Source organism: Enterococcus sp. DIV0806c, from assembly GCF_051710905.1.
Taxonomy (GTDB): domain Bacteria; phylum Bacillota; class Bacilli; order Lactobacillales; family Enterococcaceae; genus Enterococcus_B; species Enterococcus_B mundtii.
Window position 1 is genome coordinate 795,001 of record NZ_JBIOLO010000001.1, and the last position, 57,671, is coordinate 852,671.

Genomic DNA, 57,671 nt, shown 5'->3' on the forward strand with positions numbered 1-57,671 from the left:
TGCTGGGTAGCTATGTAGGGAAGGGATAAACGCTGAAAGCATCTAAGTGTGAAGCCCACCTCAAGATGAGATTTCCCATTTCTTTAAGAAAGTAAGATCCCTGAGAGATGATCAGGTAGATAGGTCAGGAGTGGAAGTACAGTGATGTATGGAGCGGACTGATACTAATCGATCGAGGACTTAACCAAAATAAAATGAAAAACTCGGAGAGTTTCTTACTGATACTTCAAATCCAGTTTTGAGTGAACAAGATTTACTCAATATAGATAACACCAAGTGTGGTGGCGATGGCGAGAAGGATACACCTGTAACCATGCCGAACACAGAAGTTAAGCTTCTTAGCGCCGATTGTAGTGAGGGGTTGCCCCTTGTGAGAGTAGGACGCCGCCACGCTGGTATTATTATTCCGGCATAGCTCAGTTGGTAGTAGCGCATGACTGTTAATCATGATGTCGTAGGTTCGAGTCCTACTGCCGGAGTACTTGAAACACAACAGATTCTGTTGTGTTTTTTTGTTGTTTTTACATAAAAAAAAGGCTCTTCGTCAAGTAGTTTGGTGAATTCAAATTGAGAGAATTTCATCGTGAATCAATCGAAGCAGAGAGAAGCTTAGATTGATTCTTTTTTGTTCCGGATTAATCTTGGAAAACTGGTTCTTTGTCAATAAGAGCTAATGAGTTCAGTCAAGTGAAGGAGGTTGCTTCTGTTCCCGCTGTTTATTCAGTTTTTGATTGTGCGAGACGATTTTTGTCCCAGTTTCTTTATTTGTTAAAATTAAATTAATTTAAAATTTGTTTTCGAAGTATTTTTTTGTTGCAATGCTAATCAAAATGTAATTTTTGTTAAGAAAACTGAGATACTATATCTAAGCAAATCGGAATAAAGGAGACTAAGTTATGAAAAAAATTACTAAACTGATTTTTGGAATTTTTGTTTGTACGATATTTAGTGCAATAATTAGTGGATATACTGTAAGTGCGGATGAAAATACCGCAGAGCCTAAAATTATAAATCGAGCTACTAACGTAGGAAATACCTACCATCACAGGATTGTATCAATTCAGATGTTAGAAAATCCGAGAAATGTTCTAGAGTGGAATATGTTCACTACCAGTCGTGTATTTATGCGTCAAGACCAGGGCCTTCCAAATCAAAGATGGGTTATGTTCTATAACAATGAAGATGGTACTTATCAAATTGTAGGTGGTCCTCTTAATGCTGGAGGGACATTCAGAGCAGCTTATCTATCAGCAAATGGGCAGAATATTGATACACGTTGGAATATCAATAGCGATAAGTGGCGAATTTTCCGTTTTGGATCACATGCGAATGGAAATACAGTATACATTCAAAATGTGAGTGAAAATCGTATTATGACTTATCCTGCTGCCTGGCTGGGTAGTCCGCTTATATTGAGACCACTTGAAGTAGCTAATGGAGGTACTAGTCAGCGATTTATTATCCGAATTTTAGGAAACGCTTAAAATTCGACTTGCAATTTTTTAGCTACAACATTTTGTATAATGCTAGATTCGCATATTGTAAGTACGGATGGAAATATAGTAGTCCCTCAAATTAAAAATCGATCGATTCATAAGTAATGTTGCTGATACTTATCAAATTGTTGGTGATCCTTTACACGCTGGAGGGGGATATAGGACTGCTAATCTTTCAGCAATAGAGAATTGTGGGTTCTTTAGTAGATAATCGCAGGAATATTAATAGTGACAAATGGCGGATTTATAGAGTCGGGATATATTCTTTAGGAAACACAGTTTCCATTGAAAATACAAGTATAAGTATGGTTAACCAAATTGTAACGCCATTTAATCCACGAGCTTCCATTAAGCTAGGGCAACCTAATAGGATTAATCGAGTTTCAAATCAAAGATTCATTGCACATTATTTTGAGAATGCCTAAAATATTAAAGAAACCGATTTGCTTAAAATCAGTAGATAGTGTCTTTTTAAGGAGATACTATCTTTTTTTTTAATGTATGGTACAAAAATAAAGTCCATTTTTGATTCTGTCCTTAAAACCGAATAAAAGGTGTTCCAGAAGTAACTCCTTCAGAAATAAGCAGAGAACCCAAAAAAATTGATGAACAATTTTTTTGGGTTCTCTGCTTATTTCTCGGAGCTGGATACTTCTGTCACAATCTCTACAAAGCCACTTGACGGGCTTGAACCGTCGACCTCTTCCTTACCATGGAAGCGCTCTACCAGCTGAGCTAAAGCGGCATTTTTACTACCTAAATAGGATAACTAATTTATAGTCATTTGTCAATAACTTTTCTCTGTGAACAGACGACATTTAAAAGAAATTGAGTTGTTTTTCACAAATATAAAATAACGATGGTTAATTAGTAATTATTTGAAAAATCGAAAAAAAGTATTGCGTTATATGATGAAAATTGATATTATATTCATGTAATTTGATTCCGGCATAGCTCAGTTGGTAGTAGCGCATGACTGTTAATCATGATGTCGTAGGTTCGAGTCCTACTGCCGGAGTACTACACAAAATCCAGAAGAATTCTTCTGGATTTTTTTGTTTTCTAATGAAAATACGTAGATTGAATCGCATGATTGTTCTGAATTTTCAGAATAGCACATTGTAATTCGAAGGGTTAAAGAGTAGAATGGAGGTATATTTTCAATCGGGAAGGATGATTAAATGAACGCGATTACACCAGATATGACAAAAAAATTTGCCGATCAATTTCAAACGAATAAAAAGCAACAAGCTTTACAAAATGCTGTTGTAAAAAATGGGATCACAGCTTCAGCAGAAAATATTGCTTCACATACAAAAAACACACCGGTATTTTCTGTAGATCTAGCGACTGGGAAAGTCTCAAACCAAAAACAATCTGGCCGTTGCTGGATGTTTGCGGCGTTGAATACATTCCGTCACAAATTGTTGAATCAATTCCACTTAAAGGAATTTGAATTATCACAAAATTATACTTTCTTTTGGGATAAATACGAGAAAGCAAACTATTTTTATGAAAATATTCTCGCAACAGGCAATGAAGCATTAGACAGCCGTAAAGTCGCTTTTTTACTAGCTGTTCCTCAACAAGATGGTGGACAATGGGATATGATCGTATCATTATTCCAAAAGTATGGTGTCGTACCAAAATCAGTGATGCCAGAAAGCGCGAATAGTTCAAATTCTCGTGATTTGAATAACTACTTGAATAAATTATTGCGTAAAGACGCTGTCAAATTACGTCAATTGGTGGCTGAAGGAAAAACAAATGAAGAGATCCAAGTAGAAAAAGAAAAGATGTTAGCTGGGATCTATCAATTTCTAACAACCTCTTTAGGCACTCCGCCAACTGAATTTGATTTTGAATACCGAGATGAAGAAAAAAATTACCATATCGATCAACAATTGACTCCACAAATGTTTTACGATAAATATATTGGTGTGAATTTAGATGATTATGTAAGTATCATCAATGCACCGACCGCAGACAAACCGTATGATCGCTCTTATACAGTTGAAATGTTAGGGAATGTTGTGGGTGGAAAAGAAGTTAAATATCTTAATGTCGATATGACAACGTTCAAAAATTTAGCGATTGCTCAATTGGAACAAGGAGAATCTGTGTGGTTTGGGTGTGATGTTGGTCAATCTTCTACAAGAGATAGCGGCATCATGGCAACAGATGTTTATGAGATGGATGAATTATTCGATTTAGATTTTTCTATGACGAAAGCAGAACGTTTAGATCATGGCGAAAGCTTGATGACTCACGCGATGGTCTTGACTGGTGTCGATTTAGTTGATGGGAAATCAACGAAATGGAAAGTCGAAAACAGCTGGGGAGAAAAAGTCGGAGATAAAGGGTTCTTTGTGATGAGTGATGAGTGGATGGATGAATATACGTATCAAATCGTTGTCCGCAAAGATTTATTGACGGAAGAACAACTGGCCGCATTTAATACTGAACCAATTTTATTAGCTCCTTGGGACCCAATGGGGGCATTAGCTTAATTTCAATATCAATCAAAACAGATACAGAGACTTAATAGTTTTCTGTATCTGTTTTTTGTTGATTTCTTGATTTCAGGATTTTATAAATACCTGTGTTATACTTTAAAATGATATAGGAGTTGTTGCGGGTGTACTTGATCGATGAATGATCGATCTTGTGAAATAGCAAGGAGGAGTGAAAATGGATATCCAAGAAGTGTTAACAGAGATTCGTTTAAGTGGTAAGGTGATACCGATTACTGGGGGAGATGTGAATCAAAACTATCGAATTGAAGAACAGCAAAAATCCTATTTTCTAAAAATCCATCCTCATGTGACCAAACGCTTTTTTGAAGCAGAAGTGGATGGTCTGAAAGAGCTTGCACCACATGTACGAGTACCTGAAACTTATATGTTAGGCGAAACAAATGAAGGTGCCTATCTATTGATGGAATGGATCGAACCAGGGAAAGGTGATCCTCGAGAACTGGCAAAAGACTTAGTAAAAATCCATCGTTCAACTGCACCACAGTTTGGTTTTCGCAAGGACAATTATCTAGGCAGTTTACCACAGCTCAATACATTTGAAGAAGATTGGTGGACCTTCTTTTTCAAAAATCGCTTGGAGGCTCAAATCGACATAGCGGAGAAAAACAATCGATGGAATGAAACACGTGAAAAAGAGTATCAGCGGTTAAAAAAGGAACTACTAAATCGTGACGATCATCGGAAGATTACGCCTAGCCTCTTGCATGGAGATTTATGGAGTGGTAATGTTTTCTATGATAGGCAAGGAAGACCAGTGTTTATCGATCCGGCAGTTTCTTATGGGAATCGCGAACAAGATATTGCGATGAGTCAGTTGTTCGGTGGCTTTCGTCCTGAATTCCTGGAAGCTTACCAAGAAAGCTGGCCATTGGAAGAGGGCTGGGAGAGTCGTTTGCCACTCTATCAACTCTATTACTTGTTGGCGCATCTCAATATGTTTGGAGAGAGTTATGGGACACAGGTCGATCATATATTAATGAAGAAGTAATTGGAGGTTTTCTTTTGGCACAAAAATATACAAAAAAACATGAAGTATCTTATTATGAATGTGATATCAACAAAACAATGACTTTTCCGTCCATGCTGGGTGTAGTCATCAAGACTTCGGAAGAACAAAGTGATCATTTAGGTCGAGGAACCGACTTTGTCAGTAGCTTTGGCTTGACTTGGGTAATCACGAACTATTCGATGAAAATCAATCGCTTGCCTCATGTAGGTGAAACAATCGATGTTACCACACAAGCGATGCAGTATAATAAATTCTTTTGCTATCGTAATTTTTGGATTCATGATGAGGAAGGAAATGAATTAGTTGAAATCGAATCAGTATTTGTTTTGATGGATCTAGTGAACCGTAAGATGAGTAGTGTGAATGAAGAAATCATTGCACCTTTTGAAAGTGAAAAAATCAAGAAAATCAAACGACAAGAAAAAATCGAGCCAATCGAATCTGGCTTGATGTTGCCATATCGTGTTCGATTTTATGATATTGACAGCAATCAACATGTGAACAATGCGATGTATTTCAACTGGATCATTGATGTTTTAGGTTACGATTTTTTGACAACACATACACCTAAACATGTGTTGATCCGTTTTGATAAAGAGGTTGAATATGGCAATGAGATCGAGAGTCATTATGAACAAACGGTTTCTGGAACAGAAGTAAAAACGAGACATGAGATCAGAATGCAAGAGCAACTTTATTGTGCAGCAAATATCTCATGGGAGAAAAATGCAGAAACAAAATAAATCGAGTGAGATAAGATTGTGAGATGTTTTGCTTCGATAAATAAGCGCGAAAAACCGAAAATTGTTCTTCCAATTTTTGTGTTTTTCGCGCTTATTTCTGAAGGAGTTTCATTTGGAACTCCGTTTATCAACAATATGATTATAGCGTCTATTGAGTTCTCAACATGATGAGACGTACAAGACCCGTATTACTCGATTTTTTCATTGTGTCATAAATTTGATCAACTGTTCTTCTGACAAGCCACCGTTAATGGCAATCAAAAGTTTTATTCTAGCTTTTTGGCTATTGATACTATTACAAAAAATAACGCCCATACTTGCGAGTTCTTTTCCGCCACCCTCGTAATCATAGACGGGTTCAGCGATTCCGTTGAAACAACGAGAAACCAAGACTACTGGTATTTTTTGGATCAAGAGTTTCTTTAATGCTGTTAATGCCTGCGGAGGGAGGTTCCCAGCGCCTAAAGCTTCAATGACCAGACCGTCGACTTTCGAATGGGCAAGTGCTTCTAATAAATCACCTTGCATACCCGCATAGGCTTTGACGATTGGGATCGTTCCTTTGACTGATGCGATATCTAGTCTTTGCGCTTCAAGTAATTCTTGCATAAACAATATACGATTTTTAGTGATCAAACCGATTGGTCCTAACGTAGGAGTACGAAAAGTAGCGACATTAGTCGTGTGGGTTTTAGTGACATAGCGTGCTGAGTGGATCTCATCGTTCATCACGACTAAAACACCTTTGTCTTTTGCTTCCTCACAACTTGCTACTCGAATCGCACTTTCAAAATTATATAGACCATCGCTACCTAACTCATTACTTGAACGCATCGCTCCTGTTAAGACGATCGGTAATTTATCGCCAATCGTTGAGTCTAGAAAAAATGCTGTTTCTTCCAACGTATCTGTCCCATGGGTGATCACGACACCTTGGATGTCAGAAAGAACGGCTTGATTGATTCTTTCTTTAAGTTGTAACATATGTTTAGGCATGATGTGCGGGGAAGGAAGATTAAAGATATCTTCCATGATCAAATCAACATTTTCTGGAATCGTTACTTCTGCATCTAATAGTGGGTTAGCCACATCTGGACTTACGCCACCTGTTAAAGAATTTTCTTTCATGGCGATCGTGCCGCCTGTGTGTAAGATAAGAATTTTTTTCATTTTCAGAACTTCCTCACGAATAATTTTGCATAGGGTTTCTAGCTTATTGTATACTATATAAAAGAGTTTTGCTATGAATGAATCAAACGGAACAACTTGAGAACAAAGATAAAATGAATTTAAACGAATGGAAGTGATTCGTCGTGATCAAAATTGGCTTGACTTCATTTAAAGAACATGACAAATTAACAGGAAAAAAGAATAATACTCTTTACGATTATGCGAGTGTCCTTTCATTAGTCGAATTAGATACCGCCTATTATGGTATCCCAAGAAAGTCATCTGTGGAGAAGTGGGTGAATGAAGTACCGGCATCTTTTCGCTTCGTGATGAAAGCTTACCAAGGAATTAGCGGTCAAGGCGACTGGCAGAAGTATTATCAATCCGAAGAAGAGATGATTGAACACTTTTTGGATGTGATGGCACCGATGAGCGAGTCAGGAAAACTCTTTTGTTTTTTAGTTCAATTCCCTGCTTCATTTAAATGCACCAAAGAAAATGTCGCCTATTTAAGAAAACTAAGAAAATGGTTCAATGGCTATCCGGTAGCTATTGAGTTACGTGACTATTCTTGGTATAGCGACCAATTTCTGTCACGCACGAGACAGTTTATGACTCGTGCAATGTTTTCCTTAGCAATCATTGATGAACCACAATTACTGAATACGACGATTCCTTTCGATCCTTATGTGACAAATACGGATTTTACCCTTTTTCGTTTTCATGGAAGAAATGAGCAAGGTTGGCAAGCAAATGATCAGGATTGGCGAAAAAAAAGAACGTTGTATCGCTATTCTGAAGAAGAGTTACAGGAATTAGCAGCAGCCATCAAAAAAGTAGACGGGTCAACAAAATATGTTGGGGTGATCTTCAATAATAACTCTGGTGGAGATGCGGCTGAAAATGCCTTGGCATTACAAAAGATCTTAGGGATCGAACCAGATGAGCTGAATCCAAAACAAATCGATTTGTTTTGAAGACCTGTCTTTTGTAATCACTCTATATAAAAAGTAGCACGCACGCCTTACCAATAAGAATTGAAACTGTTCAACTAGAAATTTTTACTAAATAATAATCGGAAGAGGTGATGGAACGACATGATCAAAGCAGTTTTTTTTGATATCGATGGCACATTAGTCAACAACCAAGCAAAAGCGTTGGCTTCAACTAAATATGCGATTGATCAACTACAAAAAAAGGGCATATTATGCGGTGTTGCCACTGGGCGCAGCCCTGTAAGAATCAAAGAAGTGATCGATGAACTTGAACTAGACATGTTCGTCGTCTACAATGGTCAATTAGTCTTTGACCGTGATCAAACGATCGTCGACCATCCTTTTGATAAAACAGTATTAGCGGATATCGTCCACTTTTCAGATGCTCATCACCGACAAATCATTTTTGGTGGGCGAGATCAACTAGATGGTTCAACGACGATGATGCTAGGACAATCGATCATCATCAAAAAAATCGTCAATCACTTACCAAAAAAATTCCCTGTACGTCTGTTGAAAAAAATCTTACAAGTGTTCAGTCCACATCGTCAACGTAAACGGTATGAAACCTTAGCGATATTGAATGAACCGATTTATCAATGCATTTTATTGAGCCAAACATCTGAGCAAGAAAAACTCATCCAACGATTCCCAGAGTGTTCGTTCCAACGTTCTAATCCTTATACGGTCGATATTATTCCTAAAGGGGGATCCAAATTGTTAGGAATCCAACAGTTTGCGACAAGCAAAGGAATGGCATTGTCTGAAATCATGGCATTTGGCGATCATTACAATGATGTTGAAATGCTAAAAGGAGTAGGAATCGGTGTTGCAATGGGGAATGCGCCAACTGGTGTGAAGCAGCAAGCTGATTTTGTCACAGCATCAAATGAAGCGGATGGTATTTATAAAGGTTTGAAGCATTTCGGGATAGTTGATTGAATGTATGTCAGTTAGGAGGACTAGAATCATTATGGAGCCAGAAACACCTTATCAAAAAGTAGAACAATTCCATCGGACATTCGATCCAAGAATACCAGAGCGACCCACTGCATTTACTAAAGAACATGCGGATGATCGAGCAGGATTCAAAATCGAAGAGTTAGTTGAATTTGTGGCAGCAGCGAGTGACGGTGATGCGAAAAAATTGCATGATTCCGTCCAATACTTGCATCATGCAATTGATCAAGCAGAAAAAAAGATTCTTAAAAAACAGATTTGGGGAGAGGAAAGTCTCGTCGAGCAAGTAGATGCGCTGACCGATTTGCTTTATTTTACGTATGGCTCTTTTTCTTTGCTGGGCGTTGATCCTACGAGGATTTTTGATATTGTCCATCAAGCGAATATGGGTAAACTATTTCCAGATGGTAAACCTCACTACGATCCTGTTACAAACAAAGTATTGAAGCCAGACAATTGGCAAAAGGATTACGCGCCTGAAGAAAGGATCGCCAAGGAAATCAAGGAGCAAATGAAGAAGGCAGAGCAAGTAAAGTTTGCCACAGAAAATTCTTCAACGGGTCCTTGATAAGGTCTTCTCATTTTAGTTGGTAGAAAGATGGCCAAAAGATTTTTTATGTAGGTAGTGTATGACTGAACATAGTATGTTATAATATAAAATAGATGTCTTTTTGCACGAAAGACGTATTTACAATGTTATGCAAATCAGATTCGTCTGATCATAAACAAATAGAGACAGTAGATGCATATTGAAAACGGAGGAACCTTAAATGGGAAATAATGTTATCATCGGGATCGTCATTGCAATCATTATAGTCGCCATTCTGGCTTTTTTGGTTAGTTACGTAATGAAGAAAAAAAACCAAGATCGATTGGACGTCTTAGAAAAACGCAAGGAAGAATTATTCGACTTGCCTGTGATTGAAGAAGTTGACGATGTCAAAAAAATGCATCTAGTGGGGCAAAGCCAAAATACCTTTCGTGAATGGAGTCAAAAATGGAATGACATCTCTACCTCATCATTTGCCGAGTTAGAAAGTCAGATCTTTGAAGTCGAAAATCTCAACGAGAGCTTTAGATTCTTAAAAGGAAAAAAAGCAGTAGAAGAAGCCGAAGCAACCATGAACCAAATGGAAAAAGAAGTTGCGGAGATTCGTGAAGGCTTAAAAGAATTGCGTGAAACAGAAGAACGTAATTCCTTAGCTGTTCAACAAGCTTTAGACGTTTATGAGGAACTAAAAGCAACGATCCGAGAAGAAGAACAGCAATACGGTCCAGCTTTACCTGAGTTACAAAAGCAAGTGAAAACGATTGAAAATGAGTTTACACAATTTGTTACGTTAAATACTTCAGGTGATCCAGTGGAAGCCCGTGAAGTGCTGGATAAAGCGGAAAAACACACGTATGAAGTGGATGCGTTAATGAAAAAAATCCCGCCATTATTTGAAGATCTGAATACGACTTTCCCGGCGCAAGTGGAAGAGATCCAAGAGACCTATGACCGCTTGGTCAAAGAGGAGTATGTTTTTCCAGAAGAAAACCTGTCTGGCGATATCGAAACGATCAATCGTCGAATCGAACGTTCGTTGATCAATATTGAGAAAACGGAAGTTGAAACTGTTGAATTTGAAAATCGTGAAACGGCTAATCTGATCGATGCATTATATGATATTTTAGAACGTGAGATGGAAGCACAAGCATTTGTGACTAAAAATCAAGCAACGATCGAACAATATATCAAACATGCGACAAAAAACAATCGTCAATTGTTGATCGAATTAGATCATACCGCTCAAAGTTATACATTGAACCATAACGAAATTGGGCGTGTACGTGGTTTCCAAACAGAAGTGGAAGAAATCGAACGCCAAAACGAACAAATCAAACCACAGTTACAACAACATGAAGTGGCTTACTCAGAAGTAAGAACGTTCTATAAGAAAGTCTTCAAAGTATTAGAAGATATTGAAAACCAACAGGTTGAAATCAGCGATTCTTTACACGAACTAAGAAAAGGTGAAAAAGAAGCGCAAGAAAAAATCGATACATTCGAATTTAAATTGCGCAGTCTTAAACGGTTTGTTGAAAAACAACGATTACCAGGTTTGCCAAATGATTATCTAGAGTTTTTCTTTGTGGCAACAGAACGTATCGAAGAATTGAGTACTGTGTTGAATAAAATCAGAGTCAACATGGATGAGGTCGAACGTCTTGTAGCATTATGTGAAGAAGATCTAGAGTTACTTGATAAGAAAACCCACGATCTAGTGGATGCAGCAGCATTAACCGAGCAAATGTTGCAATATGCGAACCGTTACCGTCACACACATGAAGAAGTGAAAGAAGCCATTGAAAAGAGTTATTACTTATTCAATAAAGAATATCACTATCAAGAGGCTTTGGATGAGATCGGCACAGCATTAGAGCGCACAGAACCAGGTGCATTCAAACGAATCGAAGATTTTTACTTCAATCATCCTGATTTAGTATAATCCTGCGATCAAAAAAGACAACACAGGCAAGTGCCGAGTGTTGTCTTTTTTTGGGAGTCATTGACTAGTAACTATTGGGTAGAGAAATACGTTGATTCGATCGATTTTTTTATAGAGTCCAACTCAGAGAAAACGCCACTTGAAAGCACAAGGGACAACCGTTATAATAGGTAAGAATTTCAAAAAAAGAAGGTTTAAATATGATATATTTCGATAATAGTGCGACAACACCGATTTATCCGCAAAGTTTGGATGCGTATGTCAAAACAAGTCAACGGATCATCGGGAATCCATCAAGTCTACACGATTTAGGCAATCAGGCGAACCGCCTGCTACAACAAGCGAGAAAACAAATCGCTGAACTGATTGCTGTCTCCCCTGAAGAAGTGTATTTCACATCAGGTGGAACAGAAGGAAATAACTGGGTGCTTAAAGGAACGATGCTTGAAAAACTAGGTTACGGTAACCACATGATCATTTCAGGCGTTGAACATCCAGCTGTCAGTGAAACAGCTGAGCAGTTAAAAAAACTCGGTATCGAAGTGAGTATTGCTCCTGTCGATAAAAGAGGGATCGTCCGCGTAGATGAGTTGAAAAAATTAGTGCGTAAAGAAACGATTTTAGTTTCCGTTATGGCAGTAAATAATGAAGTAGGTGCGATCCAACCAATCAAAGAAATCAGTAGTTTTTTAAATGATTTTCCTAAAATCCATTTCCATGTGGATGCGGTACAAGCCATTGGTAAAGTTCCTTTAGAGGAATGGTTGACTGAACGTGTGGATTTTGCCACTTTTTCTGCCCATAAATTCCACGGGCCTCGTGGTGTTGGTTTTGTTTATTGGAAAAAAGGCCGCCGGTTAGCACCGCTGTTCACTGGAGGCGGACAAGAGAAAAATCAACGGAGTGGAACAGAGAATGTGCCGGGAATCGTCGCGATGGCAAAAGCCCTGCGTTTAGCTCTAGATATCAAAGCACAAAAACCAAACCAAACTGCCTATCTTAAACAAGCATTGATTGAAGCTTTACATACGTATGATAAAGTAACGATTTTTTCTGAAGGTGAAGATTACGCACCCCATATTTTGTGTTTTTCATTAAAAGGTATTCGTGGTGAGGTATTGGTCCATGCATTAGAAGAAAAACAAATATTTGTCTCTACGACAAGCGCTTGTTCTTCTAGAAAGCACATGGCAAGTAGTACGCTGCATGCGATGCAAGTACCCAATGATTTAGCTACTTCAGCGATTCGCGTCAGCTTAGATGAAAGCAATACGATGGCAGAAGTCGAACAATTCATGATCATCTTTAAACAGTTGTACAAGAAATTTTCAGTCATCAATTAAGAAACAGAGGAGTGTTTTTGTGAAGTACAGTGAAATCATGGTTCGCTATGGTGAACTTTCAACAAAAGGAAAAAATCGTCGAAGTTTTATTATGCAGTTGGCACAAAATGTCAGACAGGCATTGAGCGATTTTCCTGAAATCAAGATCCACGCAGAGCGTGATCGGATGCATCTACTGTTGAACGGTGTAGACGGAGACTTAGTCATCCCTAAGTTAGCGAAGATATTTGGAATCCAAAACTTTTCACCTAGCGTGCGAGTAGAAAAAGAAGTACAAAGTTTAAAACAAGCGGTTCAGGAAATCATGCAAGAAATCTATACAGGAAAAGAAACATTCAAGATCATTGCAAAACGTAGTGATCATAGCTTTGAATTGGACAGCAACGAACTAAACCAAGCATTAGGAAATGCAGTCATCGATGTTTTTCCGGATATCCAAGTACAGATGAGAAAGCCAGATATTGCGTTGCGTGTGGAAATCCGCCGAGATGGGGCTTATCTTTCCTATGAGACGATCAAAGGAGCTGGCGGTCTGCCTGTCGGTACAAGTGGAAAAGGTATGTTGATGCTTTCTGGAGGGATCGATTCTCCAGTTGCCGGTTATTATGCCATGAAACGTGGGGTAGAAATTGAAGCTGTCCACTTTGCTAGTCCACCTTACACGAGTGAACAAGCCTTGCAAAAAGCGAAAGACTTAACAGTGAAGCTGACACCCTATGTTGGTAAAATCGAATTTATCGAAGTACCGTTTACAGAAGTGCAAGAAGAGATCAAACGAGTGGTGCCCCAAGGCTACTGGATGACGATCACACGTCGGATGATGCTTCGTTTGACAGATGAGATCCGCCGTATTCGTCATGGACTAGTGATTTTAAATGGTGAATCATTAGGGCAGGTGGCTTCCCAAACACTCCAAAGTATGGTGGCAATCAATGAGGTCACGAATACACCGATCATTCGTCCTGTAGCGACGATGGATAAATTAGAGATCATCGAAGTGGCTGAACAAATCGATACGTTTGATTTGTCCATTCAACCATTTGAAGATTGCTGCACGATCTTTGCACCGCCACAGCCTAAAACTCGTCCACGACTAGAAAAAGTGCATCAATACGAAGAACGTTTGGATATCGATGGGATGATCGAACGTGCAGTGGCAGGATTAAAGATCGAAACGATCCACACAGAAACAGCAAAAGAACAAGTAGAAGAATTTTCTGATTTACTTTAAACGAAGGAACTTGTACTTCTTGTACGAGTCGATCATTCGTAATAAAAGATCCAGTCTCAAGAAGTAGACAGGTGAAAGAGGACGAGACAATTGTTTAGCCTCGAGAAATAAGGCGCCATCCACAAAAATTGTATGTCAAATTTTGTGGATGGTACCTTATTTTTCTTGTTTTTCATGGAGTTAAGCTTCCTCCTATTGCGAGGTTCCTTGTTCCATGCTAAACTGAAATTATGTGAAATGATTAACAAGGAGAAACGATATGCGAGAAAAATCAGAAACGTTACCAAAAGCAACAGCGAAACGGTTGCCTTTATATTTGCGCTATTTGAATATGTTGAATGATTCTGGTGTTCAACGAATCAAATCAAATGAATTTAGTGAGATCACACAAGTACCTTCTGCCACGATCCGCAGAGATTTTTCTCATTTAGGAGAATTAGGACGAAGCGGTTATGGGTACGATGTTCCCTATTTGATTGAAGTATTTGATCGAATTTTGAACACAGAGGAAGAAAAAAGAATCGCTTTAGTTGGTTTTGGGAATTTAGGAAAAGCATTGAAACACAACAATTTCAGAAGAAATGCAAATTTGAATATTGTTTGTGTATTTGACAATGATCCAGCCATCGTCGGAAAAGAAATCGAAGGTGTGATGGTTTATCCTATGGATCGCTTTAGTGAAATCGTTGAAAAAGAAGGAATCAAAGTGGCGATATCAACTGTGCCAAGTAAGTATTCACAAGCAGCCATCGACGAAATCGTCAAAGGAGGCATTACTGCGATCTTGAACTTTGCACCAGATCGTGTCAACGTTCCGCCACATGTCCATATGCAATACATCGATCTGACAACTGAACTACAGACGTTGATCTATTTTGATGAAAATTATTCGCAAGTCTTTCCTTCCAAGTAAAAACTAAGCGGGAAGATCGTGCAAAAGTGGCGTTTTTATGTGAATCGAACAGCGATTCATCAAGAGCTTTTATTGACTTTGGCTACTAACCATTGTAAAATGAGTCAAGATGTTGATCAAGAGGAGTAACTAGTCCGACGTTTAGAGAGAGAGAACGAATGGTGGAACGTTCTTAGCGAAAGCTAGTGAAGGTAGCTTGGGAGTTTTTGTCTTGAATCGAGTAGAGATGAACGAGTAGTGATCGTTAACTCACTTTGAGAGGTAATAGGCAACTATTACAAATTAGGTGGTACCGCGTAATTTATACGTCCTAAATACGAAAGTATTTAGGGCGTTTTTTTTATTTCAAAGGAGGAAGACAGTATGACGGAAGAAAAGAATCTATCGACAAAGTATAATCCGCAAGAAGTTGAAGCGGGGCGTTATCAAAACTGGTTAGACGAAGATTTGTTCAAACCTAGTGGCGACAAAAAAGCAAAACCTTATTCAATCGTTATCCCACCTCCCAATGTGACTGGTAAACTCCATTTAGGTCATGCTTGGGATACAACATTGCAAGACATGTTGATTCGACAAAAAAGAATGCAAGGCTATGATACGTTATGGTTACCGGGGATGGACCATGCAGGGATTGCAACGCAAGCAAAAGTAGAAGAAAAACTACGTGAGCAAGGTGTTTCTCGTTATGATCTAGGTCGCGAAAAATTTATTGATCAAGTATGGGAATGGAAAGAAGAATATGCCGGTCATATCCGTGAACAATGGGCAAAAATGGGTTTATCTTTGGATTATAGCCGTGAACGCTTCACCTTAGATGATGGCTTGTCTGAAGCTGTTCGTAAAGTATTCGTTAGCCTATACGAAAAAGAGTTGATCTATCGTGGCGAATACATCATCAATTGGGACCCACAAGCACGCACAGCTCTTTCTGATATCGAAGTGATCCACAAAGAAATCGAAGGTGCCTTTTATCATATGAGCTATGAATTGGCTGATGGTTCAGGTGTGGTGGAAATTGCAACGACTCGTCCAGAAACGATGCTTGGTGATACGGCGATCGCTGTTCATCCAGAAGATGAGCGTTACCAAGCATTGATTGGTAAAAAAGTCATTTTACCACTAGTGAATAAAGAAATACCGATCATAGCAGATGAATATGTCGACATGGAATTTGGAACAGGGGTTGTAAAAATCACGCCCGCACATGACCCAAATGACTTTGAAGTCGGTAACCGTCATGACCTCCCACGAGTGAATGTCATGAATGAAGATGGCACGATGAATGAATTAGCAGGTAAGTATCAAGGAATGGACCGTTTTGCAGCACGTAAAGCGATCGTTGCGGATCTAAAAGAACTTGGGCGTCTGATCAAAATCGAAACGATGATCCACAATGTAGGCCATTCTGAGCGTACAGGGGTAGTTGTTGAACCTCGTTTATCAACACAATGGTTTGTAAAAATGGCACCTTTAGCTGAAAAGGCGATCCAAAATCAAGAAACTGATGATGCAGTTGAGTTTTTCCCACCACGTTTCAACCAAACCTTCTTACGCTGGATGGAAAATGTTCATGACTGGGTAATCTCACGTCAACTATGGTGGGGACATCAGATCCCTGCGTGGTATCATAAGGAAACTGGTGAAATGTACGTGGGCATGGAAGCACCAGCAGACAGTGAAAACTGGTTACAAGATCCCGATGTGTTGGATACTTGGTTCAGTTCAGCGCTATGGCCTTTTTCAACAATGGGCTGGCCTGACGAAGACAATGAAGATTACCAACGTTACTTCCCAACAAGTACATTAGTAACAGGTTATGATATCATCTTTTTCTGGGTAAGCCGAATGATTTTCCAAAGCTTGGAATTTACAGAACGTCGTCCATTTGAGAATGTACTGATCCATGGATTGATTCGTGATGAACAAGGACGCAAGATGAGTAAATCTCTTGGAAATGGGATCGATCCAATGGAAGTCATTGAAAAATACGGTGCTGATGCGTTACGCTGGTTCTTATCCAATGGTTCAGCACCAGGACAAGACGTACGTTTTAGTTACGAAAAAATGGATGCTTCTTGGAACTTCATCAATAAAATCTGGAACGCTTCTCGTTTCGTTATCATGAATGTTGAAGGAATGACCGTAGAAGATATTGATCTTTCAGGTGAGAAAACTGTAGCCGATCGTTGGATTTTGACACGTTTGAATGAAACAATCGCTAAAGTGACTGACTTATTTGAACAATTTGAATTTGGTGAGGCAGGTCGCCAATTGTATAACTTTATCTGGGATGATTTCTGTGACTGGTACATCGAGATGAGTAAAGAAACACTTTACGGTGAGGATGAAGTAGCGAAACAAACCAACCGTAGTATTCTTATCCATACGTTGGATCAGATCTTACGCTTATTGCATCCGATCATGCCATTTGTCACAGAAGAAATCTGGCAACACATCCCTCATAAAGGCACATCTTTAGTAGTTGCTGACTATCCAGTCGTGCAACCGGAATACGATGATGAAGCTGCTTCAAAAGGGATGGAAGTACTGAAAGAATTGATTCGTTCTGTACGTAATATCCGTTCTGAAGTGAATACACCATTATCAAAACCAATCACGTTACTGATCAAAACAAATGATCCGAAGATCGATCAATTCTTAAATGAAAACACTAGCTATATCGAGCGCTTCTGTAATCCAGAAGAGTTGACGATCTCAAGTGACGTAACTGCACCGGATCTAGCAATGTCAGCGGTCTTGACTGGCGCAGAAATCTTCTTACCTTTAGCAGGGCTGATCAACATTGAAGAAGAAATCCAACGTTTAGAAAAAGAACTAGCAAAATGGACAGGCGAAGTGAAACGTGTACAAGGAAAATTAAGTAATGAGCGTTTTGTATCGAATGCACCGGATGATGTAGTTGAAGCAGAGCGTGCAAAAGAAAAAGATTATTTAGAAAAACAAGCAGCTGTCAATGAACGTATTGCGCAATTAAAATCAATCAAATAAAACGAAAGGGAGAGGTGACGGAAGTTGCCTCTCTTTTTTAAGTAAAAAGAGTTCTTCTGGATTTCATTGTTTCCTACGTAAGCTTTTTTGTTATAATGAAGAGGAATGGGGGGATAGTAACGTGAAAATCGAAGAAGCAATCAATTGGATCCATAGCCGATTACCATTTGGCTCACGTCCTGGATTAGACAGAGTAGAGGCCTTATTAGAGGTAGTCGGACACCCAGAAGAAAAAGTCAAAACGATCCATATTGCAGGGACGAATGGCAAAGGTTCAACAGTGACTTATTTAAGATATTTATTAGAAGAAGCCGGCTTGACAGTCGGAACATTTACCTCCCCATATATCGAATCCTTCAATGAGCGCATTTCGATCAATGGACAAGGCATTCCTGATGAATCATTGATTCGACTAGTAAAGAAATATCAACCGCTAGTTGAGCAGATGGATCAATTTGAAGCAGTAGCTGGCATTACCGAATTTGAAACGTTGACTGCTATGGCATTTGATTATTTCTTGGAAGAACAAGTGGACGTCGCGATCATTGAAGTGGGATTGGGTGGTTTACTCGACTCAACAAACGTAGCGAAACCTTTGTTGACGGGTATCACAACGATTGGTATGGATCATACAGATATTTTGGGCGACACGATCGAAGAAATCGCTGCTCAAAAAGCAGGGATCATCAAACAAAATGTGCCACTGGTCACTGGAAATATCGTACCTGAAGCCTTGGCAGTGATCGAAAAACAAGCAAAATTAAAAAATGCTACACAACACGCATGGGGAGAGGCTTACACAGTCAGTTACAAACATCCGGCAGAAGAGTGGGGCGAAATTTTTTCATTCCAAAATGAGTTTGGCAAAATCCCTAAGTTGACGATCCATATGATCGGGAGACATCAAGTTGAAAATGCGGGTATGGCGATTGAAATGTATCAAATCTATTGTGGACGGATGAATCTTCCATTCCGTGAAAAAGACGTGATCAATGGCTTGAAAAAGGCGCAATGGCCAGGTCGTATGGAACGATTAAGTGAAGAACCCTTAGTGATTTTAGATGGGGCGCATAATACCCATGCGATGGCACGCTTAGTCCAAAATCTTAAACAAGAATTCAAAGGCTATCATGTCCATCTTTTGTTCTCTGCTTTACGAACAAAAGAGGTTGATAAAATGTTACACCAATTACAAGAAGTACCAGATGCAACAATCTACGTCACTACTTTTGATTATCCTAAAGCAATCGAGTTGTCGGATATCCAAGCAACGACTGATGAGAAAGTTACGATTGTTTCAATGTGGCAATTTGGGCTTGCAGAGATCTTGGAGAAGATGACGGCTGAGGATGTTCTTGTAGTGACAGGTTCACTCTATTTTATTTCGGAAGTGCGACGTTTGCTTGTACAGTTGGGAGGAAAAAATGAAAGTTAATGCAGTGATTTTTGATATGGATGGCTTATTATTTGATACAGAGATCGTTTATTATGAGGCATCCCAAACAGTAGCCGATCGGATGGGGTTTCCCTATGACAAAGAGCTTTACTTGCGATTTTTAGGCGTTTCTGATGAAGAAGTTTGGGCGAACTACCATACTATTTTTTCAAGCTTTGGTCGAGAAACTGTCCAAAAATTTATCGACGATTCCTATCAAGAAACGCTTGATCGTTTTGCTTCAGGTCAAGTTGAATTAAAACCAGGTGTTTTAGAATTCTTGAACTTTTTGGAAGAAAAAGATATCCCAAAAGTAGTCGCATCAAGTAATCAGCGACATGTCATTGAACTGTTGCTAGAAAAAAATAATCTACGTCATCGTTTTGATACGATCGTCTCAGCTGAAAATGTCAAACGTGCAAAACCAGATCCAGAAATCTTTTTACATGCCCATGCGTTTTTAGGTACTGAAAAAGCGGAGACATTGATATTAGAAGATTCACAAAATGGGGTATTAGCAGCGTATGGTGCAGGAATTCCAGTAATCATGGTGCCAGATTTACTAGCACCTTCTGATGAATTAGCCGCTAAGACAACAGCGATTGTTTCTTCACTTCACGAAGTTCCGGCATTGATCAAATAAAAATAAAATAAATATCCTCCTTTTCCGTATCTTATTTTGAGCGCACGGGAAAGGAGGTTTTTTATGGAAAAAAATTTGCTTCAAACAGTACCCGCTACGTCTCTACCAAGGGAGAGGATGGAGACTTATGGAGAGGATGCGTTATCAGATCAAGAGCTTTTAGCCATTTTGCTTCGGACTGGTCAGCATCCGTATAACGTATTAGAAGTTGCGGGTACGTTATTGAAGAAATTTGGTGGTTTAGCGCTCTTGAGACAAGCAACACTAGCAGAATTAGAAGCGGTTCGTGGGATTGGTCGGGTCAAAGCCTTAGAGATCAAAGCATTGATCGAGCTGGGTCGACGGATACAAGTCGATCAGTTGCGTCAAACGACGACTGTCCATGCGAGTTATGAATTAGCAAAAGAATTGATCCTAGAACTAAAAGATCAAAAACAAGAACATTTAGTTTGCATCTATCTCGATACCAAAAATCAAATCTTACTAAAGAAAACCTTGTTCATCGGGTCATTGGATCAGACAATCGCACATCCACGTGAAGTGTTCCATTACGCAGTCCGCTATTCAGCAGCACGGCTTGTACTTGCTCATAATCATCCCAGCGGCAACGTTCTTCCGTCCAAGCAAGACATGCGATTGACACGACGCATCCAAGAGTGTGGAGAGATGATGGGGATCGAGGTACTTGATCATCTGATCATTGGCAGCAAACAATACTTTAGTTTGCGCGAAGAAGGATTAATGGAAAAAGAATGATGTAGCTTTCTTGCAAAAAAAAACAACCAAGTGTACAATTATAATGTAATTTTGTTTGGGAATAGAAGTTGAAACATCTGTTGCACCTCTATCGTACACGAGCAATGTTACAATCAAATAAGTGCTTTGGCACGAGGAGGGTATTATTAATGGAAAACGGAACAGTTAAATGGTTCAACGCTGAAAAAGGATTTGGTTTTATCTCACGTGAAGATGGAAGCGACGTATTCGTACATTTTTCAGCAATCCAAGGTGACGGATTCAAAACATTAGAAGAAGGTCAAGCAGTTACTTTTGACGTAGAAGATTCAGATCGTGGCCCACAAGCTACAAACGTTGAAAAAGCGTAATCTATACGAAAATATACTGTTATGAGGCTTGCTTCGTCATGGAGCGAACCAAATAATTGATGACAGAGGTTGAAACCAACGTGTTTCCCTCGAAAAATAAGATGAGACCCACAAAAATTGTTCTTTCACATTTTTGTGGGTCTCGCTTTTTTTTCTATAAAAATCTGGGAGTAGGACATTAGTTCTCACCACCTAAAACCGAATAAACGGCGGGAACAGAAGAACCGCTTCGATAAACAAGGCGCCAGCTACAAAAATTTGAAGAACAAATTTCGTGGCTGGCGCCTTGTTTATCGAGGTTGAACACTTATGTCGCAACCTCGGTTTTAAGTTAGTTTTGATCCGGTGTCATCACCATAGGGATGATCATTGGATGTCTTTCTGTACGATCGAACAAGTAAGGTTGTAATGCACCGACCATCGCTTCTTTTAATTTATGCTCCGAACAGTCGGGGGCATTTAGCACATCACGCAATGCGTGGAACAAAATACGTTGTGCTTCATTGATCATATCCCCTGATTCACGCATATAGACGAAGCCACGAGAAAGGATATCTGGTCCAGCTAGAATCTCTTTTTTCTTGATATCGACAGTTGTCACTGCAAGAACGAGTCCTTCTTCTGAAAGTAAATGACGATCTCGTAAAACAACATTACCGATATCACCGATTCCACTGCCATCGATATACACATCGCCAGCGACGAATTTTCCAGCTAAACGAGCAGAATCACTTGTCAATGCTAATACATCACCGTTTTCCATGATAAAACAATTCTCAGCTGGTACACCTGTGTCTTGTGCAAGAGAGGCATGGATCTTCAACATCCGAAACTCACCATGCACCGGTACAAAATATTTTGGCTTCATCAAACGAAGCATCAATTTTTGTTCTTCTTGACCACCATGACCAGATGTGTGGATATTATTGATTTTTCCATGAATTACTTCAGCACCAGCTTCAGACAATAAGTTGATCAAGTGGTTCACACTTGTTGTATTACCTGGGATCGGTGAGCTAGAAAAAATCACCGTATCATCTGGTTGGATTTGGATTTGACGATGGGTACCATTCGCAATGCGGCTCAATGCAGCCATTGGTTCACCTTGCGAACCTGTACATAGGATCATTGTTTCATTTGCAGGCAAACGATTGATTTCATGCGCATCGACAAAGGTACCGTCAGGCACTTTGATGTAGCCGAGACGTTGTCCGTTGACGATCGCATTTTCCATACTACGCCCGAAAACAGCAATTTTTCTACCCGTTGCTACAGCGGCTTCCGCTGCTTGTTGTAGACGGAAGATATTGGAAGCAAAGCTAGCAAAAATGATCCGACCTTCGATTTTCTCAAATATTTTCAAAATAGAAAGGCCAATCGTTTTTTCTGATTTCGTAAACGTTGGAATCTCTGCATTGGTACTATCTGAAAGGAGGCAAAGAACGCCTTCTTCTCCGATACGAGCCATTTTATGCAAATTTGCTGGTTCTCCTACAGGTGTAAAATCGAACTTGAAATCTCCAGTAGCCACGATGTTACCAGAAGGTGTTTTGACAACCACACCTAAAGCATCCGGAATACTATGGGTCGTTCGGAAAAAGCTGACGGATGTTTTTCTGAAACGGATCACAGTGTCTTCATTGATTTCATTTAGCACAGCGTCACGAAGTAAGCCATGTTCGTCCAGTTTATTTGTGATCAAAGCTAAAGCTAGAGGGCCAGCGTAGATCGGGATATTTGCTTGCTTTAATAAGTAAGGTATCCCACCAATATGGTCTTCGTGTCCATGAGTGATCACTAATGCTTTGATTTTGTGTATGTTTTGTACGATATAGTTGTAATCAGGAATGACGTAGTCAATGCCAAGCAGTTCATCTTCTGGAAACTTGATTCCAGCGTCGATGATAATGATTTCATCTTGGAATTGTACCCCATACGTATTTTTCCCGATTTCACCTAATCCACCAATCGCAAAGACACCTGTCTCATTATTTTTGATGGAAAGTTTCATCTTAAAACTCCACTAATGTGAATGCTGGGTTTTCTTTTTCGTATTCTAGATGGTTACCTTCTAGAAGTTGTACGAATTCGATATTGTATGGGGTATTTTCTTCCACTCGTTGGCGTGCTTCAACATCGCTGTTTGCTTCGATGTATAGCGATTGTGTTTCTTCACGTTTTGGGTTACGGATTTTTGACTCTTGATAATAAACTTTGTAAATCATGGTTTATGTCTCCTTTATCTGCTTAAAGCAGTAATTTAGCGTATTTTTTGGACAACACAAAACGAGGGGACAAGCCACCTATGTTTTTTTATACTTTAAGAAAAATACTTGATTCTCCTTAAAGAGACAAGCCTCGCATTTGCTTATCCAATTGGAATATTTTTTACTCGGATCCTCTGTATGAAACATACAATAGTTAATTGCTATTCTAGCATAAATCAAGAGATAAGTATAGAAAACGGTCACTGTAAAATGAAAAAACGTACGAAGAGAAAATATTTTTCAGAAAAAATTCTTTTTAAAAAATGTAGTGTTCTATAAAGTAGTAGATTGTGCTACTATTGAAAGTAATGGCAAGATAGAATATTTAAAGGAGATGATAAAGTGAAGTTAATGTGGCATTACACCATGCGCTACAAAAAATATTTGGTGTTGAATTTTATTTGTGTGTTCGGCTTTATTCTGATCGAACTAGGTCTACCAACTATTTTAGCACGCATGATCGATGTTGGAATCCTCAACGATGATTTTGACTATGTGAAACAACAAGGACTATTGATGATCGTGATTACTGTGATCGGGATCATAATGAATATATTTTTAGGTTATTTTGGGTCAAGGATCACGACGAATATCGTTGCAGACATTCGTGATGATCTGTTCAAACATATCCAAACGTATTCACATCAAGAGTATGAAACACTAGGCGTATCATCATTGATCACTCGTACGACCAATGATGCGTATCAAATCATGTTGTTTCTACAAAATATTTTAAGAATCGGTTTTATGGCACCGATGATGTTTGTTGTTAGTTTGTATATGGTTATGCGAACAAGTCCATCTCTTGGTTTATATGTAATTGGTGCATTGCCATTCTTATTATTGGCTGTTGTTGGGATTGCTAAGTTTTCTGAACCTTTATCAAAAATCCAACAAAAGAATTTAGACAGGATCAATAGTATCTTACGTGAAAACCTATCAGGTCTACGCGTTATCCGCGCGTTTGTAAATGAAAAATTCGAAGAAAAAAGATTTGAAAAAGTCAACGAGAACTATGCTTCAAGTTCTAAAAGCCTCTTTCGCTTGATGGCGGTTGCTCAACCTGGCTTTTTCTTCTTATTCAATATCGTGATGATTTTGATTATTTGGAGCGGTACGCTACAAATTGCAGATGGACAGTTGCAAGTAGGGAATCTAATTGCTTTTATTGAGTATATTTTCCACGCGTTGTTTTCATTTATGTTGTTTGCGAGTGTGTTTATGATGTATCCGCGAGCAGCAGTCTCTGCTAGTCGTATCCAAGAAGCTTTAAATGCTACTCCTGCTATTGTTGAAGATCCAAATGGCATATCAGAAACAAAAACGAAAGGCTACATCGAATTTAAAAATGTGACCTTCGCTTACCCTGGACATTCGCAAGAACCAGTGATTCGCAACGTCAGCTTTACTGCTTCACCTGGTGAAACAGTGGCATTTATTGGTAGTACAGGTAGCGGGAAGTCTACATTGATCCAATTGATTCCACGTTTTTATGATGTTACTCATGGTGAGATCCTGATTGACGGTGTAGATGTGCGTAAGTACAAGTTGAGTAAACTAAGACAAAAAATCGGGTTTATTCCACAGAAAGCACTATTGTTTACTGGGACGATCGCTGAAAACTTGAGATACGGAAAAGAAGATGCAACGCAAGAGGAAATGGAACGTGCGGCTGATATTGCGCAGGCGACTGATTTTATTTCTAAAAAAGCGGACGGTTATGATGAACATCTTTCTGAAGGTGGCGCAAACTTCTCAGGTGGGCAGAAGCAACGGTTAGCCATTGCTCGGGCAATCATCCGTCGACCAGAAATCTATATTTTCGATGATAGTTTTTCAGCACTTGATTATCAAACGGATGCAAAACTTCGTGCAAGATTGAAAAAAGAAACAACTGAATCAACCGTATTGATTGTTGCCCAACGTGTGGGTACGATCATGCACGCCGATAAGATCATCGTATTGAATGAAGGAGAAGTAGTAGGCATGGGCACACATCGTGAACTACTAGAAAATTGTCCGATTTATTACGACATTGCCGCTTCTCAATTATCGAAGGAGGAACTAGCATGAAAAAAACCTTCGCTTCTTTTAAACGTTTAGCTCGCTATATCCGTCCTTATCGATTGACGTTTATCTTCGTGCTACTATTTACATTTTTAACGGTGGCTTTCAATGCGGCATTGCCTTATGTCGTCGGGCTTCCAACAACAGAAATCAGCAAAAATCTAGTGAATAATGAGGCAATCAATTTTTCTTATATCATCAACTGTTTGATTTGGATCGCGGTGGTTGGTACAGGTTATAGTATTTCTCAATTGCTTTCTGGGGTATTGATGACAAATGTTGTTCAGAGTGCCATGAAAGACTTGCGTAGAGATATTGAAGAAAAAATCAATCGTTTGCCGGTTTCTTATTTCGATAAAAATCAACAAGGAAATATTTTATCTCGTGTCACGAATGATGTAGATGCAGTTAGTGGCGCCTTGCAACAAGCCTTTATCGGTATCGTCAATGCAATCTTAGGGATTACGATGGCAGCAGCGATGATGTTTTATATCCAACCGGTCATGGCGTTGATCTCAATGATCATGATCCCAGCATCGATTTGGATCTCTAAACGAGTGATCAATGCTTCTCAAAAATATTTCCAAGAAATGCAAAATTCTTTAGGTGAATTAAATGGCTATGTTCAGGAAAACATGACTGGATTCAGTGTGTTAAAAGTATACGGTCGTGAGAAAGAAACATTTGAAGGATTTCATAAGGTCAACCATAGCTTGAAACATTTTGGGTTTCGAGCAGCCTTTATTTCAGGATTGATGATGCCGTTAGTACAATTAACTGCCTACGCTACGTATATCGGTATGGCAGTTTTAGGAAGCTTTTATGTGATTTCTGGAGTCATTGTGGTTGGGCAATTACAAGCCTTTATCCAATATATTTGGCAAATCAGCCAACCAATGGGTAATGTGACGCAATTATCTTCCGTATTGCAAAGTGCATCCGCAGCCACGAAACGGGTATTTGAGATTTTAGATGAACCTGAGGAAAAAGAAAACAAGACCGATGTTCCTTTGCCAGAAACGATCCATGGAAATGTTTCGTTTGAACATGTCGATTTTGCTTATGATCCGAAGAAACCTTTGATCCAAGACTTGAACTTTGAGGTGAAAGCTGGACAAATGGTGGCAGTTGTCGGACCGACGGGCGCTGGGAAAACAACATTGATCAACTTATTGATGCGTTTTTATGATGTGACGCATGGCGCGATCAAAATTGATGGTATTGATACGAAAGCGATGAGCCGAAGTGATGTTCGTTCCATGTTTGGGATGGTACTGCAAGATGCTTGGTTGTATGAGGGAACGATTGCCGACAACATTCGTTTTGGTAAATTAGATGCAACGGATTATGAGATCGTTGATGCAGCGAAAACAGCGAATGTGGATCATTTTATCCGAACGATGCCTGATGGTTATGAAATGGAGATCAATTCAGAAGGAGATAATGTCTCGTTGGGACAAAAACAATTGCTGACGATTGCTCGTGCGGTTGTTTCCGATCCGAAGATATTGATTCTGGATGAGGCGACTAGTTCCGTTGATACGAGACTTGAAGCATTGATCCAAAAAGCAATGGATAAAGTGATGGAAGGACGAACGAGTTTTGTGATCGCTCACCGTCTATCGACGATCCGTGAAGCCGATCTGATCTTAGTGATGGATCAAGGTCAAATCATTGAAAAAGGAACACATGAAAGTTTATTAGCAAAAGGCGGTTTCTATGAGAAACTTTATAACAGCCAATTTGCTGAAGCAGCGGAATAATGAAAAGAGGTTTCTAGGGGCGAACAGCCTTCTAGGACCTTTTTTCTTCAATAAATGAAAAGAGGGAAAAAGATGGCAAGGTTTATAGCAGATAATGCGACGGTTATCGGTGATGTAGAATTAGGAGAAGATGTCACAGTTTGGTACCAAGCAGTGGTTCGTGGCGACAGCAATTGGATCAAGATCGGTAAGGGAACCAATATACAAGACGGAACAGTCATACACGTTGATCATGATGCCCCAGTTGAGATTGCTGAAAATGTCACAGTCGGACACCAATGTATGCTGCATGGTTGTAAAATCGAAAAGGGTGCGTTGATCGGTATGGGAGCGACTGTTTTGAACCATGCAGTCATCGGGGAGAATAGTTTGATCGGAGCAGGCTCACTGGTGACAGAAGGAAAAATCATCCCACCGAATGTTTTAGCTTTTGGTCGACCAGCCAAGGTAATCCGTCCGTTAACAGAAGAAGAAATCCAAAAAAATAAACAGAATATCACGCATTATATCGAAATGGGACAAAAACATGCAGAAGGATTCTTCAAAGAATGGCAACAATAGTTTTAACACATGTTTTTACAGCAAAAAAAGAAGGTCTGTCATCCAAGGATGAAGGCCTTCTTTTTTGATCTTGATAGGTTGATTAGCTTAATGAAGCACTGTTTTCCATGACTTCATCGATCAAGCCATATGCTTTGGCTTGTTCAGCAGTCATATAGTTGTCACGATCTGTGTCTTTTTCAATCACTTCGATTGGTTGACCAGTACGTTCCGCTAAGATTTTATTCAAACGTTCGCGGGTTTGTAAGATATGACGCGCAGCGATTTCAATTTCTGTTGCTTGTCCTTGTGCGCCACCAAGTGGTTGGTGGATCATGATTTCAGCATTTGGTAAAGCAAATCGTTTCCCTTTTGTTCCGGCAGTCAATAAGAAACTTCCCATTGAAGCAGCCATCCCCATAACGATTGTTTGGACATCTGCTTTGACAAAATTCATTGTGTCATAGATGGCCATTCCAGCAGTCACAGAACCACCAGGTGAGTTGATATAGATGTAAATGTCTTTTTCAGAATCTTGTGCATCTAGAAATAGTAATTGTGCGATGATTGAGTTTGCTAAATCATCTGTTACTTGTCCGCTCAACATGATGATGCGGTCTTTCAGTAAACGTGAGTAAATATCGTAGGCTCTTTCCCCACGTGAGGATTGTTCAATAACTGTAGGAATTAAATTCATAATAAGGTTCCTCCTTGATTTGTTTAGAAATAGTGTAACATAAATTGATTTTGATTACCTACAAAGTAGTATACATTTTTGGTCAATAAAGGTCAAATGAAAAAACTTTCCGAGAGCTAGTCTCATAAAGTGAGTTTATGTTATGATAAAAAAGAAATCAATAAGAAGGAGGAACCGTAATTGGTAATTGCTATCACAGGTTTTATCGGTGTATTAGTAGGAGCAATCTTAGTCTATTTAGGGATGGCGATCCAAATGCGTCATCTTGAGAATAAAGAGCAACGTAGACGCGAATTGGAACTGAAAGTCAAAGAAATCGAAACATTGAATCAATTAAATAAAAAAATCAATGAGATTCTCCAAAAGCGTGCGAGCTTGTTGGAAGAATATGTCAGCTTTGATGCTTTTGACGATTGTTATATCACAATCGATGACTTTGCGTATCTGCAATCATTTTCTGCACAAAATAATTTTTATTTACCAAATTATATTTTAGATGAATTATTCCAAAATATCGCTCATCGCAAAGTGATTCTTTCACCGGATGAAACGATGAAGATCGGCGGCTATGCTTACAAAGGTGGGCGTGTCATTTTGGAAAACTTTACAGATAATTTGACCGCAATGATCAATGAGAAAAAATCCCAGTTGAAAAATACGACGAGACAACCAATCGGCTTTTTCTCAAAAGATGATGTGTGGAGCTAAACAAAACATATTGTTTATTCAAGGATAAGAGAAACTAAACATTTTGATAAAGTAAAAGTTTGGGAACTTACAAGGAGTCCAAGCTTTTTCTTTTTTGTTCCTGTGGTAAAATAGGGATGATCGGAGTGAGGACTATGGTACAGATTTATGCACATCGAGGAAGTAAAGGAACCCATCCGGAAAATACATTGCCCGCCTTTTCTGAAGCAGTAAGAGTGGGGGCGGACGGGATCGAGCTAGATGTCCATCTTAGTAAGGACGGTCAAGTAATCGTTATCCATGATGAAACCGTTGATCGAACAACCAACGGCAAAGGCCTTGTTCGAGAAAAGACTCTCGAAGAGCTGAAAAAATTGAATGCAGGTAGTTGGTTTAGTAAAGATTTCCCAGCAGCGAAAATCCCTGCGCTAAAAGAAGTACTCTCGCTACTTCTCCAAAAAAATTATCGAGGAACATTGATGATTGAAATCAAAACGGACAAGTATGAGTATGAAGGGATCGAAGCACAAGTGTCTGAACTCATGACAAAAAATGAGTGGCCGTTTCGTCATGCTTATTGTAGTTTCAACCTTCGTTCATTAGAACGTTTATCCGTCATCGAACCAGACGCACAACTGGATCTTTTAATGAGTGATTCAATGAAAAAATTAGATCTAGCTAAGACCTTACCTTTTATTGAAGGTCTTCACCCTAAAGCAACTTGGGCATTTGCGCATCCTCAGGAAATACAAGAGTTTCCAAAGCGTATTCGTCTTTGGACAGTCAATACGACAGAAGAGCTTGAAAGAGGATTAAAGGAACCTGTGGATGCACTCATCACAGACTTTCCTGAACGTGCTTGGTATGTTAAACAATTAATGAAAAAGTAGGAGCCATATGGAAAAAGTATTAGTGATCGTAGGACCCACAGCAGTTGGTAAAACAGCGTTAAGTGTGACACTTGCCCAAAAATTCAACGGCGAGATCATCAGTGGAGATTCCTTACAAATTTATAAACATCTGGATATCGGTACGGCAAAAATCAAGCCAGCTGAAATGATGGGGATTCCTCATCATTTGATTGATGTGATCGAGCCAGACCAGCAGTATTCGGCAGCGGATTTTCAACAGGCAGGTCGCAAGTTGATCAAGGAAATCACCGAAAGAGGACATTTGCCGATCATCGTCGGTGGCACCGGTTTATATATTCAATCGTTATTGTACGATTTTCAATTAGGAGCAAATGAAGAAACGGATTCTGCTATTCGAGAGAAATATGAAAAAATGGCTGAAGAACTAGGAAAAGAACAACTTTGGGCTTATTTGAATGAACGCGATCCGCTTGCGGCGGGAAAAATCCATTGGAATAATCAGCGAAAAGTGATTCGCGCATTAGAAGTATTTGAGACAACAGGCTACAGTATCATGGCACCGAAAGAAAGACCTGAGTGCTTGTATGATTATTATATGATCGGTCTGGATACGGAGCGTGAGTTCCTTTATAGTAGAATCAACCAACGAGTGGATCAAATGCTCACAGAGGGATTGATTGCAGAAGCAAGAAAGGTCTATGAATTAGGGGCGGTTCAAGCCAGTCAAGGGATCGGCTATAAAGAATTCTTTCCTTATTTTGAAGAAAATATCACTCTAGATGAGGCAGTCGAACAAATCAAATTGAACTCTCGGCGCTATGCCAAACGACAACTGACTTGGTTTCGTAATCGCTTGACGGCGCATTGGTTCGATCTCTTGAAAAAACCGACAGATCTAGCAGAGATCGAAAATGCCATCGAAGGTTGGCTGAAAGAGGTGAGGACATGAGAGAAGCAAAAGAAAAAGTAATCATTGTTGGTGTGGAAACGGAAGAAAATCAGCGATATTTTGCTGAATCAATGAAAGAATTGGAACAATTGATCGATACAGCAGCTGGTGAAGTCGTATATAGACTCACGCAAAAACGACCGCAAGTGGATCGTCAAACGTTGATCGGTAAAGGAAAGCTTCAAGAATTGACTCAATTAGCAGATGCTTATGAGGCAGATCTTGTCATATTCAACCACGAATTGACTCCGCGTCAAAGTCAGCTGATTACCGATGCGGTAGGGGCGCCGGTCATTGATCGAGTCCAATTGATCTTGGATATCTTTGCGATGCGTGCGCGATCTAAAGAAGGGAAACTGCAAGTCGAATTGGCGCAATTGCAATACCTACTACCTCGTCTCGCTGGACAAGGTGAGTCGCTTTCTCGTCTTGGTGGTGGGATCGGTACAAGGGGACCAGGAGAAACGAAACTGGAAACGGATCGTCGGCATATCCGTAACAAGATCTTAGGCGTAAAAAGAGAGCTAAAAGCAGTGGAGGCCCATCGAGAACGTAATCGGCAAAAAAGACAAAGTAGCGAAGTGTTTCAAATTGGTTTGATCGGTTACACAAATGCGGGTAAATCAACAATCCTTAATTTATTGACGCAAGCTGAATCATATGCGAAAGATCAACTATTTGCCACCCTTGATCCGCTGACGAAAAAATGGCGTTTTGCGGAAGGATTCGAATTGACTGTAACGGATACCGTTGGTTTTATCCAAGATCTGCCCACCCAGTTGATTGATGCGTTCCATTCAACCCTTGAAGAAAGTCAAGGGATGGATCTCTTGCTTCATGTTGTCGATGCAAGTTCTTCTGATCGAATCTTGCAAGAACAAACGGTTTTAAAGTTGATGGATGAGTTAGATATGAAAGAAATGCCTGTATTGACTGTGTATAATAAATCAGACCAGATCGATACAGCAGGCTTTACACCGACTTTATTTCCGAATGTCTTGATTTCTGCTCAGACACAAGAGGGGAAAGAACGCTTGATCGAGGCCATCAAACGGCAGTTGATGGAGTTGATGCTTCCTTATACGAAACTTGTGCCGAGTGACCAAGGACAAACATTAAGTGAGTTGAGACGGCAGACACTTGTATTAGATGAACACTTCATTGAAGAACAAAATAGCTATGAAGTACGTGGGTTTGCGAATAAAAATTCAAAATGGCTAAAAAAAGATGAGTTATTTTAAAAATGAAATAATAAGAAAATACGAGCTTGATCGACTTCATTTAGAAGTGGATCAAGTTTTTTTATAAAAAAAATCGTTCCTTATGTAAGGAAACCTAACATGAGAGGTTGACAGTCTTTTTTGTGATTGGTATACTTTATTCAATTGATAGGACGAAAGGAGACGTCAGATGGGAGAAAAGGAATTACGTCGTTCAATGTCAGTATTTCCAATTGGTACAGTTATGAAACTAACAGACTTGACTGCTCGACAAATCAGGTATTATGAAGAACAGGAATTTGTTCACCCTGAGAGAAGTGAAGGGAATCGACGCATGTATTCACTGAATGATATCGATATTTTATTAGAGATCAAAGACTATCTTTCAGAAGGATTGAATATGGCTGGAATCAAACGGGTCTATGAAATGGCACAGGCGAAAAAACAAGAAGAAAAAAGTAAAAAACCGCTGACCGATCACGACGTTCGTCAAATTTTCCGTGATGAGATATTAGCTCAAGGCGGGTTAGCCAAAACAGGACATTATCAGTCACAAGGCTTGCAACAACGTCAATACTTTGACTGAATGAAATAAAAAAAAGAAAGAGGGATACCATGGTAAAGAAACAAATCACAGGCGAAGAGATTAAACGAATCATTGAGGATGAGAACGTACGCTTTTTACGTTTGATGTTTACAGATATATTAGGAACAATCAAAAATGTTGAAGTTCCAGTGAGTCAAATCGACAAAGTACTTGAGAATAAAATGATGTTTGATGGTTCTTCGATTGAAGGATTTGTCAGAATCGAAGAAAGTGATATGTACTTGTATCCTGATCTTTCTACTTGGATGATTTTCCCATGGGAAAGCGACCACGGCAAAGTGGCGCGCCTGATTTGTGATATTTATAATCCGGACGGTACTCCGTTTGCTGGTGACCCTCGTGGCAATCTGAAACGTTCATTAAATGATATGAAAAAACTTGGCTTTACCTCATTTAATTTAGGACCTGAACCAGAATTCTTCTTGTTCAAATTAGATGAAGATGGTGGCATCACAACGACGTTGAATGACAAAGGTGGTTACTTCGATTTTGCACCAACGGATCTAGGCGAAAATTGCCGTCGAGATATCGTATTGGAATTAGAAAGCTTAGGCTTTGAAGTGGAGGCTTCTCACCATGAAGTGGCTCCTGGACAACACGAGATCGACTTCAAATATGCGGATGTCGTTGATGCTTGTGACAATATCCAAACGTTTAAATTAGTCGTGAAAACCATCGCTCGTAAACATGGCTTGCATGCGACTTTCATGCCAAAACCATTATTCGGGATCAACGGTTCTGGCATGCACTGCAATATGTCTCTATTCAATGAAGATGGAAATGCCTTTTACGATAAAGACGGAGATTTAGAATTAAGTCAAACTGCGTATCATTTCTTAGGTGGCTTATTGAAACATGCGCGCGCGTATACGGCAGTCTGCAATCCAACGGTCAACTCTTATAAACGTTTAGTTCCAGGCTACGAAGCACCTGTTTATGTGGCATGGAGTGGACGTAATCGTTCGCCATTGGTACGTGTACCGGAATCTCGTGGTTTATCCACTCGTTTAGAATTACGTTCTGTCGATCCAGCAGCGAACCCATACCTAGCAATGGCTGTTTTATTACAAGCAGGTTTAGATGGTATCCGAAATGAATTGACACCACCACCGGCTGTTGATCGTAACATCTACGTGATGAACGAAGAAGAACGTGAAGAAGCACAAATCCAAGATCTGCCATCAACGATCCACAATGCCATCAAAGAATTACGCAAAGACAAAGTAATGATCGATGCGTTAGGCAATCATATCTTTGCAAACTTTGTGGAGGCAAAACGTCTGGAATGGGCTGCCTTTAGACAAACCGTTTCTGAATGGGAAAGAGAACAATATTTAGAGCTTTATTGATCCAGTTTGTAGAAAATAATAAAAAATGTAAAATGCCGAATCTATGGAGTAACATCCATGATTCGGCATTTTTTTATCTACGGAATATGCATTTCTTGTAAGTATATTGATTAGTTTTGCGATGAATTTTAAGGAACTGATTTACTGCTATTTATTTAATATCATATGTAAACATCAATCGATTGTATGTGTGTGTTTCACTCGCCATTGTTCTAATTTAATAGTTAACCAGAAACCATATATTCCTAAAGTAATGAGAGTGAGTAATAACCATTTGATCCAATGACCAAATAATTGCATTGCTGTACCATCGAAATAAAGTCTTTTTCCGTTGATTACAGTATGTTTGATTTTCCAATTATACAAAAAACAAAATCCCCAAGGTGCGCAGATACCTAACGTTAATATGGTGATAAGTGAAGCTAAAATCGATGTACCAATATAAGTAGCAAGTCCACCATCAAAATAAGATTCTTTCATAAATATTCCTCTTTTCTGGATATATTTTTTAATTCAATATTAATAGTAACATTTTCTGCCTATATTTTCCTAAAATTTCGGTAACATTTCCTATGTTGCCATTTTCCCTCTTACTTTGATCAATTGAATACTAATCAAAGTCTTTTACGAAAGTGAGTGTATCCTTGTTTAGTGAATTTGTTCAATCACAATTGAATACTTGACTTTCGTTTAGATAGCTTGTAATATACACCTTGGGCACCCTTTTAGAGGGTCAGAAGTTTACAGAAATCAACGCTCCCTATTCTTTAGAAGGATAGGGAGCCTTATTTATTTTCTTAGACTTTTCCTGCAGATAAAACAAGAAGGAGTTTTTGAACATATGACAAAATACATTTTTGTGACAGGCGGCGTGGTTTCATCGATTGGTAAAGGGATCGTAGCAGCATCTTTAGGCCGTTTGTTGAAAAATCGTGGATTGAAAGTAACGATCCAAAAATTTGATCCATACATCAACGTGGACCCAGGGACAATGAGTCCATACCAACACGGAGAAGTTTTCGTTACGGATGATGGAGCAGAAACGGATTTGGACTTAGGCCACTACGAACGTTTTATTGACATCAACTTGAACAAATACTCCAATGTGACGACAGGAAAAATTTATTCAGAAGTTTTACGTAAAGAACGTAAAGGGGAGTACTTAGGCGCAACTGTCCAAGTGATTCCGCATATTACGAATGAAATCAAAGAAAAAATCATGCGTGCAGCTAAAATGACTGACTCAGATATCATTATTACAGAGGTCGGCGGCACAGTTGGGGATATTGAATCACTGCCATTCTTAGAAGCGTTGCGTCAAATGAAAGCTGATGTTGGTTCTGATAACGTGATGTATATCCATACAACGTTGATTCCTTATTTAAAAGCGGCTGGTGAAATGAAAACTAAACCAACACAACATAGCGTGAAAGAGTTACGTGGATTAGGTATCCAACCAAATATCTTAGTCGTGCGCACAGAGCAACCTGTATCTCAAGATGTCAAAAATAAATTGGCACAATTTTGTGACGTTGAACCAGAAGCCGTGATCGAATCACCAGACGTAGATACACTATATTCAATCCCGTTATTATTGGAATCACAAGGAATGGATCGGATCGTTTGTGATCATTTGAAGCTCTCAACGCCAGAAGCAGATATGACAGAATGGAAAGCATTAGAAAATCGTGTCTTGAACTTGAAGAAAAAAGTTCGCATTGCTTTAGTAGGGAAATATGTTGAATTACCTGATGCGTATATTTCAGTTGTGGAAGCATTGAAACATTCAGGCTTTGCATTTGATGCAGATATCGAATTGGATTGGGTCAAAGCACATGAATTGACGAGTGAAAATGTGGACGAACGATTGAAAGAGGCAGATGGGATCTTAGTACCAGGTGGTTTTGGTGATCGAGGAATCGAAGGGAAAATCGAAGCCATTCGTTATGCTCGTGAAAATGATGTCCCATTCTTAGGGATTTGTTTAGGGATGCAAATGGCTTGTGTTGAATTTGCTCGCAATGTCGTAGGTCTAGAAGATGCTGCTTCAGCAGAAACAATTCCAGAAACGACAAACAACATCATCGACTTGATGGCAGATCAAGAGAACGTTGAAAATCTTGGTGGAACATTGCGTTTAGGGCTTTACCCATGTAAAGTCAAAAAAGGCACGACTACTGCTACAGCTTATGATGGTGCAGAAGTTGTCCAAGAACGTCACCGTCATCGCTATGAATTCAACAACAAATATCGTCAACAATTTGAAGCACATGGTTTAGTCTTTTCAGGTGTATCTCCAGACAATCGTTTAGTTGAGATCGTTGAGATCACCGAGAAGAAATTCTTTGTTGGATGTCAATTCCATCCAGAATTGATCTCACGTCCGAACCGTCCACAGAAATTGATCAAGGCATTTGTTGGTGCTTCGTTAACGGAACGCGAATCAAAATAAAAAATACTAGGAATTGATCCGTCAAAATCAGCGGGTGTCAAATTATTAGAATTGTTATTAATAAATATTTTAAATGTTTATAGAGAACCTTTTACCTACGATATTTCAGTGAATTTTATTTATTTAATGAAAAAAGCGTCTTGAAAATTTTCATTTTTATTGATTTTAGTAGAAAACTAGTGAAATGTTTGGTAAAATAGGTTCGTTGGTTAAGGATCATCTTAACAAATTTAGTTTTCACAAAATTTAGGAGGAATTTATTATGCCAGTAGTATCAGGAGCTGAATTTTTACAAGCTGCTCGTAAAGGCGGTTATGCTGTCGGCGGGTTCAACACAAACAACTTAGAATGGACTCAAGCGATCTTAGAAGCAGCTGAAGCTAAAAAAGCACCAGTACTTATCCAAACTTCAATGGGTGCAGCTAAATACATGGGTGGTTACAAAGTATGTAAAGACATGATCACTAATTTAGTTGAATCAATGAACATCACTGTTCCAGTGGCAATCCATTTAGACCATGGTGACTACGATGCAGCATTAGAATGTATCGAAGTTGGCTATACTTCAGTTATGTTCGATGGTTCTCATTTACCATTCGAAGAAAACTTGAAATTAGCTAGAGACGTTGTTGAAAAAGCTCACGCTAAAGGAATCTCAGTTGAGTGTGAAGTTGGTTCAATCGGTGGAGAAGAAGATGGAATCATCGGAACAGGCGAATTAGCAGACATCGAAGAATGTAAACAAATGGTAGCAACAGGTATTGACTACTTAGCATGTGGTATTGGTAACATCCACGGTCAATATCCAGAAAACTGGAGCGGATTAGCATTTGATCACTTACAAGCAATTGCTGATGCTGTAGGTTCAGATGTACCTTTAGTATTACACGGCGGATCTGGTATTCCTCAAGATCAAATCGAAAAAGCTATCTCAATGGGTATTTCTAAAGTAAATGTGAACACTGAATTCCAATTATCATTTGCTGCAGCAACTCGTGAATATATCGAAGCTGGTAAAGACCGCGAAGGTAAAGGATTTGACCCTCGTAAATTATTAGCACCAGGTAAAGCAGCAATCGTTAAAGATGCTGAATCTCATATCGACTGGTTCGGTTCTGCTAACAAAGCATAATCGATTAAAGTTAGATCAAACGAGATAACTGATAGAAGAGAACAATGTGCCGATCCGGCGATTGTTCTCTTTTTTTATTTAAATAAAAGGAACGATACTCGTTTCTTCGTTTCATCTATGATAAAATACAAGCATATGTATAAAATTTGAGGAATAAACAAGGTGGGGAACAAATGAAAAAAATAATCATCGAAGGAAATCGTCCATTGACTGGTGAAGTAACGATCAGTGGTGCTAAAAACAGTGCAGTTGCCTTAATACCAGCAGCGATTTTAGCAGATTCTCCTGTGATCTTGGAAGGTGTACCTGACATTCAAGATGTTCATTCATTGATAGAAATTTTAGAAATTATGGGCGCGACTGTCCGTTTTGAAAACAATGTATTAGAAATCGATCCACGCGGTGTCGTTTCAGTACCGATGCCAAGTGGGAAGATCAATAGCTTGCGTGCTTCTTACTATTTTATGGGCACGTTATTAGCTAAATTTGGCGAAGCAGTTGTTGGTCTACCAGGCGGCTGTTACCTTGGTCCGCGTCCAATCGACCTTCATATCAAAGGATTTGAAGCGTTAGGAGCAAAAGTCACAAATGAACATGGTGCGATGTACCTACGAACAGAAAACAAAACGCTTCATGGAAATCGTGTGTTTATGGATGTGATTTCTGTTGGTGCAACGATCAATATCATGTTAGCCGCAGTGAAAGCAAAAGGACAGACGACGATCGAAAATGCGGCGCGTGAACCTGAAATCATTGATGTTGCGACATTATTGAACAATATGGGTGCCAAGATCCGTGGAGCAGGCACTGACGTGATTCGTATTGAAGGAGTAGAAGAACTGCATGGTTGCCGTCATTTCATGATTCCTGACCGTATCGAAGCAGGGACTTATTTGGCTGTAGCTGCTGCTGCAGGAAATGGTATAAAAATCAAGAATGTGATCTATGAGCATCTTGAAAGTTTTATTGCTAAACTTCAAGAAATCGGTGTGAGCATGAAAATCAGTGAAGACGAGATCGAAGTCTATCCTTCAAAGAATTTAAAAGCCGCGAATGTGATGACTTATCCGTATCCAGGTTTTGCCACAGACTTACAACAACCGTTGACACCGTTATTATTGATGACTACAGGAACAGCTGAAATCATGGACACGATCTATTCCAAAAGAGTGAATCATGTCCCTGAATTAGCACGAATGGGTGCTGATATTTCAGTAGAAGGGAATATGATCATCCTAAATGGGCCGAATAAACTTCATGGCGCGGAGGTCGTTGCCTCAGATTTGCGTGCAGGTGCTTGTTTAGTCATTGCTGGATTGATGGCAGAAGGCACGACAACGATTTATAATGTCGAATATATTTTGCGTGGCTATGATCATATCATCGAGAAATTAACAGCAATTGGAGCAAGTATCAAAATGGTGGAGGAAGTGGAAGCCGAATGAGCGATTATTTGACAATGGCCGAACTGGAAAACAAAACACTAAAAGATGTTTACAGTTATGCAAAAGAATTCAAGATTCCTTATTATAGTAAGATGAACAAAAAGGAATTATCCCTAGCTGTTATTCGAGCTCAGGCTGAAAAACAAGGCTTTTACTATATGGAGGGGATTTTAGATATTGTTGGACAAGACGGCTATGGTTTTTTGCGTCCGATCAACTATGGTCCAAGTGTCGAAGATATTTATATCTCTGCCTCCCAAATTCGTCGCTTCAGTTTAAGAAACGGTGACAAAGTAGCTGGTAAAGCAAGACCGCCTAAAGAATCAGAACGATATTACGGATTGATGCACGTTGAAAGTGTCAATGGGAGAGATCCTGAAGATGCGAAAGAGCGCCCGCATTTCCCAGCATTGACGCCGCTTTATCCGGAGAAGCAACTTCGTTTAGAAACGACACCGCAACAAATTGCAACACGCATGATCGATATTTTCTCGCCGATTGGCTTTGGACAACGTGGGTTGATCGTTGCACCGCCGAAAGCAGGAAAAACATCCATCTTAAAAGAAATCGCTAATGGGATCACTGAAAATCATCCAGAAGTGGAGTTGATCGTTCTATTGATCGACGAAAGACCTGAAGAAGTAACCGATCTTGAGCGTAGTGTCAAAGGCGATGTGGTTTCTTCCACATTTGATCTGCAACCACAAAACCACACGCGGGTTTCTGAATTGGTTTTAGAGCGTGCCATGCGTTTAGTTGAAGATAAACGGGATGTCGTCATCTTGATGGACAGTATCACTCGCTTGGCTCGTGCTTATAATCTAGTGGTACCACCAAGTGGTCGTACATTGAGTGGAGGGATCGATCCTGCTGCACTGTACAAACCGAAAAAATTCTTTGGCGCTGCCAGAAATATTGAAGAAGGCGGTAGCTTAACGATTTTGGCTACGGCATTAGTTGATACTGGGAGTCGGATGGATGATGTCATCTACGAAGAATTCAAAGGAACAGGGAACTTAGAATTACAACTCTCTCGTGAATTATCAGAACGCCGTATTTTCCCTGCCATCGACATCAAAAAATCAGGTACTCGTAAAGAAGAGTTGTTGATGGATAGTGATCAGCTAGAAGAAATCTGGAAACTCCGTAAGCATATGATTGGCGACTCATTAGAATATACGGAACAATTGATCCGTTTCTTGCGAAAAACTAAAAATAACCAACAATTTTTTAAAGATTTCCAAGATGTTTCTTTTGGCAAAAAAAATCCCACAAGAAATTTAAAAAGATAATTGCAAGCTTATAGGAAACATGGTAAGATGTAAATGTTGTAAATCGACAAATCAACTCTGGTTCAGCAAATGAAGCAGGGCAAAGGAGCGAATAGCATGAAAGAAAATATCCATCCAGATTACCATCCAGTCGTATTTTTGGATTCTACAACTGGTTTCAAATTCTTGTCAGGTTCAACAAAAACTTCACAAGAAACAGTTGAATGGGAAGACGGTAATACATACCCAGTCATCCGCGTCGAAGTAACTTCTGACTCACATCCATTCTACACTGGACGTCAAAAATTCACACAAGCAGACGGACGTGTGGACCGTTTCAACAAAAAATACGGTCTCAAAGACGAAAACGCTGCGGAATAATAAAAACATTGTTAAGTCAAGTTTTAGCAGACTATCCTATCAGGATAGTCTGCTTTTTTGATCTTTTGTAATTCTTATGTAGAGCTCATAAAAACTGCAAAACGATTTGCTGTTTCTTCTGATTACTGGTTATGTGTTTACGAATAATCTTAAATGTTAGGTTTATTCGTTTGTTATATCTAAATAATTTCTTGAGCCTTCACAAAATAATAATATGCTTCTGGACTAAATTTTTTAATCTTTCCCATTTTTTTAAAGAGTGGAACGCCAGTTAGTTCAGATAAAGGTTTAGAGGAATTGTAATGGTCAATATTAGTATGATTAGATTTTAACAGACAAGCTAAATATGCAGCTTTAGAAGCACTGACCACAGCTTCTTCTAAAATATAGTTTCTACTAATGATATGAGACTTGATTCTACGTATTCCATCTTCTAATTTTAAGAATGTTTCTTTATAGCTACTACCACGCCCTCCAATGATACATGCGGTCTTTAAGATATCGTCTAAAACATCTTCAGGATTCAAGCTACTTAATTCGCGATATATAAGTTCTTGTTTAGCACATTTGATGAATGCAGCTCTTATTTTACCTAAATCAATTGCTTGATCAAATAAACTTTCAATATCAAATAACTGCTTAATAATTTCCATTTCTTTTCCTTTATTGTAAGGAATACCAGTAGTATTTGGGGCAAATGCAGTTAACTTATCGCCTAGAATGTTTTCGATATCTGGGACGGAAACTATTTTGTTTGGTGGTGAAGTAACAACAAAAGGACTTTTGATTGGAAGTTCTATTAAATGATTGTAGGGAGAGGGTTCAAATAAAATATCAAGTAACACATAAGATTCTGTACCATCTAATGGCGATGGATAGAAAAACTTGAAATGGACCTTTGGAATCTCAGTTTGATAGCGTGATTGTTCTTCAAATCGGGTAAAAATAGAACAGTCAATAATTGTTTGTAACGTATCAGAAAGTTTTTCTTTGGAGATTATTTCAGTAATAACAATATCAATATCAATAGAGAATCGTTTGATTTTTTCCAGTAATAAAAGTAAACAAGTTCCACCCTTGAAAATAAACTCTAATTGAGTATCTGTAAGCTTTTCTAGTAAATATAAAGCGTGAGTTACTTTGTCCAATAAGTTATGATCTAAGTTTTGATAGTTATTTTCTACAGAGGCATACCAGTCAGTAGTAAAACTTGATTCTTGAATCATTCTTCTTCTCCTTATATAGGCAATATTTTTTTAAGTTCTTGGTGTACATTTCTCTTGTTTGCGTAACGGGTAAGTGTTGAATAATTAATATTGTACGTATCTAGAGCAGTAGAGATAATTGTATGGATTTCTGAAGAACTGATTGGAAGAATAATCGGATTGTTCACAAGCAAATCGACAATTAATTTTTCTATTTTAGGAGTATAAAAGCTTCCATCAAACCTATTTAAAGGAGCATCAACATATAACCTATTGACAATAATATTTTCTTCTGAAGGGTTAATATAGTAGTCATACATCTTTTGATCCGGAGATACAAAAGTATTTGGAAACCGTTCCTTCAAATAATGAAAGGCAGCATTTAAGGTATCAATCTCAATCTCAATGATCAGATTATTTGTCTGATACATGTGATTGGATAGATTCCCAATCCATCCTGTAGAATATATACTGAAATTCATATACGGAAACTTGGTTTGTAAAAGGTTGGCTATGCGTAAAATTTTATCATTAGGTGCTAAAGCAAATGTCTCCTTTTCATTGAGTGCATAGACACCTCTTTTGGGACTATATATGATTCCTTGTTGTTTGAGCGCATAAATTCGCCAACGTAAGGTATTCAATGGTAATTCGGGAGTGAATTGCCGATAAAATAGCAAGAGTTCTTGTGTGGAAACTTCTGATTTATTTTTTAAATAATCAATTAGCTCATTTTTGTATAAATTACTAGACATAATAATTCTCCTAGGCAAATAATTGGGTTTAAACGTATTTTCAACCCGAATGTTTGCTTAATTCTACCAAATAATTGGGTGTAAATCAAATTATGACCCGAATATTTTTATTATTCTAATCTCTAATTTTAAAAGTCTAACTTGTGATAATATAGATTATAAAAGGATGGCAAAACCTCATATTAATTCCTTGGTAATTAATGATCTCTTGCAACAAAAACATGTAAGAGAAGAGGCGCAGAAAAAGGAGAAAAAAATGAAGGATAAAAAAGCTTTTTTGTGTTTGATGTTCGGTCAAGCAGTAGCGAATATTGGTGATACGATTTATACAGTAGCAATCATCAGTGCAGTTTTTTCTTGGACAAATTCAGCATTTGCTTCAGCCGTTGTACCAGTCGTCGTTACAGGAGCAATGATGTTGGCTAGCTTTTTGACACCCTTATTCTCCATGAAAATATCGCTTGATAGAATGTTGAAATGGAGTCAAATAATGAAGACCATTTTTTTGACCGTTCTAGCAGCCTATCTCTCTTATCTGCCTAAACCAATTAACCTAGGCGTGATTTACTTTTTGATTGCTTGTATTGCATTTTTAGATGGATGTGCGGAACCAGTCAGTATGGCACTTATTCCTCGATATATCAAAAAAGATCAGTTGATTCGGGCAAATAGCTTATTTAGCACGATGCTTCAAGTCGTTAATATCGGCAGTTGGGCGGTAGGTGCTTCTCTACTTATCTGGTTTTCTGTTTCTGAGCTAGTTTGGATAGACGTGGGACTATTTTTAGTTTGTTCTGTTTTATTTTTATTTCTACCTAGAGCTGTTGAAAAAGCAGCAAAGCACTCAAAATGGCAAAAGTTGAAAAAAGGTTGGCAATACGTTTGGAGAGAGCCTTTGATACGGATAGTCGTGATCATGGATACAATAGAAGGAATTGCCAATACAGCATGGGCCTCTTCTATTGTGCTGGTTTTTGTATCGGTAGTATTGGAACAACCAGCTAACTGGTGGGGCTATATCAATACTTCTTATTTTATTGGCGCGTTACTCGGAAGTTTGATCGTGATGAAAAGTCCGGCCTTTTTTGATAAAAGTAAAGGAAAAGCAATCGTAGGAGGCTCTTTTTTGGGTGGTGTAGCAACTTTGCTAGTCGTGTTGCTCCCTTATGCGTCATTTGTTTTGCTCTGTACGTTTATGATCGGAATCTTTTTCCAGATAAAAAATATTCCGCAAGCAACGATCATTCAGCAAAAGACTTCAGAAGAAAAGTTACTTTCTGTGTATGCGATATCAGGAGTAATCCATATGGGCACTTTTTCGACTGCGATGCTAGTTATGGGGAAAATTGCTGATCTTTTTGGCGTGAAAGTTGTTTATCTTTGTTCAGGGATACTTCTTATACTCGTGGCGCTCATCGGTCAGTATAAGAAAAATCTATTTGCTTGAAAAAACTAGTATTATTTTAACACGAGATGGGACAGAAGTGTTTAGCCCTGATAAATAAGGTGCCATTGACGAAAAATTGTTCTTCAAATTTTCGTGGATGGTGCCTTATTTCTGAAAGTGTTACTTCTGTTTCCACTGCTTATTCGATTTCAGGTGGTGGGAGAGGATTAATAGCCTAAACATGTTTTTTTATTATTGTGAGAAAATATGGCAAGCGTGTTGTTGTTTATTTATTTTTTACATCATTGTTTGGTAAGGATAGTGGTATAAACAGCAATTTTATAGGTAATTGTCAGTAGAAACATAAATAAAATAAAAATTTTTTTATTTTTTTCAGATGTGAAGAAAAATTGGTAAATAACACATTCTTGCGGATGTTATAGTTATTTTGTAATAAAAAATGATTTTAGGGGAGTTATTTTAAAAATGAAGAAAAGTTTATTATTTAGCGCTGCACTTTTAGGGATGGTTATGTTTTCTGATGTAACTACCGCAGAGGAAGTTATTCATTCGGGGGATAATGAAAAAGCTACCACTTCTGCAATCGTACAAAACAATCAAAATATTTCTACTAAACTAGAACTCAAACAGAGTGAGAATCTAAATACATATAGATCAACTATTTTAGATAATCCATATGGTCCGAGTACTAATCAATCGACCGGAATATATAAACGTGCGAATGATGTGATCGAGATATACGTAGATGAATCAACTGATCAAACACAACTACCGACGTATACAGTTACTACACCTGCTTTAACGAATTTTTCGGAAGGCTCGGCAAATGGAACACAACTGGTTAAGGGACGTAATGTGATTTCTGGTTCGCAAGTCGGTCTGATCCACATTCGTAATGAATCTGGTCAAACAGCGCAAGGAAAGCTAAGTATTGAAATCAAAGGCGGGGTAACGATTCCTCGATTTATTCTTGGTGAAACAACTCAGCAAGAATGGACAAAAATGATTGCCGATAATCCGACAGCAGTAGGCTATGAACTAGTCAGTGACCGTGTGTTAGTGACAGGATCGAATCGAACACTCCAAGATGCAAAGGATCCTGAGACGATTCTTAATGCACATGAGAAAGTCATTACGTTCCATAATCAAACATCTGGTTTAGATGGTAGTTCTGCTGTCCATCGTAAGCCAGTTGGGTTGTTCCAACATTTGCGAGAAACTATTCAGTCTGGCTATTATATGTACGCTTTTTACCAACATACAGCTTATAGCAGCACCTCCGATGCAATGAGAGCAGTACTGAATCCTACGACTAGGGGACAATGGGGAATTTGGCATGAACTTGGTCATACCTACCAATTATCACGAATGAATTGGAAAGACTTGACGGAGGTCACAGTAAACATCTATTCTATGCGTGCAGAAAAAGGACTGGGCGTGCGTAGTCGTCTAGAAAGCGATAATCGTTATCCAACTATTTTCAACTATTTGAATGGAACAGGGCAAAAACAATTTGATAGCCAAAACGTTTGGACAAAATTAGGAATGTTCTGGCAATTGGAATTAGCATTTGGTGAAGATTTCTATCCAAACTTACATAAAATGTATCGAAACGAACAACGATCACTGCCGACGGAACAAGACAAACGTCAGTATTTTGTCGTTGCAGCTTCAAAAATCAGTGGTCAAAACTTGCAACCTTTCTTTGAAAAATGGGGCATCCAAGTGACTGCTGAAAGTCGAATCGAAATGGAAAAGCTACCAAGCTTGACTAAAAAAATCTGGGAATACCGAGATGAGATGACAGGTGAAGTAGGGGATATCGATGGTGGTACGAACAATAATGACAAAGAAGCACCAACGATCCCGACAGGTCTTGCGGCGAATGAGGTAACAAGTCATTCTGTCAAATTAGCATGGAACTCATCTTCAGATAACACGAAAGTCAAAGGGTACAATATCTATAGGAACAACGTAAAAGTGGGAACAACGGATAAGCCTGAATATTTAGATGGAAATCTAAAGAGTAACGAAGTATATGTGTATCAGGTGAGCGCTTATGATGAAGCAGGGAACGAATCAGAAAGAACGAGCTTCTTGACGGTCGTTACAAGACAAGAAGAAAAAGATGATGAAGCACCAAGCATCCCAACAGGTTTGACGCAGGGAAGTGTAACGACTAATACCGCGCAGATCATTTGGACTGCTGCGACAGATAATCTACGTGTGGCTGGCTACAATATCTATCGTGACGGTGTAAAAATCAATTCAGTAACAGGTTTGAATTTCACTGATACGAATCTAGCAAGCAATACTAGCTATACTTACCAAGTCAGTGCTTATGATGGAGCAGGTAATGAGTCAGGAAAAAGTCAGGCAGTGACAATCAAGACCAACGAGCAAAATGTTATTCAAGATACTTGGCGCAGTGACCAAATTTACACAGCAGGAGACTTAGTGATTTATAACGGCATCCAATACCGTGCTAAATGGTGGGTCAGAGGAGAACGTCCTGATACATCACAGGCTTGGGAGAAAGTAGATAAAACACAATCAGAAGAATGGGGAGCGAACAAGGCATATTCTGGTGGTGACCAAGTTGTCTACAAAGGAAAGACCTATGAAGCAAAATGGTGGAATACTAATAGCAATCCAGAAACAAGCAGTGTCTGGGTATTGAAGTAATAAGTTAAAACAAATCAGTTTCACTAGAATAAAAAATCAGTAATGAAAAACAGCACCTACTTCTTTCTCTAAGGAAAGTAGGTGCTGTTTTTATGAAATAAAAGAAGTAGACTCAATCTTACTCTAAGTATCTCTCAAATTAGTTAGATAGTGGTGTTTCTTTTGATGTTTCAGTTTCTAAAGCCTGTTCTTTTGCTAATTCATTTTTATCATAAATCTTAACGAATGGATAATACATAAAAATGGAAAGAATGATTAATAAAATGTTCAATACGGCTGCCCGCCAGTCACCACCTGTAGCTAAGTAAGCACCAATAGGACCAGGGAGCGTCCATGGTGCGGTGATGGTAACAGCACTGACTAAGCCTAGTTTAGTCGCAAACCAAGCGATGGTTGCGCAAACCATTGGAGCAAAGATAAACGGAATGATCAGTGTCGGATTTAATACGATCGGTACGCCAAAGATGACTGGCTCATTGATATTGAAAATAGAAGGAGTGATGATTGCCTTACCTAGTTTTGAAGCATATTTTGATTTGGCTGTGAAGGCAAGCAGAATCGCTAAACCGATCGTACAACCTGCGCCGCCGATCCAAACAAACCATTGATAAAAAGGTTCAGCTGCAATATTGGGTAACGCCTCACCAGCAGCTGCTGCAGTTGTATTGGATTCTAAGATCTGCAACCATAAGGGGCGAGCAAGTGAACCAATGATGGATACGCCATGGATACCGAATGCCCAGAAAAAAGTGATTAGAAAAATCAGCAACAAGACACTCGGCAACGTATCGGTTGCGCTGATCAAAGGGCTGACAATTTTTGAAACGGCAGTGTGCCAATCAAAGCCGATATAATAGCTGATCGATGCCATGACTAAAATCACGATCAAGGTTGGCGTTAATGCTTCGAAAGAACGTGCAACCGCAGGAGGTACTTGCTCAGGCATTGTGATTTTGAATTTCGATTTATCCGTCAAACGATACACTTCGACTGCAAAAATCGAAGTTATGATTCCGACAAACATCCCACCACCGCCAAGATTGGCCATAGGCAAAACAAAACCAGAAGTGCCAGCAGCTTCCGCAGCCTCAAGAGGAATATTGACAGGGATAAAGGTCAACAAAAAAGCAATCGTAGCGAGTAACCCGCCAGAAACAACATCTAGTTTATAGGTTTTGGCTAAACTGGCACCGATACCAAATGTCGCATATAGAGACATGATATACATGGTCATGCGATAGGGTAATAAAATAGTTGCTGCATTTTCGGACAAGAACTGATAGATCCCCCAACTGGGCGGTAAGGGCGGAAAAGCAATGATCAAGAAAAACGAACCGACGATAATTAGTGGCAATGTAGCGATGATCCCATCACGAATGGCACGTAAATGTCTTTGGTTGGCAATTGTAGCCATTGGACCTGCCAAATAACGCTCAATGATTTCTGTAAACTTTGTTAACATTTCGACACTCCTTTTTATCGATAGAATTTAGAAGATGATGCCTTGATACAACCATAAGTAAGCGGCGGACATGAGACAGACTGTAGCAATAAGAAATGTTCGGATACATCCTTTAGTAAAGCCTATATTAGTTGAAATAAAATAATAATTGCCAGTGATGACAGCAGCTAAAGAGGGAGGAAGAAAGAGAAAGACACCCAGTCGAACTTCCCAGTGTAATAAATAGAATAAATAGGGAATGAAGATACCACTCACGATACAAGCAAGAAGCAAGTAACAAGCCGATTTCATCCCAAAACGAATGATTGATGGAGCTGTTTCTTTATTATTCATGGTACGACCTCCTTTCATTTTTGAAACGCTTACATAAGTCAAGTATACATTTATGAAATTAAAAATCAACATATATATCTATTTAACGTAATTTTATTTCTATGCCTATTTCAGTATGGGAAAGTGTGTAAGTATTTAATGATAGTATAAAAAAACATGAACCAGATAGAGGGATTCCCTCATAGTCTGATCCATGTTTCGTGTTCTGTTTTCATTGAATTAAAAACTTCGGCCACCGCCGCCAAAGGTACCGCCACCACTCGAATGAGTCGTGCTGCCACCACCACCGCTTCCTGGGGGTGGCGCTTTAGGGATACGACGAGTCGTGACAAAGGAGTTCGTTAAACGATCTGTTTTGTCCGTCAATTTGATACTTGCCTTTTCACGGAATGGGTATTTATATGTCCCGGATTTCAATTGGTATCGTGAGGCGGTGATCATATAAAAAGCGATGCTTAAGATAGCTGCCAAAGCCACCGCAATCACTATTTCGACGGTAGTCAAAACTTTATACCGAGTGATTTTACCTGTGGCTTCATCTATACGATAATGACCGCCAGGCACTCCTTCATCTACATAAGTAGAAGCTTTGGTCAAATAGGCTTGGGCTGCTGCATAATAGTTTGCATTCGTCATCTGATCATAGACATCATCCAAAATCGAATCGATCCTGCGGTCCGTCAAATAGTCGATCATATTTCCAGAAGTGGAGATATAGATTTCTCGTTGCCCCATATCTAAAAGTAAAACAGAACCATTTTGATCATTTCCTATTGCGGTTTTTAAATAGTTGTCAGCGAAATCTCTCGGTTCTGAACTATTTGAGGTAGTTGTGACGATAAATACTTGTCCTTTGATCTTTTCATTGATTTCTTTCGCTTGTTGGTTCAGTGTGTTGACTTGTTCGCTTGTAAATAAATTCGCGTCGTCATTGATTGTTGGGGTAGCAGCTCCTACGATCGGTGTCCACAGTAAACTAATAGCTAATAAAAAGAAAATGGAGAGACTTTTTTTACTCATCATATCAAATAGCCTCCAATCATAAAGAGGATCGCTAAAACAGTGAATATCCCAAAAGAGGTCAAAGCGAGTTTTTTATGACTGATCGGTAATACACCGCTAACTTTACCCGTTTGGCCATTCATTGCATAATAATAGACTTTCTTGTTAGAATCGTTGCTACGGTAAGTAACAAGCCAGACCGGTAACAAGACATATTCATTTTTTTCGCCAGTGATTTCCGCAGAAGTACGTACTCCGGTCAAAGTAGTATAGCCATTGGCTGTATCTCGCAACAATTTTTCGGAATAATCACGTAACTCATTTTGGATATCTGCTTTGATTGCTTGGTACTCAATGTCACGTTTCTCTGCTTGGAAACCAGCAAGATACTGACTTTTGAATCCGATAGCTTTAGCTAATGGAAATGGTTGGACAGCCTCCACCATTTTTTGTTGTGTATTTTTTGACAAAGCATTTTTTACTAATTCTTTGAAGGAAAGCTTTCCTTCGCGGTGAACCGCATATTGTTTTGTTTCGGTATACTCGATATCACCAACACGCCAGATCCTGACCACTGTCCCGTTGGCTTGTAAGGAACCATCTAGTTCAGCATCGGTTGCCCAATAAGGGAAATAAACGCCAGTTAATTTGTCGATTTGATCCTGATTGAAAAATGCTTTTGGTACAAACCATTTTTTCTTCGTCCATGCGAGAAACTGTTTGATTGCTTCTTCTTTTTCCACAGCAAAAGGTAGGACTTTATTTGGTAAGAAGTCACCACTTAACCGTCCTGATAGCACGACTGGATTATGGCAGTAGTAACAATAGGTAGCAGCTGTAGTGGCTTCTGTGACGATTTCTGCACCGCAGTTTGGACATAAAAATAGTTCCATGTTGCTTTGCTCATCGGTAGCCGTCTGTCCAGCTGTTGTCTCTGTATGGGTTGTTCCACCAGCATCTGCAAATGCTTGACGTTCTGTTTCATCCATTTGATCGAGCTGTTCTTCTGCTGTAAAAGTGAAGTCATCCGTTGGAACTGGTTGATCTTGAGTCCCATTGATGTCGCGGGCCGATTTTTGTTCTTCTTCATATTGACTGACTTCTGCTTCTGTATAAACATTTAAGCAATAATCACAATGAAATTTTTGATCTTTTGGATCGAAGGTCAATGGTCCGCCACAATTGGGGCATTTATGTGTTAAAGCATCCATTCAGGCACCCCTTTCAACTAGTCGAGTGGGATACCTTTGAATGGTTTTCCACAATTTGGACAAAACTTAGGAATTCCATTTGAAAGATCCACTACTTCATGACATTCGCTACATTTCATTTCGAGCTTTGGCTGACTATTCGCTACTGGTTTTGCACCACCACAGTTTGAACAGAATTTACCAGTGTTTTCGGTACCACAGACAGGGCAAGTCCATGTATCATTAGTGCCTTGCGCTGTTTGTTGGTTTTGTTTTTCTTGTTGTTGCTTGATTTGTTCTTGATTATTTTGTGAGGACTGAGCTAAGTAGGAGCCATTGGCATTCATGCCCATTCCCATGCCCATAAAGCCAGTCATTGCACCGGCATCATTTTTACCTGCAGCTTCCATCCCACGAGCAATCGAACCTTGCACATAGCCCTCACGGACACTAGGATCGCCTAACATGGCACCTTCATTACGCATGTTGATGAGTTTGACCGAATCATCTGTGTAAGAGATGCTAGCAACTGCGACAGATACAATCTCCATCCCACGAAGCTCACGCCAGGAATCGTCTAACGCTGTGCCCATATATTTGCTTAGTTCTAAACTTTTTGATGGGACATAGGAAATACGTTGCCCATCAGCAGACATTTGGTTGATCGCTGATTGAAGAGCAGTCAAAAATTCTGCTAAATATTGTTCATTGATATCTGCAATTTCAACTTGCGTCTTATTTTTAGGAATTGCATTTGTATAGAATAAGATTGGATCGGTGATATGGATAGAGTACGTTCCATGCGCACGTAAGAATAATTCTGCATTATAGAAATTATCAAAGTAATTCAACGGAGCGCTTGTGCCAAATTTGATTCCCTTGATCTCTTGTAGATTGATATAGAATACTTGTTGTTTTTGTGGTGTCACGCCACCAAATTTAAAGCGGTCGAAGGTTTCAGCGATTGCACCTTTCAATGAACCATTGAACATGGAAGGGGCAGCATCATTTTTGATCGTATAATAGCCTTCCTCAGCTGTGTAATCGATGATTTTTCCACCATCTACCAAGAGCATCATCATGTTCGGATAGACATGAACGACTGTGCCATCTGTCAATACATCTTCTGTACCTTTTCGATTGGATCCTCGTTTATCGTCTTTACGTACCTTGACACCTTTTGTCATAACTGTGGTGTCGCTCATATTGTCTGGTTCAATGACTTCGATCCATTGATCTGCTAATCCGCCGCCGATCATGCTAGTTGCTGCTTTAATAAGTCCCATAAAAAGTCCTCCCTGTGAGCAAGTATTTTTTTACTACGTATATGTTTGTATTATACCATAGGAGACTGAAAATGCTCTCAGTCGAAAGATGTAGAAAACCAGAGCAACTATTTTCCACGTTCAGCCATACATTTTAGAACTGAACTTTTTTTCAGAATCTGGATAAATACTGTTCAAGACGCAACTCTTTGGACACAGCTCAAAAAAATCAACGATGAAATAGCTATTTTGAATGTTTCTGTCTAATAGTCTAGAGTTTAAGGCTTCTTTCACAACCTAGCCAAACGATGTTAGAAATTGGTATTTAGCCGAAACATCCCAAAATACGAGCAGCTTTTTTGAATGTTAAGACTTATTTCTAAGTGTTGCTCACTTCTGTTACAACCGAATAAAGTATAGTAGTTTTTTTTTGCTAAATCACGTATAATAAAAGTTAGTGAATTTTTCAAAAGAAGGGGGATCCTTATGGCATATCAAGCACTTTATCGTGTGTGGCGTTCACAGCGATTTGAAGATATCGTTGGACAAAAAGCTGTGACACAAACATTGAAAAATGCGATTGTTTCCCATAAAACCTCACATGCCTATTTGTTTACAGGACCAAGAGGGACAGGGAAAACAAGTGCGGCAAAAATATTTGCCAAGGCGATCAATTGCCCAAACAGCAAAGATGGTGAACCTTGTAATCATTGTGAGATGTGTCAGTCGATCACGACTGGGACACAAGAAGATGTCATTGAAATCGATGCGGCAAGTAACAATGGTGTCGAGGAGATCCGTTTCATCAGAGATCGAGCAAATTATGCACCAACAAAAGCCGCTTACAAAATTTATATCATTGATGAAGTCCACATGCTTTCGACTGGAGCGTTCAATGCTTTACTGAAAACACTGGAAGAACCAAAAGAAAGTGTAATTTTTATTTTAGCAACCACTGAACCGCACAAAATCCCTGCAACGATCATCTCTCGAACACAACGTTTTGATTTCAAACGGATCAATGCAGCAGATATTACCGAACATTTAGAATATATCTTGGATCAAACAGAGATTGCTTATGAAGCGCCTGCGTTGACTGTCATCGCACGAGCAGCAGAAGGTGGGATGCGGGATGCGTTAAGTATTCTTGACCAAGCGATTTCTTTCAGTGATGGCACGATCACGTTGGATGATGCGATGCAAGTCACGGGGAGTTTGACAAATGAGATGATGGATGCGTATCTATCCGCTTGCTTTAGCAAAGAGATCCCACAAGCCTTACAAGAATTGAATCAAATTTTAGCGGCAGGAAAAGAATCACGGCGCTTTTTAGAAGATCTGTTGTCTTATTGCCGTGATCTATTGATGTATCAGCAAGCGCCAAATCTATTAGAGGAAACCTCACATGTCAAAACAGAAACATTCACGACATTGGCGAAAGAAATACCGGCACAACGCTTGTTTCAAATGATCCAAATTTTGAGCGATACACAAAATGAGGTGCGTTTTACAAATAGCGCGACCATTTATTTAGAGGTTGCCACAGTGAAACTAGCTCAATCTTCAGCAAATGAAAGTCAGCAAGTGCCTAGTGAGATCGATCAGCAACAAGTAAGACAATTGCAACAAGAGATCCAAGAGCTGAAAAAGGAAATCAAAGAAATCAAAAATGGTACGGTGAAAGTCACTGCGAATCAGCAAACGACGCAATCACCTGTTCAGAAAAAACAGCCAAGTACATACCGTATTCCCACGGAACGGGTGTATAATGTACTAAAAGAGGCGACAAGGAAACACTTGAATGAAGTAAAAGAAGTCTGGGATGATCTTTTGATGAGTTTGTCAGTGACCCAGCGAGCGATGCTCAAAGCAAGTGAACCAGTTGCGGCAGGACCTAATGGACTAGTGATTGCTTTTGATTATGAAATCGTCTGTCAGCGCGCAGCTAATGACGAAGAGCTTCAATTAGCGATCCACAACCAACTTAGTCGCATGATCAAAGATTATGCGCCAGAGCCTGTCTATATCACACGGGAAAGTTGGCCCGGTCTAAGAAAAAATTATCTCGTCCAAGCAAAGGATGGAGAAGCCGAAGAATCTTTTGCATCTGATGATGAATCAGACGAGATCGAATTGCTTCCTCAAGAACAAACAAACCAAGAAAATGTAGTGACGAAAGCTGAAGAACTTTTCGGTTCAGCAGTCACAGTAATCGATGATTAGAAAAGGAGAGCGATACTAATGATGCGCGGAATGGGAAATATGCAAGGGATGATGAAACAAGTCCAAAAAATGCAAAAAGAAATGGGCGAAGCCCAAGAAAAACTAAATGAAACAGAATTTACTGGCAGTTCTACGAATGACTTAGTCAAAGTCGTTTTTACTGGTAATCGTCGAATGAAAGATATCCAGATCAATGATGAAGTAGTTGACCCAGAAGATACAGAAATGCTACAAGATTTGATCGTGATGGCTGTCAATGACGTATTAGAAAAAATCGATACAGAATCAGAAAAAACAATGGGAAAATACACTAAGGGCTTACCCTTTTAAATTTTCCTGAAGGGGAAATGAACATGCAATATCCAGAACCAATTGCCAAACTGATCGACAGTTATATGAGACTTCCAGGTATTGGTCAAAAAACAGCGACAAGACTAGCTTTTTATACGATCGATATGAAGGATGAAGTGGTCAATGAATTTGCCAAAGCTTTATTGAGCGTCAAACGTGATCTACATTTTTGTAGTATTTGCGGAAATATCACAGAAGAAGATCCTTGTGAGATCTGTAAAGATCCATCGAGAGATCGTGGTATCATTTTAGTCGTTGAAGAACCAAAAGATGTCATGGCGATGGAGAAGATGCGTGAGTATCGTGGCTTGTACCATGTGCTACATGGTGTATTGTCACCAATGGAAGGCACGGGTCCAGAAGATATCAATATTCCTCCTCTCTTACAACGCTTGCATGATGCAGAGGTCCAAGAAGTGATCATCGCAACGAATGCGACCACTGAAGGAGAAGCAACTGCAATCTACCTTTCACGATTGATCAAGCCTGCTGGGATCAAAGTCACACGGTTAGCTCATGGCTTATCTGTTGGTTCCGATATCGAATATGCAGATGAGGTGACTTTAATGAAAGCGGTCGAAGGCAGACGTGAACTATGATTTTTTGACACCAGTCTGATCGCGTTAGTTTGATCGACAAAGATTTTCAGATACAATAGAAAAGCAAGAGAAGAGATGGAGGAACAAGTGTGAACGGCTTATTTATTACGATCGAGGGACCTGATGGTGCAGGTAAAACGAGTATCATCAAAGAACTATTTCCTCTTTTACAACAAGTAGCAAAAACAGAGATCATTCAAACTCGAGAACCAGGTGGGATACCAATTGCTGAACAGATTCGTGCAGTGATCCTTGATCCGAAAAATGATCGCATGGACGAGCGAACAGAAAGTTTATTATACGCAGCTGCTCGAAGACAACACTTAGTCGAAAAAGTTTTACCTGCACTTTCGAGTGGGAAAATCGTTTTGTGTGATCGTTTTGTCGATAGTTCGTTGGCCTATCAAGGTGCAGGTCGTCGGATCGGCGTAAACGAGATTGCTGAACTGAATGAATTTGCTACAGAAGGAACGACTCCTGATTTTACTCTTTATCTTGATGTGGATTCTGACACAGGATTACGTCGAATCGCTAAAAATCGCCAGAATCAAATCGATCGCTTAGATTCAGAAGGATTAGAGTTCCACCAGCGTGTCCGTCATGCCTATTTGAAATTGGTAGAGGAGCATCCAGACCGCATCCATAAGATCGATGCAAGAAATAGTTTTGAAGAAGTGTTACAATTGAGTTACCACGCAATTATCAACCAATTTCCACAATATTTTGAAAGTCAGGAAGGTGAACGTAAATGAAAATCATTTTAGCAATCATTCAAGATAAAGATAGCAACCGTTTGTCCAATGAATTGATCGATGCAAACATTCGTGCGACTAAATTATCTTCTACTGGTGGTTTCCTTAAAGCGGGAAACAGTACATTTATCGTTGGTATCGAGGACGATCGCGTCGAAGAAGCATTAGAGATCATCAAAAAAACATGTGAGTCAAGAAAACAATTTGTTTCTACTCCAGTAACGTTAGATATTTCAATGGACGGTGGCGTTCCTTATCCTGTAGAAGTAGAAGTGGGCGGAGCAACAGTCTTTGTCTTACCAGTTGAAGGATTCCACCATTTCTAGGAGGAACTATGGCTCAAGAAAACATACTTGCGCAAATGCAACCTCTCGTGTATCAACAACTTCAACGAAGTTTTGAGCATGGGCGTCTCGCTCATGCTTATCTTTTTGAAGGTGAAAAAGGTACAGGAAAGCATGAGGTAGGCATTTGGTTAGCACAACATTTATATTGTACGAAGATGAACAACCAACAACCTTGTGGCAGATGCAATAATTGTCAACGGATCCAAAATCAAGAACATCCAGATGTACTCGTTCTTGCACCCGATGGTCAGTCGATCAAGGTCGATCAGATCCGCCGCTTACAGACAGAGTTTAGTCGTAGCGGATATGAATCAAGGAAAAAAGTATTCTTGATCCAGGAAGCAGAAAAAATGAATGCGAGTGCGGCCAATAGTTTATTGAAATTTTTAGAAGAACCACCTGGTGATTTTCTAGCGATTTTAGAAACGGAAGCCATTGGTCGGATCTTACCTACGATCCAATCTCGTTGTCAAACCTTGCATTTCCAAGAATTGTCAAAGGATTCATTGATTCAAAAATTACAAGATCAGCAAATTTCTGTGGAAAAAGCAAAACTTTTGTCATTCTTGACAAACAGTTTAGGAAAAGCAGTTGAAATCTCAGAAGATGAATGGTTTAATGAGGCTAAGGACTTGATTTATCAATGGTTTGTCTACTTGGATAAAAGAGATACACAAGCCTTTATCTATGTCCAAAAACGATTGGTGAAAGTATTTAAAGAAAAAAATCAACAATTTACTGGTTTTTCAATTTTAATGTATTATTATCAGGAAGCTCAAAAACAGGCGATAACATCTGGGGAGTATGGTAAAGTCAAACGGCTGAATCAAACGATTGAACGTCTTTTGTTAGCAGAACAAAAACTACGTAGCAATGTGAGTTTTCAAGCCGTCGCTGAGCAATTTGTATTACAAACGATTTTTTGATTTGTCAATTTATATTTTGCGTAATCAAGGAGGCCACAAATGGTAGAAGTAGTAGGTGTCCGTTATAGAGATGCTGGTCATGTCTATTATTTTACACCCGGAGATTCAGAATATGCATACAATGATAAAGTGTTAGTCGAGTCTCAGCAAACTTTACATATCGCAACGGTTGCTATTCCCAAAAGAGATATTGATCTGGAAGATTTACCTGAAACCATCAATCCCATTTTGCATAAAGCAACAACTGCTGAGCTTAAAAAAAGCAACAAAAATGAAGAAGATGCAAAAAAAGCTTTTTTGATTGCGAAAGAAAAAATTAGAGATCGAAAACTAGAAATGAAAATCGTCCAAGTTGAATATACTTTTGATCGAAGCAAATTGACTTTT

At 39.1% G+C, this 57,671-nt stretch carries 51 protein-coding genes, 3 tRNA genes, 2 rRNA genes and 1 other annotated feature (2 of these 57 only partly in view); of the genes, 43 read left to right on the forward strand and 13 right to left on the reverse strand.

Translation table 11 applies throughout. The annotated features are described in order from the left end of the window. The 4 genes from IGK77_RS03710 to IGK77_RS03725 all read left to right on the forward strand — a co-directional run. Positions 1-188, forward strand: a 23S ribosomal RNA gene (locus IGK77_RS03710) (it extends 2,727 nt beyond the left edge of the window). 89 nt (positions 189-277) lie between these two features. Beyond that, positions 278-393, forward strand: a 5S ribosomal RNA gene (rrf, locus tag IGK77_RS03715). A gap of 12 nt (positions 394-405) precedes the next feature. Next, positions 406-479, forward strand: a tRNA-Asn gene (locus tag IGK77_RS03720). Between the two features lie 417 nt (positions 480-896). Continuing rightward, the gene (locus tag IGK77_RS03725; protein WP_142433777.1) at positions 897-1,484 is read left to right on the forward strand and encodes a hypothetical protein; all 588 of its coding nucleotides are present in this window, start codon (positions 897-899) and stop codon (positions 1,482-1,484) included. A gap of 684 nt (positions 1,485-2,168) precedes the next feature. Here IGK77_RS03725 and IGK77_RS03730 read toward each other — a convergent pair. Then, a tRNA-Thr gene (locus tag IGK77_RS03730) sits at positions 2,169-2,241 on the reverse strand. A 199-nt stretch (positions 2,242-2,440) separates the two neighbouring features. Between IGK77_RS03730 and IGK77_RS03735 the strand changes: the two genes are divergently transcribed. The 4 genes from IGK77_RS03735 (at position 2,441) to IGK77_RS03750 (ending at position 5,785) form a co-directional block, all read left to right on the forward strand. Beyond that, positions 2,441-2,514, forward strand: a tRNA-Asn gene (locus IGK77_RS03735). Between the two features lie 163 nt (positions 2,515-2,677). Continuing rightward, entirely contained in the window at positions 2,678-4,006 is a 1,329-nt protein-coding gene (locus IGK77_RS03740) for an aminopeptidase C (RefSeq protein WP_074800085.1), read from the forward strand. Positions 4,007-4,187: 181 nt separating this feature from the next. After that, positions 4,188-5,021, forward strand: coding sequence for a fructosamine kinase family protein (locus IGK77_RS03745; protein WP_071867027.1), 834 nt, complete (start codon positions 4,188-4,190; stop codon positions 5,019-5,021). A gap of 14 nt (positions 5,022-5,035) precedes the next feature. Beyond that, positions 5,036-5,785 carry an acyl-ACP thioesterase domain-containing protein gene (locus IGK77_RS03750; RefSeq protein WP_071867026.1) on the forward strand — a complete coding sequence of 250 codons (750 nt, stop codon included), beginning with the start codon at positions 5,036-5,038 and terminating at the stop codon, positions 5,783-5,785. A gap of 201 nt (positions 5,786-5,986) precedes the next feature. Here the strand turns inward: IGK77_RS03750 and IGK77_RS03755 are convergent, their stop codons facing one another. Beyond that, positions 5,987-6,955, reverse strand: a complete 969-nt coding sequence (locus IGK77_RS03755; protein WP_071867025.1) for an asparaginase — start codon at positions 6,953-6,955, stop codon at positions 5,987-5,989. A gap of 143 nt (positions 6,956-7,098) precedes the next feature. On the opposite strand from IGK77_RS03755, the gene IGK77_RS03760 reads away from it, so the two are divergent. The 12 genes from IGK77_RS03760 (at position 7,099) to IGK77_RS03815 (ending at position 21,082) form a co-directional block, all read left to right on the forward strand. Then, complete coding sequence (locus IGK77_RS03760; RefSeq protein ID WP_074800089.1) at positions 7,099-7,932, forward strand: DUF72 domain-containing protein; 834 nt, start codon at positions 7,099-7,101, stop codon at positions 7,930-7,932. Positions 7,933-8,052: 120 nt separating this feature from the next. Beyond that, entirely contained in the window at positions 8,053-8,892 is an 840-nt protein-coding gene (locus tag IGK77_RS03765) for a Cof-type HAD-IIB family hydrolase (protein WP_071867023.1), read from the forward strand. 31 nt (positions 8,893-8,923) lie between these two features. Then, positions 8,924-9,478 (forward strand): HAD family hydrolase, encoded by a 555-nt coding sequence (locus IGK77_RS03770; RefSeq protein ID WP_074800092.1) that lies wholly within the window; start codon positions 8,924-8,926, stop codon positions 9,476-9,478. A 202-nt stretch (positions 9,479-9,680) separates the two neighbouring features. Next, positions 9,681-11,402: a septation ring formation regulator EzrA gene (locus IGK77_RS03775; RefSeq protein ID WP_074800095.1), complete on the forward strand. Its 1,722-nt coding sequence runs from the start codon at positions 9,681-9,683 to the stop codon at positions 11,400-11,402. A gap of 200 nt (positions 11,403-11,602) precedes the next feature. After that, positions 11,603-12,745 carry a cysteine desulfurase family protein gene (locus IGK77_RS03780; RefSeq protein WP_019723566.1) on the forward strand — a complete coding sequence of 381 codons (1,143 nt, stop codon included), beginning with the start codon at positions 11,603-11,605 and terminating at the stop codon, positions 12,743-12,745. A gap of 19 nt (positions 12,746-12,764) precedes the next feature. Beyond that, positions 12,765-13,976, forward strand: coding sequence for a tRNA uracil 4-sulfurtransferase ThiI (gene thiI, locus IGK77_RS03785; protein ID WP_074800096.1), 1,212 nt, complete (start codon positions 12,765-12,767; stop codon positions 13,974-13,976). Positions 13,977-14,235: 259 nt separating this feature from the next. After that, the gene (locus IGK77_RS03790) at positions 14,236-14,889 is read left to right on the forward strand and encodes a redox-sensing transcriptional repressor Rex (protein ID WP_010736081.1); all 654 of its coding nucleotides are present in this window, start codon (positions 14,236-14,238) and stop codon (positions 14,887-14,889) included. Positions 14,890-14,992: 103 nt separating this feature from the next. After that, positions 14,993-15,205: a binding site (T-box leader), on the forward strand. 47 nt (positions 15,206-15,252) lie between these two features. After that, positions 15,253-17,898: a valine--tRNA ligase gene (locus IGK77_RS03795; RefSeq protein ID WP_071867018.1), complete on the forward strand. Its 2,646-nt coding sequence runs from the start codon at positions 15,253-15,255 to the stop codon at positions 17,896-17,898. A gap of 121 nt (positions 17,899-18,019) precedes the next feature. Beyond that, a complete protein-coding gene (locus tag IGK77_RS03800; RefSeq protein ID WP_071867017.1) occupies positions 18,020-19,333 on the forward strand; it encodes a bifunctional folylpolyglutamate synthase/dihydrofolate synthase in 1,314 nt (437 codons plus the stop codon). Continuing rightward, positions 19,323-19,976, forward strand: a complete 654-nt coding sequence (locus tag IGK77_RS03805) for an HAD family hydrolase (protein ID WP_071867016.1) — start codon at positions 19,323-19,325, stop codon at positions 19,974-19,976. The genes IGK77_RS03800 and IGK77_RS03805 overlap by 11 nt, the downstream gene beginning before the upstream one ends. Positions 19,977-20,039: 63 nt before the next feature. Continuing rightward, positions 20,040-20,732 (forward strand): RadC family protein, encoded by a 693-nt coding sequence (gene radC, locus IGK77_RS03810; protein ID WP_010736077.1) that lies wholly within the window; start codon positions 20,040-20,042, stop codon positions 20,730-20,732. A 149-nt stretch (positions 20,733-20,881) separates the two neighbouring features. Next, a complete protein-coding gene (locus IGK77_RS03815) occupies positions 20,882-21,082 on the forward strand; it encodes a cold-shock protein (protein ID WP_010736076.1) in 201 nt (66 codons plus the stop codon). A 331-nt stretch (positions 21,083-21,413) separates the two neighbouring features. Here the strand turns inward: IGK77_RS03815 and rnjA are convergent, their stop codons facing one another. Continuing rightward, entirely contained in the window at positions 21,414-23,093 is a 1,680-nt protein-coding gene (gene rnjA, locus IGK77_RS03820) for a ribonuclease J1 (RefSeq protein WP_010736075.1), read from the reverse strand. Between the two features lies 1 nt (position 23,094). Then, positions 23,095-23,307 carry a DNA-directed RNA polymerase subunit epsilon gene (locus IGK77_RS03825; RefSeq protein ID WP_010736074.1) on the reverse strand — a complete coding sequence of 71 codons (213 nt, stop codon included), beginning with the start codon at positions 23,305-23,307 and terminating at the stop codon, positions 23,095-23,097. Positions 23,308-23,691: 384 nt separating this feature from the next. Between IGK77_RS03825 and efrA the strand changes: the two genes are divergently transcribed. The 3 genes from efrA (at position 23,692) to IGK77_RS03840 (ending at position 27,740) form a co-directional block, all read left to right on the forward strand. Continuing rightward, positions 23,692-25,422, forward strand: a complete 1,731-nt coding sequence (efrA, locus tag IGK77_RS03830) for a multidrug efflux ABC transporter subunit EfrA (RefSeq protein ID WP_029593997.1) — start codon at positions 23,692-23,694, stop codon at positions 25,420-25,422. Continuing rightward, entirely contained in the window at positions 25,419-27,179 is a 1,761-nt protein-coding gene (gene efrB / locus IGK77_RS03835; RefSeq protein WP_074800099.1) for a multidrug efflux ABC transporter subunit EfrB, read from the forward strand. The genes efrA and efrB overlap by 4 nt, the downstream gene beginning before the upstream one ends. A 72-nt stretch (positions 27,180-27,251) precedes the next feature. After that, positions 27,252-27,740, forward strand: a complete 489-nt coding sequence (locus tag IGK77_RS03840) for a gamma carbonic anhydrase family protein (protein WP_062805556.1) — start codon at positions 27,252-27,254, stop codon at positions 27,738-27,740. 82 nt (positions 27,741-27,822) lie between these two features. Here the strand turns inward: IGK77_RS03840 and clpP are convergent, their stop codons facing one another. Beyond that, complete coding sequence (gene clpP, locus IGK77_RS03845) at positions 27,823-28,416, reverse strand: ATP-dependent Clp endopeptidase proteolytic subunit ClpP (RefSeq protein WP_010736070.1); 594 nt, start codon at positions 28,414-28,416, stop codon at positions 27,823-27,825. Positions 28,417-28,659: 243 nt separating this feature from the next. Here clpP and IGK77_RS03850 point away from each other — a divergent pair, with 243 nt between their 5' ends. From IGK77_RS03850 to glnA, 6 genes are all read left to right on the forward strand, one after another. Next, positions 28,660-29,124, forward strand: a complete 465-nt coding sequence (locus tag IGK77_RS03850; RefSeq protein WP_371740687.1) for a hypothetical protein — start codon at positions 28,660-28,662, stop codon at positions 29,122-29,124. A gap of 134 nt (positions 29,125-29,258) precedes the next feature. Beyond that, entirely contained in the window at positions 29,259-29,993 is a 735-nt protein-coding gene (locus tag IGK77_RS03855; RefSeq protein ID WP_074800102.1) for a glycerophosphodiester phosphodiesterase, read from the forward strand. A gap of 7 nt (positions 29,994-30,000) precedes the next feature. Next, complete coding sequence (miaA, locus tag IGK77_RS03860; RefSeq protein WP_071867013.1) at positions 30,001-30,924, forward strand: tRNA (adenosine(37)-N6)-dimethylallyltransferase MiaA; 924 nt, start codon at positions 30,001-30,003, stop codon at positions 30,922-30,924. Beyond that, positions 30,921-32,165, forward strand: coding sequence for a GTPase HflX (hflX, locus tag IGK77_RS03865; protein WP_071867012.1), 1,245 nt, complete (start codon positions 30,921-30,923; stop codon positions 32,163-32,165). Before miaA ends, hflX begins: the two co-directional genes overlap by 4 nt. A gap of 169 nt (positions 32,166-32,334) precedes the next feature. Next, the gene (locus IGK77_RS03870) at positions 32,335-32,730 is read left to right on the forward strand and encodes a MerR family transcriptional regulator (RefSeq protein ID WP_010736065.1); all 396 of its coding nucleotides are present in this window, start codon (positions 32,335-32,337) and stop codon (positions 32,728-32,730) included. A gap of 29 nt (positions 32,731-32,759) precedes the next feature. Then, positions 32,760-34,100, forward strand: coding sequence for a type I glutamate--ammonia ligase (gene glnA / locus IGK77_RS03875; protein ID WP_010736064.1), 1,341 nt, complete (start codon positions 32,760-32,762; stop codon positions 34,098-34,100). A gap of 174 nt (positions 34,101-34,274) precedes the next feature. Here the strand turns inward: glnA and IGK77_RS03880 are convergent, their stop codons facing one another. Beyond that, entirely contained in the window at positions 34,275-34,580 is a 306-nt protein-coding gene (locus IGK77_RS03880; RefSeq protein WP_071867011.1) for a DUF898 family protein, read from the reverse strand. 361 nt (positions 34,581-34,941) lie between these two features. On the opposite strand from IGK77_RS03880, the gene IGK77_RS03885 reads away from it, so the two are divergent. The 5 genes from IGK77_RS03885 (at position 34,942) to IGK77_RS03905 (ending at position 40,781) form a co-directional block, all read left to right on the forward strand. After that, complete coding sequence (locus IGK77_RS03885) at positions 34,942-36,552, forward strand: CTP synthase (RefSeq protein ID WP_074800105.1); 1,611 nt, start codon at positions 34,942-34,944, stop codon at positions 36,550-36,552. 262 nt (positions 36,553-36,814) lie between these two features. Beyond that, the gene (locus tag IGK77_RS03890; RefSeq protein ID WP_010736062.1) at positions 36,815-37,684 is read left to right on the forward strand and encodes a class II fructose-bisphosphate aldolase; all 870 of its coding nucleotides are present in this window, start codon (positions 36,815-36,817) and stop codon (positions 37,682-37,684) included. Positions 37,685-37,857: 173 nt separating this feature from the next. Then, entirely contained in the window at positions 37,858-39,129 is a 1,272-nt protein-coding gene (locus IGK77_RS03895) for a UDP-N-acetylglucosamine 1-carboxyvinyltransferase (protein WP_074800108.1), read from the forward strand. Further along, complete coding sequence (gene rho / locus IGK77_RS03900) at positions 39,126-40,421, forward strand: transcription termination factor Rho (RefSeq protein ID WP_010736060.1); 1,296 nt, start codon at positions 39,126-39,128, stop codon at positions 40,419-40,421. Before IGK77_RS03895 ends, rho begins: the two co-directional genes overlap by 4 nt. 96 nt (positions 40,422-40,517) lie before the next feature. Further along, entirely contained in the window at positions 40,518-40,781 is a 264-nt protein-coding gene (locus tag IGK77_RS03905; RefSeq protein ID WP_010736059.1) for a type B 50S ribosomal protein L31, read from the forward strand. A 179-nt stretch (positions 40,782-40,960) separates the two neighbouring features. On the opposite strand, the gene IGK77_RS03910 is transcribed toward IGK77_RS03905, so the two are convergent. Together IGK77_RS03910 and IGK77_RS03915 are read right to left on the reverse strand one after the other, a co-directional pair. Next, positions 40,961-42,007 (reverse strand): nucleotidyl transferase AbiEii/AbiGii toxin family protein, encoded by a 1,047-nt coding sequence (locus IGK77_RS03910; protein ID WP_074800114.1) that lies wholly within the window; start codon positions 42,005-42,007, stop codon positions 40,961-40,963. A gap of 11 nt (positions 42,008-42,018) precedes the next feature. Next, positions 42,019-42,741 (reverse strand): DUF6577 family protein, encoded by a 723-nt coding sequence (locus IGK77_RS03915; RefSeq protein WP_071867007.1) that lies wholly within the window; start codon positions 42,739-42,741, stop codon positions 42,019-42,021. A 256-nt stretch (positions 42,742-42,997) separates the two neighbouring features. Between IGK77_RS03915 and IGK77_RS03920 the strand changes: the two genes are divergently transcribed. Both IGK77_RS03920 and IGK77_RS03925 read left to right on the forward strand, forming a co-directional pair. Beyond that, positions 42,998-44,188, forward strand: a complete 1,191-nt coding sequence (locus tag IGK77_RS03920; protein ID WP_074800117.1) for an MFS transporter — start codon at positions 42,998-43,000, stop codon at positions 44,186-44,188. 426 nt (positions 44,189-44,614) lie between these two features. Next, positions 44,615-46,834 carry a M60 family metallopeptidase gene (locus IGK77_RS03925; RefSeq protein WP_074800120.1) on the forward strand — a complete coding sequence of 740 codons (2,220 nt, stop codon included), beginning with the start codon at positions 44,615-44,617 and terminating at the stop codon, positions 46,832-46,834. A gap of 139 nt (positions 46,835-46,973) precedes the next feature. Here the strand turns inward: IGK77_RS03925 and IGK77_RS03930 are convergent, their stop codons facing one another. The 5 genes from IGK77_RS03930 to IGK77_RS03950 form a co-directional block, all read right to left on the reverse strand. After that, a complete protein-coding gene (locus IGK77_RS03930; protein WP_019722638.1) occupies positions 46,974-48,296 on the reverse strand; it encodes a PTS sugar transporter subunit IIC in 1,323 nt (440 codons plus the stop codon). Between the two features lie 27 nt (positions 48,297-48,323). Beyond that, positions 48,324-48,629, reverse strand: a complete 306-nt coding sequence (locus tag IGK77_RS03935) for a hypothetical protein (protein ID WP_071867004.1) — start codon at positions 48,627-48,629, stop codon at positions 48,324-48,326. 219 nt (positions 48,630-48,848) lie between these two features. Continuing rightward, complete coding sequence (locus IGK77_RS03940; RefSeq protein WP_074800122.1) at positions 48,849-49,652, reverse strand: TPM domain-containing protein; 804 nt, start codon at positions 49,650-49,652, stop codon at positions 48,849-48,851. Beyond that, positions 49,649-50,842, reverse strand: coding sequence for an ATP-binding protein (locus IGK77_RS03945; RefSeq protein WP_074800125.1), 1,194 nt, complete (start codon positions 50,840-50,842; stop codon positions 49,649-49,651). Before IGK77_RS03945 ends, IGK77_RS03940 begins: the two co-directional genes overlap by 4 nt. Before the next feature lie 17 nt (positions 50,843-50,859). Then, positions 50,860-52,107 carry an SPFH domain-containing protein gene (locus IGK77_RS03950; protein ID WP_071867001.1) on the reverse strand — a complete coding sequence of 416 codons (1,248 nt, stop codon included), beginning with the start codon at positions 52,105-52,107 and terminating at the stop codon, positions 50,860-50,862. Positions 52,108-52,572: 465 nt separating this feature from the next. On the opposite strand from IGK77_RS03950, the gene dnaX reads away from it, so the two are divergent. From dnaX to IGK77_RS03985, 7 genes are all read left to right on the forward strand, one after another. Next, positions 52,573-54,309 (forward strand): DNA polymerase III subunit gamma/tau, encoded by a 1,737-nt coding sequence (gene dnaX / locus IGK77_RS03955; protein WP_074800128.1) that lies wholly within the window; start codon positions 52,573-52,575, stop codon positions 54,307-54,309. Between the two features lie 18 nt (positions 54,310-54,327). Further along, the gene (locus IGK77_RS03960; protein WP_010736051.1) at positions 54,328-54,639 is read left to right on the forward strand and encodes a YbaB/EbfC family nucleoid-associated protein; all 312 of its coding nucleotides are present in this window, start codon (positions 54,328-54,330) and stop codon (positions 54,637-54,639) included. Between the two features lie 23 nt (positions 54,640-54,662). Continuing rightward, positions 54,663-55,259 (forward strand): recombination mediator RecR, encoded by a 597-nt coding sequence (recR, locus tag IGK77_RS03965; protein ID WP_019722633.1) that lies wholly within the window; start codon positions 54,663-54,665, stop codon positions 55,257-55,259. Between the two features lie 89 nt (positions 55,260-55,348). Beyond that, entirely contained in the window at positions 55,349-56,011 is a 663-nt protein-coding gene (gene tmk, locus IGK77_RS03970) for a dTMP kinase (RefSeq protein WP_071866999.1), read from the forward strand. Then, positions 56,008-56,337, forward strand: a complete 330-nt coding sequence (locus tag IGK77_RS03975) for a cyclic-di-AMP receptor (RefSeq protein WP_010736048.1) — start codon at positions 56,008-56,010, stop codon at positions 56,335-56,337. The genes tmk and IGK77_RS03975 overlap by 4 nt, the downstream gene beginning before the upstream one ends. Before the next feature lie 8 nt (positions 56,338-56,345). Beyond that, the gene (holB, locus tag IGK77_RS03980) at positions 56,346-57,284 is read left to right on the forward strand and encodes a DNA polymerase III subunit delta' (RefSeq protein WP_074800130.1); all 939 of its coding nucleotides are present in this window, start codon (positions 56,346-56,348) and stop codon (positions 57,282-57,284) included. Positions 57,285-57,323: 39 nt separating this feature from the next. Continuing rightward, positions 57,324-57,671: the start of a PSP1 domain-containing protein gene (locus IGK77_RS03985; protein ID WP_071866997.1), read on the forward strand. 477 nt of this gene lie beyond the right edge of the window; 348 of the gene's 825 nt are visible here — the first part of the coding sequence; the start codon lies at positions 57,324-57,326; its stop codon lies beyond the right edge, outside the window.

What these genes read in the sequence shown, in the direction of transcription:
- IGK77_RS03765 (WP_071867023.1), top strand. Translation starts at nt 8,053, where the DNA reads ATGATCAAAGCAGTTTTTTTTGATATCGATGGCACATTAGTCAACAAC.
- IGK77_RS03770 (WP_074800092.1), top strand. Translation starts at nt 8,924, where the DNA reads ATGGAGCCAGAAACACCTTATCAAAAAGTAGAACAATTCCATCGGACA.
- IGK77_RS03905 (WP_010736059.1), top strand. Translation starts at nt 40,518, where the DNA reads ATGAAAGAAAATATCCATCCAGATTACCATCCAGTCGTATTTTTGGAT.
- IGK77_RS03950 (WP_071867001.1), bottom strand. Translation starts at nt 52,107, where the DNA reads ATGGGACTTATTAAAGCAGCAACTAGCATGATCGGCGGCGGATTAGCA.
- hflX (WP_071867012.1), top strand. Translation starts at nt 30,921, where the DNA reads ATGAGAGAAGCAAAAGAAAAAGTAATCATTGTTGGTGTGGAAACGGAA.
- miaA (WP_071867013.1), top strand. Translation starts at nt 30,001, where the DNA reads ATGGAAAAAGTATTAGTGATCGTAGGACCCACAGCAGTTGGTAAAACA.
- clpP (WP_010736070.1), bottom strand. Translation starts at nt 28,416, where the DNA reads ATGAATTTAATTCCTACAGTTATTGAACAATCCTCACGTGGGGAAAGA.
- efrB (WP_074800099.1), top strand. Translation starts at nt 25,419, where the DNA reads ATGAAAAAAACCTTCGCTTCTTTTAAACGTTTAGCTCGCTATATCCGT.
- IGK77_RS03895 (WP_074800108.1), top strand. Translation starts at nt 37,858, where the DNA reads ATGAAAAAAATAATCATCGAAGGAAATCGTCCATTGACTGGTGAAGTA.
- IGK77_RS03935 (WP_071867004.1), bottom strand. Translation starts at nt 48,629, where the DNA reads ATGAATAATAAAGAAACAGCTCCATCAATCATTCGTTTTGGGATGAAA.
- IGK77_RS03745 (WP_071867027.1), top strand. Translation starts at nt 4,188, where the DNA reads ATGGATATCCAAGAAGTGTTAACAGAGATTCGTTTAAGTGGTAAGGTG.
- dnaX (WP_074800128.1), top strand. Translation starts at nt 52,573, where the DNA reads ATGGCATATCAAGCACTTTATCGTGTGTGGCGTTCACAGCGATTTGAA.
- IGK77_RS03780 (WP_019723566.1), top strand. Translation starts at nt 11,603, where the DNA reads ATGATATATTTCGATAATAGTGCGACAACACCGATTTATCCGCAAAGT.
- IGK77_RS03840 (WP_062805556.1), top strand. Translation starts at nt 27,252, where the DNA reads ATGGCAAGGTTTATAGCAGATAATGCGACGGTTATCGGTGATGTAGAA.
- IGK77_RS03945 (WP_074800125.1), bottom strand. Translation starts at nt 50,842, where the DNA reads ATGGATGCTTTAACACATAAATGCCCCAATTGTGGCGGACCATTGACC.
- IGK77_RS03930 (WP_019722638.1), bottom strand. Translation starts at nt 48,296, where the DNA reads ATGTTAACAAAGTTTACAGAAATCATTGAGCGTTATTTGGCAGGTCCA.
- IGK77_RS03790 (WP_010736081.1), top strand. Translation starts at nt 14,236, where the DNA reads ATGCGAGAAAAATCAGAAACGTTACCAAAAGCAACAGCGAAACGGTTG.
- IGK77_RS03755 (WP_071867025.1), bottom strand. Translation starts at nt 6,955, where the DNA reads ATGAAAAAAATTCTTATCTTACACACAGGCGGCACGATCGCCATGAAA.
- IGK77_RS03775 (WP_074800095.1), top strand. Translation starts at nt 9,681, where the DNA reads ATGGGAAATAATGTTATCATCGGGATCGTCATTGCAATCATTATAGTC.
- IGK77_RS03725 (WP_142433777.1), top strand. Translation starts at nt 897, where the DNA reads ATGAAAAAAATTACTAAACTGATTTTTGGAATTTTTGTTTGTACGATA.
- IGK77_RS03870 (WP_010736065.1), top strand. Translation starts at nt 32,335, where the DNA reads ATGGGAGAAAAGGAATTACGTCGTTCAATGTCAGTATTTCCAATTGGT.
- IGK77_RS03960 (WP_010736051.1), top strand. Translation starts at nt 54,328, where the DNA reads ATGATGCGCGGAATGGGAAATATGCAAGGGATGATGAAACAAGTCCAA.
- IGK77_RS03850 (WP_371740687.1), top strand. Translation starts at nt 28,660, where the DNA reads ATGGCGATCCAAATGCGTCATCTTGAGAATAAAGAGCAACGTAGACGC.
- IGK77_RS03885 (WP_074800105.1), top strand. Translation starts at nt 34,942, where the DNA reads ATGACAAAATACATTTTTGTGACAGGCGGCGTGGTTTCATCGATTGGT.
- IGK77_RS03920 (WP_074800117.1), top strand. Translation starts at nt 42,998, where the DNA reads ATGAAGGATAAAAAAGCTTTTTTGTGTTTGATGTTCGGTCAAGCAGTA.
- radC (WP_010736077.1), top strand. Translation starts at nt 20,040, where the DNA reads ATGGAAAAAAATTTGCTTCAAACAGTACCCGCTACGTCTCTACCAAGG.
- IGK77_RS03910 (WP_074800114.1), bottom strand. Translation starts at nt 42,007, where the DNA reads ATGATTCAAGAATCAAGTTTTACTACTGACTGGTATGCCTCTGTAGAA.
- IGK77_RS03915 (WP_071867007.1), bottom strand. Translation starts at nt 42,741, where the DNA reads ATGTCTAGTAATTTATACAAAAATGAGCTAATTGATTATTTAAAAAAT.
- recR (WP_019722633.1), top strand. Translation starts at nt 54,663, where the DNA reads ATGCAATATCCAGAACCAATTGCCAAACTGATCGACAGTTATATGAGA.
- IGK77_RS03975 (WP_010736048.1), top strand. Translation starts at nt 56,008, where the DNA reads ATGAAAATCATTTTAGCAATCATTCAAGATAAAGATAGCAACCGTTTG.
- IGK77_RS03855 (WP_074800102.1), top strand. Translation starts at nt 29,259, where the DNA reads ATGGTACAGATTTATGCACATCGAGGAAGTAAAGGAACCCATCCGGAA.
- holB (WP_074800130.1), top strand. Translation starts at nt 56,346, where the DNA reads ATGGCTCAAGAAAACATACTTGCGCAAATGCAACCTCTCGTGTATCAA.
- IGK77_RS03815 (WP_010736076.1), top strand. Translation starts at nt 20,882, where the DNA reads ATGGAAAACGGAACAGTTAAATGGTTCAACGCTGAAAAAGGATTTGGT.
- IGK77_RS03825 (WP_010736074.1), bottom strand. Translation starts at nt 23,307, where the DNA reads ATGATTTACAAAGTTTATTATCAAGAGTCAAAAATCCGTAACCCAAAA.
- IGK77_RS03890 (WP_010736062.1), top strand. Translation starts at nt 36,815, where the DNA reads ATGCCAGTAGTATCAGGAGCTGAATTTTTACAAGCTGCTCGTAAAGGC.
- glnA (WP_010736064.1), top strand. Translation starts at nt 32,760, where the DNA reads ATGGTAAAGAAACAAATCACAGGCGAAGAGATTAAACGAATCATTGAG.
- IGK77_RS03740 (WP_074800085.1), top strand. Translation starts at nt 2,678, where the DNA reads ATGAACGCGATTACACCAGATATGACAAAAAAATTTGCCGATCAATTT.
- IGK77_RS03880 (WP_071867011.1), bottom strand. Translation starts at nt 34,580, where the DNA reads ATGAAAGAATCTTATTTTGATGGTGGACTTGCTACTTATATTGGTACA.
- IGK77_RS03940 (WP_074800122.1), bottom strand. Translation starts at nt 49,652, where the DNA reads ATGATGAGTAAAAAAAGTCTCTCCATTTTCTTTTTATTAGCTATTAGT.
- rho (WP_010736060.1), top strand. Translation starts at nt 39,126, where the DNA reads ATGAGCGATTATTTGACAATGGCCGAACTGGAAAACAAAACACTAAAA.
- IGK77_RS03925 (WP_074800120.1), top strand. Translation starts at nt 44,615, where the DNA reads ATGAAGAAAAGTTTATTATTTAGCGCTGCACTTTTAGGGATGGTTATG.
- IGK77_RS03805 (WP_071867016.1), top strand. Translation starts at nt 19,323, where the DNA reads ATGAAAGTTAATGCAGTGATTTTTGATATGGATGGCTTATTATTTGAT.
- IGK77_RS03795 (WP_071867018.1), top strand. Translation starts at nt 15,253, where the DNA reads ATGACGGAAGAAAAGAATCTATCGACAAAGTATAATCCGCAAGAAGTT.
- rnjA (WP_010736075.1), bottom strand. Translation starts at nt 23,093, where the DNA reads ATGAAACTTTCCATCAAAAATAATGAGACAGGTGTCTTTGCGATTGGT.